This window comes from Polyangium spumosum, assembly GCF_009649845.1.
Lineage (GTDB): Bacteria > Myxococcota_A > Polyangia > Polyangiales > Polyangiaceae > Polyangium > Polyangium spumosum.
The window spans coordinates 1-56,293 of record NZ_WJIE01000027.1 but is presented as its reverse complement, the minus strand read 5'-3'; the positions used below and the strand labels follow the sequence as shown (position 1 = coordinate 56,293).

Annotated in this window: 58 protein-coding genes and 1 pseudogene (1 of these 59 cut by a window edge); 40 read left to right on the top strand and 19 right to left on the bottom strand. The window is 65.1% G+C overall.

Features of this window, described 5'->3' with window-relative positions:
- The 4 genes from GF068_RS41070 to GF068_RS41055 form a co-directional block, all read left to right on the top strand.
- Nucleotides 1-712: the end of a YifB family Mg chelatase-like AAA ATPase gene (locus GF068_RS41070; RefSeq protein WP_153825026.1), read on the top strand. The gene continues 827 nt to the left of window position 1, outside the view; 712 of the gene's 1,539 nt are visible here — the last part of the coding sequence; the start codon falls outside the window, past its left edge; its stop codon occupies nt 710-712.
- Nucleotides 712-1,035, top strand: a complete 324-nt coding sequence (locus GF068_RS41065) for a hypothetical protein (RefSeq protein ID WP_153825025.1) — start codon at nt 712-714, stop codon at nt 1,033-1,035. The genes GF068_RS41070 and GF068_RS41065 overlap by 1 nt, the downstream gene beginning before the upstream one ends.
- 134 nt (nt 1,036-1,169) lie before the next feature.
- Nucleotides 1,170-2,165: a recombinase RecA gene (recA, locus tag GF068_RS41060; RefSeq protein ID WP_153825024.1), complete on the top strand. Its 996-nt coding sequence runs from the start codon at nt 1,170-1,172 to the stop codon at nt 2,163-2,165.
- Nucleotides 2,166-2,181: 16 nt separating this feature from the next.
- The gene (locus GF068_RS41055) at nt 2,182-2,655 is read left to right on the top strand and encodes a DUF6884 domain-containing protein (RefSeq protein ID WP_153825023.1); all 474 of its coding nucleotides are present in this window, start codon (nt 2,182-2,184) and stop codon (nt 2,653-2,655) included.
- A 409-nt stretch (nt 2,656-3,064) separates the two neighbouring features.
- On the opposite strand, the gene GF068_RS46740 is transcribed toward GF068_RS41055, so the two are convergent.
- The 4 genes and pseudogenes from GF068_RS46740 to tnpA form a co-directional block, all read right to left on the bottom strand.
- Nucleotides 3,065-3,487: an IS66 family transposase gene (locus GF068_RS46740; protein WP_338046776.1), complete on the bottom strand. Its 423-nt coding sequence runs from the start codon at nt 3,485-3,487 to the stop codon at nt 3,065-3,067.
- Nucleotides 3,488-3,557: 70 nt separating this feature from the next.
- Nucleotides 3,558-4,712: pseudogene (tnpC, locus tag GF068_RS41050) on the bottom strand (IS66 family transposase); the annotation flags it as partial.
- Nucleotides 4,713-4,759: 47 nt separating this feature from the next.
- A complete protein-coding gene (gene tnpB, locus GF068_RS41045; RefSeq protein WP_153825022.1) occupies nt 4,760-5,119 on the bottom strand; it encodes an IS66 family insertion sequence element accessory protein TnpB in 360 nt (119 codons plus the stop codon).
- Entirely contained in the window at nt 5,116-5,475 is a 360-nt protein-coding gene (gene tnpA / locus GF068_RS41040; RefSeq protein WP_153825021.1) for an IS66 family insertion sequence element accessory protein TnpA, read from the bottom strand. Before tnpA ends, tnpB begins: the two co-directional genes overlap by 4 nt.
- Before the next feature lie 123 nt (nt 5,476-5,598).
- On the opposite strand from tnpA, the gene dndB reads away from it, so the two are divergent.
- A complete protein-coding gene (gene dndB / locus GF068_RS41035) occupies nt 5,599-6,747 on the top strand; it encodes a DNA sulfur modification protein DndB (protein WP_170319991.1) in 1,149 nt (382 codons plus the stop codon).
- Between the two features lie 522 nt (nt 6,748-7,269).
- Here dndB and GF068_RS41030 read toward each other — a convergent pair.
- The 11 genes from GF068_RS41030 to GF068_RS40980 form a co-directional block, all read right to left on the bottom strand.
- Entirely contained in the window at nt 7,270-8,412 is a 1,143-nt protein-coding gene (locus tag GF068_RS41030; protein WP_153825019.1) for a hypothetical protein, read from the bottom strand.
- Entirely contained in the window at nt 8,405-8,902 is a 498-nt protein-coding gene (locus GF068_RS41025) for a hypothetical protein (RefSeq protein WP_153825018.1), read from the bottom strand. Before GF068_RS41025 ends, GF068_RS41030 begins: the two co-directional genes overlap by 8 nt.
- Nucleotides 8,903-9,440: 538 nt before the next feature.
- Entirely contained in the window at nt 9,441-9,821 is a 381-nt protein-coding gene (locus GF068_RS41020) for a helix-turn-helix domain-containing protein (RefSeq protein WP_153825017.1), read from the bottom strand.
- Nucleotides 9,818-10,390, bottom strand: a complete 573-nt coding sequence (locus GF068_RS41015; RefSeq protein ID WP_153825016.1) for a hypothetical protein — start codon at nt 10,388-10,390, stop codon at nt 9,818-9,820. The genes GF068_RS41020 and GF068_RS41015 overlap by 4 nt, the downstream gene beginning before the upstream one ends.
- A 259-nt stretch (nt 10,391-10,649) precedes the next feature.
- On the bottom strand, nt 10,650-11,894 hold the full coding sequence (locus GF068_RS41010) for a sigma-70 family RNA polymerase sigma factor (RefSeq protein ID WP_153825015.1): 1,245 nt from the start codon (nt 11,892-11,894) through the stop codon (nt 10,650-10,652).
- Nucleotides 11,895-11,963: 69 nt separating this feature from the next.
- On the bottom strand, nt 11,964-13,037 hold the full coding sequence (locus GF068_RS41005) for a hypothetical protein (protein WP_153825014.1): 1,074 nt from the start codon (nt 13,035-13,037) through the stop codon (nt 11,964-11,966).
- 1,330 nt (nt 13,038-14,367) lie between these two features.
- The gene (locus tag GF068_RS41000) at nt 14,368-15,189 is read right to left on the bottom strand and encodes a hypothetical protein (protein WP_153825013.1); all 822 of its coding nucleotides are present in this window, start codon (nt 15,187-15,189) and stop codon (nt 14,368-14,370) included.
- 141 nt (nt 15,190-15,330) lie between these two features.
- The gene (locus tag GF068_RS40995; protein WP_153825012.1) at nt 15,331-15,855 is read right to left on the bottom strand and encodes a hypothetical protein; all 525 of its coding nucleotides are present in this window, start codon (nt 15,853-15,855) and stop codon (nt 15,331-15,333) included.
- A gap of 400 nt (nt 15,856-16,255) precedes the next feature.
- On the bottom strand, nt 16,256-17,152 hold the full coding sequence (locus GF068_RS40990) for a M20/M25/M40 family metallo-hydrolase (RefSeq protein ID WP_153825011.1): 897 nt from the start codon (nt 17,150-17,152) through the stop codon (nt 16,256-16,258).
- 38 nt (nt 17,153-17,190) lie between these two features.
- Nucleotides 17,191-17,979: an ATP-grasp domain-containing protein gene (locus GF068_RS40985; RefSeq protein WP_170319989.1), complete on the bottom strand. Its 789-nt coding sequence runs from the start codon at nt 17,977-17,979 to the stop codon at nt 17,191-17,193.
- A gap of 61 nt (nt 17,980-18,040) precedes the next feature.
- Entirely contained in the window at nt 18,041-19,432 is a 1,392-nt protein-coding gene (locus tag GF068_RS40980) for a sigma 54-interacting transcriptional regulator (RefSeq protein ID WP_153825009.1), read from the bottom strand.
- Between the two features lie 192 nt (nt 19,433-19,624).
- Between GF068_RS40980 and GF068_RS40975 the strand changes: the two genes are divergently transcribed.
- The gene (locus GF068_RS40975; protein WP_153825008.1) at nt 19,625-20,329 is read left to right on the top strand and encodes a hypothetical protein; all 705 of its coding nucleotides are present in this window, start codon (nt 19,625-19,627) and stop codon (nt 20,327-20,329) included.
- Between the two features lie 732 nt (nt 20,330-21,061).
- On the opposite strand, the gene GF068_RS40970 is transcribed toward GF068_RS40975, so the two are convergent.
- Nucleotides 21,062-21,514, bottom strand: coding sequence for an HU family DNA-binding protein (locus tag GF068_RS40970; RefSeq protein ID WP_170319988.1), 453 nt, complete (start codon nt 21,512-21,514; stop codon nt 21,062-21,064).
- Nucleotides 21,515-21,568: 54 nt separating this feature from the next.
- On the opposite strand from GF068_RS40970, the gene GF068_RS40965 reads away from it, so the two are divergent.
- The 4 genes from GF068_RS40965 (at nt 21,569) to GF068_RS40950 (ending at nt 26,992) form a co-directional block, all read left to right on the top strand.
- A complete protein-coding gene (locus GF068_RS40965; protein WP_153825006.1) occupies nt 21,569-22,531 on the top strand; it encodes a hypothetical protein in 963 nt (320 codons plus the stop codon).
- Nucleotides 22,532-22,657: 126 nt separating this feature from the next.
- Complete coding sequence (locus GF068_RS40960) at nt 22,658-24,721, top strand: hypothetical protein (RefSeq protein WP_153825005.1); 2,064 nt, start codon at nt 22,658-22,660, stop codon at nt 24,719-24,721.
- 799 nt (nt 24,722-25,520) lie between these two features.
- Nucleotides 25,521-25,838: a helix-turn-helix domain-containing protein gene (locus GF068_RS47540; protein WP_420814156.1), complete on the top strand. Its 318-nt coding sequence runs from the start codon at nt 25,521-25,523 to the stop codon at nt 25,836-25,838.
- A complete protein-coding gene (locus tag GF068_RS40950; RefSeq protein WP_153825003.1) occupies nt 25,835-26,992 on the top strand; it encodes a tyrosine-type recombinase/integrase in 1,158 nt (385 codons plus the stop codon). The genes GF068_RS47540 and GF068_RS40950 overlap by 4 nt, the downstream gene beginning before the upstream one ends.
- A 102-nt stretch (nt 26,993-27,094) precedes the next feature.
- Here the strand turns inward: GF068_RS40950 and GF068_RS40945 are convergent, their stop codons facing one another.
- On the bottom strand, nt 27,095-28,195 hold the full coding sequence (locus GF068_RS40945; protein ID WP_153825002.1) for a tyrosine-type recombinase/integrase: 1,101 nt from the start codon (nt 28,193-28,195) through the stop codon (nt 27,095-27,097).
- Between the two features lie 831 nt (nt 28,196-29,026).
- On the opposite strand from GF068_RS40945, the gene GF068_RS40940 reads away from it, so the two are divergent.
- From GF068_RS40940 to GF068_RS40795, 30 genes are all read left to right on the top strand, one after another.
- Nucleotides 29,027-29,497: a hypothetical protein gene (locus tag GF068_RS40940; protein ID WP_153825001.1), complete on the top strand. Its 471-nt coding sequence runs from the start codon at nt 29,027-29,029 to the stop codon at nt 29,495-29,497.
- Nucleotides 29,498-29,603: 106 nt separating this feature from the next.
- Nucleotides 29,604-30,089, top strand: coding sequence for a hypothetical protein (locus GF068_RS40935; RefSeq protein ID WP_153825000.1), 486 nt, complete (start codon nt 29,604-29,606; stop codon nt 30,087-30,089).
- Complete coding sequence (locus GF068_RS40930; RefSeq protein ID WP_153824999.1) at nt 30,067-30,372, top strand: hypothetical protein; 306 nt, start codon at nt 30,067-30,069, stop codon at nt 30,370-30,372. Before GF068_RS40935 ends, GF068_RS40930 begins: the two co-directional genes overlap by 23 nt.
- A 52-nt stretch (nt 30,373-30,424) precedes the next feature.
- A complete protein-coding gene (locus GF068_RS40925; RefSeq protein ID WP_153824998.1) occupies nt 30,425-30,871 on the top strand; it encodes a hypothetical protein in 447 nt (148 codons plus the stop codon).
- On the top strand, nt 30,868-31,167 hold the full coding sequence (locus GF068_RS40920; protein ID WP_153824997.1) for a hypothetical protein: 300 nt from the start codon (nt 30,868-30,870) through the stop codon (nt 31,165-31,167). Before GF068_RS40925 ends, GF068_RS40920 begins: the two co-directional genes overlap by 4 nt.
- Before the next feature lie 78 nt (nt 31,168-31,245).
- A complete protein-coding gene (locus tag GF068_RS40915; protein ID WP_153824996.1) occupies nt 31,246-31,680 on the top strand; it encodes a hypothetical protein in 435 nt (144 codons plus the stop codon).
- Nucleotides 31,677-33,101, top strand: a complete 1,425-nt coding sequence (locus GF068_RS40910; RefSeq protein WP_153824995.1) for a terminase large subunit domain-containing protein — start codon at nt 31,677-31,679, stop codon at nt 33,099-33,101. Before GF068_RS40915 ends, GF068_RS40910 begins: the two co-directional genes overlap by 4 nt.
- A gap of 165 nt (nt 33,102-33,266) precedes the next feature.
- Nucleotides 33,267-34,679, top strand: a complete 1,413-nt coding sequence (locus GF068_RS40905; protein ID WP_170319987.1) for a hypothetical protein — start codon at nt 33,267-33,269, stop codon at nt 34,677-34,679.
- 90 nt (nt 34,680-34,769) lie between these two features.
- Nucleotides 34,770-35,333: a hypothetical protein gene (locus tag GF068_RS40900; protein ID WP_153824993.1), complete on the top strand. Its 564-nt coding sequence runs from the start codon at nt 34,770-34,772 to the stop codon at nt 35,331-35,333.
- Between the two features lie 43 nt (nt 35,334-35,376).
- Nucleotides 35,377-36,408, top strand: a complete 1,032-nt coding sequence (locus GF068_RS40895; RefSeq protein WP_153824992.1) for a phage major capsid protein — start codon at nt 35,377-35,379, stop codon at nt 36,406-36,408.
- 15 nt (nt 36,409-36,423) lie between these two features.
- A complete protein-coding gene (locus GF068_RS40890; protein ID WP_153824991.1) occupies nt 36,424-36,942 on the top strand; it encodes a hypothetical protein in 519 nt (172 codons plus the stop codon).
- A gap of 66 nt (nt 36,943-37,008) precedes the next feature.
- The gene (locus tag GF068_RS40885; protein WP_153824990.1) at nt 37,009-37,473 is read left to right on the top strand and encodes a hypothetical protein; all 465 of its coding nucleotides are present in this window, start codon (nt 37,009-37,011) and stop codon (nt 37,471-37,473) included.
- A gap of 264 nt (nt 37,474-37,737) precedes the next feature.
- The gene (locus GF068_RS40880) at nt 37,738-38,214 is read left to right on the top strand and encodes a hypothetical protein (RefSeq protein ID WP_153824989.1); all 477 of its coding nucleotides are present in this window, start codon (nt 37,738-37,740) and stop codon (nt 38,212-38,214) included.
- Nucleotides 38,211-38,618 (top strand): HK97 gp10 family phage protein, encoded by a 408-nt coding sequence (locus GF068_RS40875; RefSeq protein WP_153824988.1) that lies wholly within the window; start codon nt 38,211-38,213, stop codon nt 38,616-38,618. Before GF068_RS40880 ends, GF068_RS40875 begins: the two co-directional genes overlap by 4 nt.
- Nucleotides 38,619-38,658: 40 nt before the next feature.
- Nucleotides 38,659-39,375, top strand: coding sequence for a hypothetical protein (locus GF068_RS40870; RefSeq protein WP_153824987.1), 717 nt, complete (start codon nt 38,659-38,661; stop codon nt 39,373-39,375).
- Nucleotides 39,372-39,626, top strand: a complete 255-nt coding sequence (locus GF068_RS40865; RefSeq protein ID WP_153824986.1) for a hypothetical protein — start codon at nt 39,372-39,374, stop codon at nt 39,624-39,626. The genes GF068_RS40870 and GF068_RS40865 overlap by 4 nt, the downstream gene beginning before the upstream one ends.
- Nucleotides 39,627-39,658: 32 nt before the next feature.
- The gene (locus tag GF068_RS40860; protein ID WP_153824985.1) at nt 39,659-41,182 is read left to right on the top strand and encodes a hypothetical protein; all 1,524 of its coding nucleotides are present in this window, start codon (nt 39,659-39,661) and stop codon (nt 41,180-41,182) included.
- Nucleotides 41,183-41,193: 11 nt separating this feature from the next.
- On the top strand, nt 41,194-41,568 hold the full coding sequence (locus GF068_RS40855) for a hypothetical protein (RefSeq protein WP_153824984.1): 375 nt from the start codon (nt 41,194-41,196) through the stop codon (nt 41,566-41,568).
- Nucleotides 41,569-41,661: 93 nt separating this feature from the next.
- The gene (locus GF068_RS40850) at nt 41,662-42,279 is read left to right on the top strand and encodes a hypothetical protein (RefSeq protein ID WP_153824983.1); all 618 of its coding nucleotides are present in this window, start codon (nt 41,662-41,664) and stop codon (nt 42,277-42,279) included.
- Nucleotides 42,280-42,331: 52 nt separating this feature from the next.
- Entirely contained in the window at nt 42,332-44,449 is a 2,118-nt protein-coding gene (locus GF068_RS40845; RefSeq protein ID WP_153824982.1) for a hypothetical protein, read from the top strand.
- A 1-nt stretch (nt 44,450) separates the two neighbouring features.
- Complete coding sequence (locus GF068_RS40840; protein WP_153824981.1) at nt 44,451-45,425, top strand: DNA circularization N-terminal domain-containing protein; 975 nt, start codon at nt 44,451-44,453, stop codon at nt 45,423-45,425.
- Between the two features lie 3 nt (nt 45,426-45,428).
- Entirely contained in the window at nt 45,429-46,781 is a 1,353-nt protein-coding gene (locus GF068_RS40835) for a phage baseplate assembly protein (protein ID WP_153824980.1), read from the top strand.
- Nucleotide 46,782: 1 nt separating this feature from the next.
- Nucleotides 46,783-47,604, top strand: coding sequence for a hypothetical protein (locus GF068_RS40830; RefSeq protein WP_153824979.1), 822 nt, complete (start codon nt 46,783-46,785; stop codon nt 47,602-47,604).
- Between the two features lie 345 nt (nt 47,605-47,949).
- Nucleotides 47,950-48,429, top strand: coding sequence for a hypothetical protein (locus tag GF068_RS40825; protein ID WP_153824978.1), 480 nt, complete (start codon nt 47,950-47,952; stop codon nt 48,427-48,429).
- Nucleotides 48,422-49,918 carry a baseplate J/gp47 family protein gene (locus GF068_RS40820; protein WP_153824977.1) on the top strand — a complete coding sequence of 499 codons (1,497 nt, stop codon included), beginning with the start codon at nt 48,422-48,424 and terminating at the stop codon, nt 49,916-49,918. The genes GF068_RS40825 and GF068_RS40820 overlap by 8 nt, the downstream gene beginning before the upstream one ends.
- A gap of 11 nt (nt 49,919-49,929) precedes the next feature.
- Nucleotides 49,930-50,418, top strand: a complete 489-nt coding sequence (locus tag GF068_RS40815) for a hypothetical protein (protein WP_153824976.1) — start codon at nt 49,930-49,932, stop codon at nt 50,416-50,418.
- On the top strand, nt 50,418-51,140 hold the full coding sequence (locus GF068_RS40810) for a putative phage tail protein (protein WP_153824975.1): 723 nt from the start codon (nt 50,418-50,420) through the stop codon (nt 51,138-51,140). The genes GF068_RS40815 and GF068_RS40810 overlap by 1 nt, the downstream gene beginning before the upstream one ends.
- A gap of 6 nt (nt 51,141-51,146) precedes the next feature.
- Nucleotides 51,147-52,466, top strand: a complete 1,320-nt coding sequence (locus GF068_RS40805) for a hypothetical protein (RefSeq protein WP_153824974.1) — start codon at nt 51,147-51,149, stop codon at nt 52,464-52,466.
- Nucleotides 52,467-52,469: 3 nt separating this feature from the next.
- Entirely contained in the window at nt 52,470-53,810 is a 1,341-nt protein-coding gene (locus GF068_RS40800; RefSeq protein ID WP_153824973.1) for a hypothetical protein, read from the top strand.
- A 12-nt stretch (nt 53,811-53,822) separates the two neighbouring features.
- Nucleotides 53,823-54,209, top strand: a complete 387-nt coding sequence (locus tag GF068_RS40795; RefSeq protein ID WP_153824972.1) for a hypothetical protein — start codon at nt 53,823-53,825, stop codon at nt 54,207-54,209.
- A 48-nt stretch (nt 54,210-54,257) separates the two neighbouring features.
- Here the strand turns inward: GF068_RS40795 and GF068_RS40790 are convergent, their stop codons facing one another.
- Entirely contained in the window at nt 54,258-54,929 is a 672-nt protein-coding gene (locus GF068_RS40790) for a hypothetical protein (protein ID WP_153824971.1), read from the bottom strand.
- Between the two features lie 469 nt (nt 54,930-55,398).
- Entirely contained in the window at nt 55,399-55,998 is a 600-nt protein-coding gene (locus tag GF068_RS40785; protein ID WP_153824970.1) for a hypothetical protein, read from the bottom strand.
- Nucleotides 55,999-56,293: the final 295 nt, after the last annotated feature.

Below are 56,293 nucleotides of genomic sequence, written 5' to 3'. Positions count from 1 at the left end.
GCATCATTCGGTGGCTCCGGCAGGACTTGTCGGAGGAGGAGAGCCCGTGCGTCCCGGGGAGGTGTCCCTCGCCCACGGCGGCGTCTTGTTCCTCGACGAATTGCCGGAGTTCCGTCGGAGTTCGCTCGCTCTGCTGGAGACAACGCTCGCTCACGGAGAAGCGGTCATCATCCGAGGGCAGAGCCGCACGGTTTTCCCTGCGCGTCCTCTCCTGGTTCTGGCAACGCACGCGTGCCCTTGCGGATTCTACGGGGACGCGAAACGGCGGTGCACATGTTCCGTCGAGCAGATCCGGCGTCATCGGGAGCGAGTGCACGGGCCGCTTTTCGAGCGAGTCGACATGCAGATCGTGGTGCCGCCTGTCGACGTCGCGCAGCTCGGGGGCAAGGCGAAGGGCGAGAACAGCGAGACGGTGCGGAACCGGGTCGTTGCAGCACGAACGATCCAGCATGCGCGCGGGGCGCGGCAGAAGGTCGCCTCCTCGCTCAACACCACGTTGAACGACCGCGAGCTCGGGCGTATCGCTGTGCCTGATGCGCAGGGCAAGCGGACCCTGGAGCAGGCCGTCGAGCGTCTCGGGCTGTCGGCCAGCCTCCGGACCAAGGTGCTCCGCGTGGCCCGAACGATCGCTGACCTCGACGGGAGCGAGGTCGTCCGCGCGCCGCACGTAGCCGAGGCCGTTCTCCTCGCTCCTGTCTTCGGGCGTGGCTGATGACCGGCACCAAAGAGCCCGAGGAAGTCGACGATGGCCCTCCGACCGAACCGGGCATGAAGGCGAGGCCCACCATCCCCTCGGAGGATCGCTGGCACATCGCCTCGTGCTCGGAAGGCAGGGCCATCATCCGTGATCAGAACGGACTGTTCGTCGCGGAGGTCATCGAGGCGGATGCCGAGCTCATCGCGGCGGCTCCCCAGCTCCTCGACCTCGTGAACGACCTCCTGGACGACCTGCGTCGCGATCATCGCATTCCGGAGGCCCTCGCGCTCCTCGAGCGGCTGACCACGCACGCGAGCCGCGAGCGAAAGCAGGAATAACAACCACGGCGCTGCCTCCGGACATCGCACGAATAAGCACCCGAGCCCAGATGCGCCGCGAATGGCGGCTCCTGGGAGCTTCGACAGGCGCACCTTCTCGGGGAGGTGCGCTCTTCTTTTGTGGACCAACGACCATGCAGCAGAACAACGGCGCTCTCCGCGGCGCCCTGCAGGCCATCGAGAAACAGTACGGCAAGGGGGCGATCATGAGCCTCGGGGACGACAATCCGGATCGCGGCGTGCGCGTCTTGCCCACGGGCTCGCTCGCGCTCGATGCCGCCCTCGGGATCGGAGGATATCCGCGCGGCAGGATCGTGGAGATCTACGGGCCCGAGTCGTCGGGCAAGACCACGCTCACCCTGCACGCGCTCTACGAGGCGCAGAAGGCGAAGGGCATCGCCGCGTTCATCGACGCCGAGCACGCGTTCGACCCGAACTACGCACGCAACATCGGCGTCGACGTCAACCGCCTGCTCGTCTCGCAGCCGGACAATGGCGAGCAGGCCCTCGAGATCGTCGAGACGCTCACGCGCTCCGGCGCCGTCGACGTCATCGTCATCGACTCGGTCGCGGCTTTGACACCGAAGGCCGAGATCGAGGGCGACATGGGTGACGCGCACATGGGCCTCCAGGCGCGGCTGATGAGCCAAGCCCTGCGCAAGCTCACGGCCATCGCGTACCGGGCCGAGACGCTGCTTATCTTCATCAACCAACTCCGGCACAAGATCGGCGTCGTCTTCGGCAGTCCCGAGACGACCACGGGCGGCAATGCGCTCAAGTTCTACGCGAGCGTGCGCCTGGACGTCCGCCGCGTGGGGCCCCTGAAGCTCGGGGACCAGGTGGTCGGCGCGAAGACGCGCGTGAAGGTCGTGAAGAACAAATGCGCGCCTCCGTTCCGGGAGGCGGAGTTCGACATTCGCTGGGGGCTCGGAATCGACGCGGCCGGTGATCTCATCGACGTCGGTCTCTCGCTCGGCGTGCTCAAGCAGAGCGGGGCATACATCTCGTTCAACGGCGAATCGCTTGGGCAGGGAAGGGAGCGCGCCAGGGAGGCGCTCAAGGGGCCCATTGGCGCGGCAATACGGGCCGCAGTCGAGGCGGCGAAGGATACGCGCGTCGCCGCCGAGTAGGAGCGAGGTCGCACGGATGTTCACGGAGAAACAGCCGGGCGCCCCACGGGTCGCACTCGTGGGGTGCTCAGCGTTGAAGAGCAAGAGGCCTGCGCTGGCCAAGGAGTTCTACACGTCGGCGCTGTTTCGAGCGGCCTACGAATATGCCGAGAAGACGTGTGGCGCTGTGATCATCGTCTCCGCCTTCTACGGCGCGGTCGCTCCGAAGACCGTGCTTCGGCCGTACGACCGAAACCTCCGGAAACTCCGCAAGAGCGAGCGCGAAGATTGGGGCGCGCGGACGGTCGGTGAAGTGTTGCCGTCGTTCAGCGTGCCTCCGCAGCTCGTGATCCTGGCCGGGAAGGTGTATGCCGATGCGCTCGTGCATGGAGCGCATTGGCATAACCTTCCGAGGCCGGAGCAGCCGTTGCGTGGGATTCGGGGATGCGGGGCACGGGTGGCGTGGCTGAAGGCGCATACGCCGGAAGGTTCGAAACCAAAACGAGCGTGACGAGGTTCTGAATGACCAAGGCGAAGAATATCGTATCCGTTCGGCCACTCGCATCATGGCGCACCTCGGTGCAGCCGCGTAGTCTTCGCCCTCGATGCGGCAGCAGCATGACGAGTTCGTCGTGGATGAACCCCAGGGGGACTCAGCTCGCCCGAAGCCCGTGAGAAAGCGTGGTTCTGCGCGCGGTCGGAGCGCGGATGGGAAGGGCGCCGATGCGTCCGCCGTTCGGCCCGGGGGCGGAGAACGCTCTTCGCGGCGTCGCGGTTTGACCGGACCGTCCAATCTAAGCGGGGAGATGGCGCCGACGACGAGTGAGCCATCGAAGGGCGCACGGAATGTACGTGTCCGCCGAACCCGCGCCGAGGATGGCGCGGCTCCGAAGACCACCTCGGATGGCTCGCGTACGCGGTCAGGTCGAGGCCGGCGGACGCTGGACGCGGCTCCAGAGGCTCCGATCGAGCCGCTCACGAGCGTCAGTCTGCTCGAGGGTTTGCTTCCAGTACTTGGGCGACAGCTCGAGGACGCGGTCGCGGGGCCAATCGGGCAGGAGGATCAATACGTCTCGCAGGTAAGCCCAGGGCTCGATGCCGTGGAGCTCGCAGGAGGCGATGAGCGAGACGGCGATGGCGTTCCATTCGGCGCCCTCGTCACTGCCGACGAAAAGCCAATTCTTTCGGCCGACAGCCTCCCGGCGGAGTTCGAGCTCCGATTGGTTGTTGTCCAGGCGCAGCCGGCCGTCGTCGAGGAATCGCGTGAGGGGCACCCACTGATTGCGGGCGTAGCCGATGGCCTGGCCGATGGGGCTCTTGGGCAATGCCGTGAGCTCCTCCACGTCGAGCCAGATGCAGAGCCTCGATCACGGGCGTCGCGAGCCTTCGGCGCTCCTCCGTCCGGCGAGCCGGCGAAAGCTCCTTGGTGTCGGCGTCGATTGCGTACAGCTTGCCGATGAACCCGAGCGCGACGAGGGCCCGCTCCTTGTCCGACGAGAGCGCCTTGAAGAAGCCGCGGCGGCAGTGGGCCCAGCATCCGACCTCGGTCACTTCCTCGGTGCGATAGAGCAGCTCGTAGACATTGTGCGCGTCGGCGAGGACGTAGCCCTTGTAACCGCGCAGAAAGTCTCTCGGCCCGTCCTGGGTGTGACGCGGCGTGAAGCGGAACAGCACGTGGTCTCGGTCCGCGACGAGCACCCAGAAATAGCCTCTGCGGCACTTCTCCTTCGCCTGCACGAGCACACCGGTCGCGTCCATGGCAATGCAATGCGAGTTTTTCGCGTCCACGGCCATCGCGTCGACGATGTACCTGAGCAGGCTCGTGGAGGCCCCCACCCAGTTGCACAGGGTCGAGCGCGCGAGCGACACGCCTTCTCGCTCGTAGATCCTCTCCTGCCTGTGCAGCGGCAACGAATTTCCGTACTTGCTCACGATCACGTGCGCGAGCAGCCCGGGCCCCGCCATGCAGCGCGGAATCGGCGCCTCGGGCGCGGGCACGATGCGCACGCCCTCCTCCGGCTTACCCTTCCTCGCGAACTTCGGCCGAATGACCCGGACTCGCACGAAGCTCGCGGACCGCCATTCGAGCGTCTCGCTCACCTCTTCGCCGATCCGTACGAAGGAGGCAGCCTCTTCACCCTGGACCTCGGGCGGAAGGAGCACGATTTCTTCGACGGGCAGATGCTCGGGCAGGATTTGCCGCCCATGGGGCGTGACCTTGCGCGCCTTTTGCTTGGGCTTTTTGCCGTCGGGAAGCCGCTCTCCGGACGGCTGCTCGGGAGGCGTCTCTGCATTCGGCGTCTCATTCGACGTCTGCTCGGAGAGCTGCTCGAGCCCGCCGAGCGCCTCGACGACGGCCTTCAACGCGAGCTGCGTCTGCGCCGGATCGACTTGCTCGGCCTTGCGACCGAAGATGTGGCGCCGAAGGCGGTCGAGCTCGATGCTAACGAGCTCGTAGAGCTTGCGGTATTCGTCGCGCTCGTGGCGAAGTTTGTCCCGCTCGCGGGAGGTGCCCGCGAGGCGGCTCTCCAGAGCGACGACCTTGGCCTCGAGCTCAGGGTTTGTCACGGGACGTGCTGATATACGTCCCGTGGCGTCTTGTAAAGTGGAAAGTTTTACCTGACCGTACCCGCATCGAGCGCGCGGATGCGCTGCTTCGCCGGCGGGAGCTGGATTCCTTCGAGGAGCCTGGCCATCTCGGCGGCCTCGATCGGGATGCACGTCGCGCCCGGCTCGAGCCCCTCGGGCACGCGGAACGTCCCGCGCTCGAGCCGCTTGTAAAGCAGGCAAAACCCCGTGCGATCCCACCAGAGGATCTTCACCCGATCCGCTGTCTTGTTGAAGAACATGAACAGCGCACCAGAGAGCGGATCCTCCCGCAGCACCTCGCGCACGGCCCCCGCGAGCCCATCGAACGAACGACGCAAGTCGAGCCGCTCGGTCGAGACGTAGATCGCCATTCGTGCCGGAATCACGCTGCACCTCCGCGCAGGGCCGCGACGACGCGGCCGAGCTGGGCGAGGTCCGCTCCCGGCGAGACGCGAATGACTTCGCCGCGCGGCAAGACGACCTCGAGCACGGACGGGCGCTCCGCCGAAACTGCGGGCGTATCCTCGATGATCGCGACCGGAAGGAACTTCGGCGCGGTCGTCGGCGAGGCGGTGGTCGGCAGGGACGCGTCCTGCTTTCCCAGCCGGCTGCTCCACGCGTAGATCATCCCAGCACTGACGCCCCTGCCCTTGGCGAACGCCCGCGCAGACAGGCCACTCTGTCGCCAATCCTCCACGATGCGCCGCCACCGGCGCTCGGTCCTCGTCGTCCGTGTAGCCATGACGAACCTCCTTCGAGGCCCGAGAGATGCACGAATGCACGCAGATGTGGAATGATGGGGGTCGCAGGACGGATACAGAATATCAGGGCCAAGAAGAATGCGGTCGGCGATCCGGCCGCGCCGATGGCGACCGACACTGCGTCGGAATGGGCGTTCCCGGCGATCCGGGGCGTGCAGGCCGGTGGCGAGTATTACTCGATCATGGTGCGGCTCCGGGATATCTCCAGGCCGTTCGCCCCCGTCGATGCGAAGCTGCCGCCCGAGCTTCGGGCGCAGCGGGTCTTGAGCAGGACGCGCGTGCCGAAGATCGCCGACTACATCACCAGCAATCCGACGAGCTATACGCTGCCAGCCCTGGTCGGCGCCGTCGATGGCCTGCCTCGATTCGAGCCAGGTCACGAGAAGAGCCACATGGGCACACTCTACATCCCGCGGGACATGACCGTTGCGGTCCTCGATGGGCAGCATCGGCGGGCGGCCGTCGCAATGGCGCTCTCGCAGGAGTACGTGAGGAAGAGGCGGGGATCGCTCGGAGACGAGAGCATCTGCGTGACGTTGTTCGTCGACGCGGGCCTCGAGAAGGCGCAGCAGAGGTTCGCGGACCTGAACCGGTTCGCGGTGCGGCCGAACAACTCGCTCGGGCTCTTGTACGACCATCGCGACGAGCTCGCGAAACTCACGCGCGCCGTCGTGCGTGACGTCTTCCTTTTTCACCAGCTCACCGATGGGGAGAAGACTTCGGTGTCGGGCGGGTCGAACAAGCTCTTCGCGCTTGCGAGCATCCACGCGGCCACGAGGGCGCTGCTTGCGGGCTTCAGCGGGAGCTTCGAGACCGCGAGGCAGATTGCCGTCGAGTTCTGGACCGAGCTGACGCGCGTCATGCCGGACTGGCACGAGGTCGGCCTCGGCAAGATCCGCGCGTCTGCGCTGCGAGATCGGTGCGTGCACGCGCATGCGGTCGTGCTCGAGGCCCTCGGTCGCGTCGGCAACGCCCTGCTGCGGGAGCGGCGCGAGGACTGGAAGAGCGTGCTGACGAAGCTCGGGACGCTCGACTGGTCGCGGGCCCATCGGCGGTGGGAGGGGCGCGCGGTTGTGAACAGCAGGGTCTTGAAGAACGCAGCGAGCGTCATCCTCACGGCGAACCTGATCAAGCATCACCTCGGCCTCGAGCTCGCCATCGACGAGCGGCGGTACGAGCCGGCGCAGGTCGGCAAGGACGACAGACCGGGGGACGAGGCTCTGCGGGCCGTCCCCGGGGCAACGGCGGCCTGATCGCAGAAGACAGGGGCGGTGCAGCTCGACGGCTGCACCGTCCGCTTTTAGCCCCCTGCCGGTCCTGAGCGTGTCCAGCAGGCCGCGTGGATCGCGCCTTGGGCCCCGTAGTACGTGAGACCGGGCGCCGAAGAAAAGCCGTCGCGCGAGGGAGGGAGCCGAAGAAAAGTCGTCGCGCGAGGGCAGGGAGGCGAGGAAAACTCGTCACGCGAGGGCAGGGAGGCGAGGAAAACTCGTCGCGCGAGGCAGGGAGGCGAGGAAAAGTCGTCGCGCGGGGCAGGGAGGCGAGGAAAACTCGTCGCGCGAGGGCAGGGAGGCGAGGAAAAGTCGTCGCGCGAGGCAGGGAGGCGAGGAAAACTCGTCGCGCGAGGGCAGGGAGGCGAGGAAAACTCGTCGCGCGAGAGCAGGGAGGCGAGGAAAACTCGTCGCGCGAGGGCAGGGAGGCGAGGAAAACTCGTCGCGCGAGAGCAGGGAGCCGAAGAAAAGTCGTCGCGCAAGGACAGGGAGCCGAAGGACCACGCTCTACAGGCCGGCCTTCGAGATCCGATCCATGAGCGTTGCCTTGCGCGCATGCCGGCTCCGAAAAGACTGCAGCAACGTGTCGAAGTCCCCCGCTCCCGATCTTGCGGCGAGATCGCGGAGGTCAACCAGAACCTCCACCGCTGCAACGTAGTTCTTGGACTGCTTGGCAGTGACGAGCGTCTCGACATCCAGCCAGAGCTGCTTCTCCTTGCCCACCAGCGCGTCCAGACGCTTCGCCCGTTCGCGCGCCGCTTGTCGCTGACGTCGGTCGGCATCGGCAACGGCTTCTCGTTCGGCGTTTTGCCTGCGCTCCACGGCGTGCCTTTCGGCGATACGGCGAATCTCGCCGATGGTTCGTCGTTGCGGCGCCGCCAGACTCGCCTTCGCCGGATCGTGGTCCTGCACGAACCGACGATGCAACTCCGCCGACACCGACAGCGTGTCCTCGGCGAACAAGCGGGCGAGCCACGTGTCCTTCGCGGCCAGCGGGAGCGTGGCGAGCCAAGCCATCAGCTCGTTTCGGCCGGGCGATGGGGTCGACATCTGCGGGCTCGTCTCCGCGGCGGCACGAAGCAGATCCGGGTCGATACGCAGGAACTCGACCAACGCCTCGAGCGAAGCGCTGAACTGCCCCATCCCTGGCGGCACGGGCGGCTCCGGCTCCTCATCGTCGAACTCGTCGGCTTGCACGGCGAGCAACCAGCCGAGGTACAGCGCCCTACGATCGTCGCGGGCGAGCTCCGCACGAATCGCGATGAGTGACGGCAGTATGCCCTCGCCAGTGTCCCAATCTTCTTCCTCGTCATCCTGCGAGGTGAAGGTCAGGACGACCTGGTCTTTGTTCTTGCGCGCCGTCAGGCTGTTTCGCGAGCAATACGGACGCACATCGGCGAGGTCGAGGAACTTCGAGGACAGGCGCACTTTGAACACGTGCGTACCCCAGTTCGTGAGATACAGAAACGCGTCGAAGTAGCGGAACATCCACGCGTCTTCGTCGCCCTTGAAGTTCCCCCACTCGTAATGGTTGACGAAGCTCGTTGGCGTGATGCGGGCACGCGTCGAGTACGAACGGAGCTCGGCCATCTCCTTTTCGGTGAGAGATCTGTCGATCGCCTGAAATTCATAATACTGATACTCACTCATTCATCATTCGCCCCTGCGATGCTTCGATCCAGCGCGGTACGGGAACCAAGAGCGGCGCCGGGCGACCCCACGGGATGGGCAACGGGACCGCCGTGCGGCATACGAGATGCAGCGTCATCCCCTCGTGGCCAACCACGGACGCCTGCATGGCCGGGTTCTCCACACCATCCTTCACCTGCCAGGCGTGCAGCGTGAGCAGGCCCGTGCGATGCGCACCGCGAAGCCGAGCCTTGAACGCGGAGAGGCCGAGCCCCGTCACCTCACCGCGGTCATCGAGCTCCCGGAACAGCTCCACGATGAGCGCGTCGTGCGAGCTTTCATTGACGACTGCCTGCACGCGGGCGGCGAAAGCGTCGAGCGGCAGCGTGAGCAAGCGGGGGCGCCCTTCGCGGCGCTTTTCATCCTCGTGGACCTTGCGCGCGAAGTCTTTTGCGGCGGCGTATGCCTTGGGAGAGAGCGCCCCGACGACGTCGTCGAGCGCGGCGAACATGGTCCGACGCGACCATCGCTGCACGAGATGAAACGTGGTTCGTCGGGAACGAACCGCAGATGCGGCGACCACCAAGGGGTTCACGTCCTCGGCGCGCTGGCACGTGGCGAGTTCGAGGAGCCCGCGGTTGTACGCTTGGAGCAGCCGAGCCTTGAACGCCGACAGCGTCGGGCAGGCTGGGACCCCGTCACGCTCGCGGGGCAGGCGGAAGAGCGGTGCAATGAACACGCCGTCGTCATGTACCCCTTCGGTCACGCTGCGAGCCGCTGACTCCATGCCCGAGGCGAAGGCGCGAAGGGATGCGTTCACGAGCCCAGGTGCACGCCGACGCTCAGCTTCGAGTTTGGCACGGGCGAAAAGCAGGACCGCGGCGGCACCGTCTCGCGAGAGAACGCTGAACGCGTCCGGCCCCGATCGGAGCCGCCTTCGCGAGGCCGGAGGCGAGGGCTCGAACGGCGCGGGAGGCGGACGCACGGAGGACATCGCGACCCTGGATCGCATGTTCCGCGCCAAACCGCAAGAGGGGACAAACCTTTCGCTACGGGCCGTGGCTCCCGCGCGGACGAGGCTTCTTCAGGTGCAGGCTCTTGGAGGCGGACACCCGCTCGTACATCCGCGCGAGTTTGTCGGCGTTCATGTGGCCCATCCGCTCGACGACCGCCTCGAGCTCGCTCTCCTCGGGAAGCAGCACCAAGAACATCGGCGTCAAGCCGAGCGCGCGAGCGATGCGATCGACGGTGCCTACGGTGAGCACGACGTGTCCGCGCTCGATGAGTGAAAGGTGGCTCACGACGATGCCGGTCTTCTTCCTGAGCTGCTCGAGCGACATCCCTCGCTCGAGGCGGAGATCTCGGATCCGTGCACCTAGCTTGGCGACAAACGGGTGTAGATCCTCGCGGCGAGACACGCTCGTTCTCATCTCGCTGGGGCGGGAGCAGCGCAGAAGTAGAGCAAACCGCGCTTCGAGTCTTGGATCCCCGCCTGCCGCTCGATGAACGGGGTGAGGGGCGAGGCGGCGACGAGCTTGATGCTGCCCTCGCGCTCTGCTCGTAGGAGAGCCGCCTCGAGCGCAGCTCGAGGAACTGCGACGAGCGCCCCACGGAGGATCGGCAGCGGCACGCCCTGCGTGTTCTTGTAGGCCGGATGAAGCCGGCTCATCGCAGCGAGGAGCTCGCTTATGACCGACGGATCCGGGCCTGCCTCACGCGCCGCGAGGGTGCGCTGCGCGAACAGCAGGACGTCGGCGAGCTCGGGGATGCGGAGCTGCCGGAACACGTCGTTCACCTCCTCGATGGGCGTGCGATGACGCCGTTGTGGCTGTGTCGGCTCTGCCAGCGATGGCGACGGCCTGGTCGTCGAGCGTGGGCTCGTGGAGCTCGGCGCGGGCTGCGCCTCCCCGCAGCCCAGCGTGCGGGCGAAGGGCCGCTCGACGCTGATGATGCCCGCCACGTCACGGGCGCGGTCGTGTTGCTCGTTTTCGGTGGCCATGTACCCTCCGAGCACGGGGGCTGTCGCCGGCACGGATCACCATCCCCAGGCGACCGCGGTGGTATGCCTCGACGAACGCACCCCAATGCGCGCTCTGCACCGCGGCCGTCTGCGGATGATGATGAATTGCAAGGACAAACGCCTCCGCATGGGCGGCGCTCATGGCCCGGCGCAGAAGCCGCATGTCCCTTACTCTCTAAACACGAGCCGACGCAGGCGACCCGTCCAAAGAAAGTGCACGCCCGCGTGCAAGGGGCTATCAGGGCGGGCTGCTGCTCTTTTGCTCGTTTTGCCGCAGTCCCTCGAGCGCCGCGGCGATGTACTTGTTCCGGACCGCCGCGTGATGACTGCCCCTGTAGTCCTGTTCATGCTGGCGCAGCGTGGAGAGCGCCTCGGCGAACTGCCCGCGCGAGAGCATTTCCCGGGCTTGTTCGAGGTTTGTCGTCTCCGGGTCGTTGAGAGGCACGGGGCCGGCAGGGGGACGCGAGGGCGCGACGACAACCACGGTGGGGCTCGGTCCGGGAGTGGCCGGGGGCGCGACGACAGAGGAGCTTCCCCCACGTCCGCTCTCGTCGACCACAACGGAGAGTACCATCGGCACCGCATGCCGCGCGGCAGGCGGCTCGTCGCGGGGCCAGAGCGCGACCGCGCCACCCCCGCCCATGGCGCCGACACCGATCAGGAAGAGCGGGTGCTTGATGATGCGCTCGAGCACCGCCTTGGCGGTGGCCCGAGCGGCAGGCGCAGAGCCCCGGGGCGCGACCGCTCGGATGAGCCGCTCGCCCGAAGCCGGCGGTTCGGAAGGCGGCGACGGGCTCGGCGCCAGGACGGGAGGAAGCACCTCGTCGAAGCCGAGCTCGCGGGCGACGCGGCGCCAGACTTCGTGCCGTGCCTTCTCGATGAAGTCGGGCGTGAGGTCCTCCGGGCGGAAGACAGTATCGAGGCCGAAAGGCAGCAACATGAACGGCGTGAAATCCCGGCCGAATATCTTCTTCACCCTGCGCCGGAAGACGTCCTTGGCCTCGACGAGCCTGGCCTGCGCGGTGTTGCGCGAGACCCCGAGCGCCGCGGCGATCTTCGGCAGGGACTCCCCGTTGAACTCGGCCCTGACGAGTACGTCGACGAGCTCCGCGTCCATGGTCTGGAGCACGCGTTTGACGACCTGATCGAGCTCATGATGCTCGAAGCGCTCGTGCGGGTTCTCGTCGCTGGGCACGTCCACGCCGGCGTCTGCCTCGGGGGTCTCGAAGCGGTGGCGGTAGAGGCGATAGTGCTCCGCCGCCTGCTGTTTGCAGATCATTTCGAGCCAGTCCTCGACCCCCGCAGATGGGACCTTGTCGAAGTTCTTGTAGACCTTCACGAAGACGAGCTGCGCGAGGTCGTCGACATCCGCCTGGCGCACGCCCATTCGAGCCAGGATCCCGAGAACGGTCAGGAGATGCGCCGCGTAGAAGCGGAGAAAGGCGTCGCTGGCGTGATGCAGGAACGGGAGGAGGAGGCGCACGACTACAAACACGCGCCGAGATGGGCGACCCGTCCAATAAATCGTACGGCTTTCTGCGCGACGGCTGCTTCACCGGATGTCGAAGGGAACAACCAGGCCGACCCGGACTGCGCCAGTGAGACGCGGCGCGCGCCAGAACTCCTCGCCATCGACGATGACCACCGGCCGGCGTGGCACGTAGGCGATGTCCCCGTACAGCTCGAGAGCGAAGAAGCGCGCCAGCCAGAATCCCCCGCCGAGCCGCGCGCCGACGTCGATGGTGACGTCCTCTGCATCTGGCCTCTTCTCCTTTTCGGCGTCGATCGAGAGCATTGCGACGTCGCCGAAGACGCATGCGCGGGCGAAGGTTCGAGACGAGAAGAGAGCGTGACGCCCACACGCCAGTGCGGACACACCCGCGCGTTCAGCATCGACGTCCTGCTTCGTCGGCAAGGCCCAGGCGTGGTCGTACTGCCCTTCGAGACCGATGGAGAGCCAGTTCCACCGCGCCTCGATGCCCGCCGCGAGGCTCAAGGCGGTCTCGGGGGCGCTCCACCAGGCAGCCCCCATGTTCGCGTAGATGGCGAGCTGCGGCTGCCCCGCCGAGCGCGCTGCGGCCTTGGGTGCCAAGGGGCCCCCTGCAGGTTGAAGCGGCTCGACGCGAGCAGGAGTCGAGGGAGATGGGGGCGGAGCGGCGGATGAAGGCGCGGAAGGCGCGGGTGTTGCAGACGAGCTCGAAGCTGCCGGGGCCGCGGGCGGGATCGTCAGTGGGTCGATGATGTCGCGCAGGTAGAAGACGATGCGATCGGCGAGCTGGTCGCAGCGCCACGATTCCGCCTGGGTGACGTGCTCGGCGACAATCTCACCGTTCTCGTCCTGCGCCTCGATGTGCGCCTCGATTCGCTGCGGCGTGAGCACCAACTTCACGGAGATGGCGCGCGACGCGTCGTCGGTGAAGGGGTCTTGCCCCTTGAGCTTCGTGGCGAGGGCGGCCTGGATGTAGCTCTTGTCGGGGCAGTTTTTCGGGGCGTTGGGGCCGGGGGCGTAGTCGAGGCGCCACGGCAGCACCTGGGGTGGCTGCGCCGCCGCCTCCGAGGTGCCGCAGAGCAGCGCCGCGACGAGGAGAAGGCGCGCCTTGCAAGGGCGTGGAGTGGAGTCGCGCATGACCTGAATGACCAGGTTTGTCCCTGGCGCGGAGCATGCCCGTGGGGCGCACGAGGCGCAAGCGTTCGCGGAACGCGGCTGCGCTTACGATTGGTTTGTCCGAACGTTGACGGAGTCCAGGCGCGGAGGCTAGGTTTTACCGCGTGCGCTCTTTCAAGACCTTCGCCTCGTACCTCGGCCTGTTGATCACCTTCGGGCTCGCTGCATGTGACGCAGAGAGCTGCGACGGCAACATCGAGCTCGTCAGCGTCTGTTACAACGACGCGCAGGAAGAGGTCCCGTGCTGCGGCCCGGCAGGGGAGAAGTACGCGTGCCCGCCCGATGCTGGCGATGATGCCGAGGTGGATGCCGGCGATGGCGCCGAGGTCGATGCGGGCGAAGATGATGGAGGTCCAGGAGCGACGTGCCCTGGAGACTGCATCACGCCAGGCAGCGGTGGCTTCAACCGGCACCCGTCGTACGTGTGGTTCGGCAAGGAGACGGATCCTCCGCCGCCGCCACTTCCTGCCGAGCCCTACGAGAGCTGGGTGGACGTCGCGTTCGCTGAACCTTCGTGCCCGATATGCTCCTGCGTGGCGCCCTCCGTGGGGTGCGTCCTGCCGAGCGCGTGCAACGCAAAGTCGACCGCTTGTCAAGACAATTCGCTGTCCACCCTCACCCCTTTCGATCCTCCTGCCGACTGGGACGGGAGTTGTTCCTCGTCGAGCCCCATCCCAGCAGGCGTTCTGTGCGACGGAGCTCCGTGCGTTCGATCGTTGGTGGTCGAACCGCCCATGGTCGCGCCGTGCATCGCGGAGCCGGCCATACCGCCCGAGGGGCAGCCTCTCCCACCGCCGGTTCGAACGAGGGCCATCGAGTACGCGGCCGGCGACGTGGGGACCTGCGACATCGCCAGGATCTGCGTCCTCCCGCCACCACCAGGCTACAGGCTTTGCCGCGTCGCCTACGGGCTAGGAGCCGTGGCATCGTGTCCAGCGGGCTGGACGGACCGACATGGTGGTTGGGCGGAAGTCGAGGAGCAGCGAGTTTGCTCGGCCTGCACGTGCGGCGATCCGCAAGGGGGAGCATGCTCGGTACGGGTCCGGGCTTATGCGAATGAGTCTTGCACGAACGAGCAGGGAGTTCTCGTTCTGCCCTCGACCGAGGGCCCGAAGTGCGTCGACCTGCCGATGGGCACGGCGCTCGCGAGCAAGGCGGCCGAGGTCATCTTCTCAGAGCCTGGTACCTGCGAGCCCAGCGGGGGTGAGGTCATCGGCGCGGCGTATACAGGCGCTCCCGTCACCTACTGCTGCGTCCCGGAGCTCACTCCTCCGCCATAGCGAGTCCGGCGCTAGAATCCGCAGATCCCGTTCGAGCAGACGAGGTTGAAGCAATCCTCGTTCTTCGTGCAGGGATAACCGTCCTTCCACACACAGGTCCCACCCAGGCCACATAGCTGTCCGGGGAGGCAGTCGGCCCATGGGATGGGACCGGCGATCGGGACGCATTCCCCATCGACCTCGCACTGCTGGCAGCCATCGCAGACGACCTTGCAGCAGACACCAACGGCAGCGCAGATGCCCGTCGCGCATTGCTCGTCGGTTTCGCACTTGTAACCTGTACAGACGGGACAATGGCCAAGCAAAGAGCCGCAGTCGACGCCCGATTCGTCCCCATTCTGGATCCCATCGTCACATCGGACGCAGAGGCCATCCCAACAGTACCCACCTGGGCAGTCAGCATCCACGTTGCACGTCCCCGGGCACAGCGGGCATGAGCCGCCGCAGTCGACGTCGGTCTCGTCCCCGTTCTTCACCTCGTCATCGCACCGCGAGCACACGTTCCCGACCTCGCATGTATGCCCCGGCTTGCAGTCCGCGTCCTGCAGGCACCCGATGCACGTGCCCGCGCCGTCGCACACGCCGGGGCACTTATCCGGGCCGGGACACGAATCCATCACGCAGCGGAAGCCCACGCGCTCGTTGAAACTGCGACAGGTGCCGTCGCAGATCCAGCCCGTGCACATGGGCGGCCTGCCGCACTCGACGCCCGTCGTACACGGGCAGCCCTCGCCGCCGTCGGCGCATGCCGCATCTGTGCACGAGGGAAGGGCAAAGAAGGCGGGCAGAAGCAGAGTGAAGGTGAGCGCGGCGACGAAGCGATGAAGGTTCATCCGGGCCTCCTTGGCCACACGCATTGTACCTGCGCGAGCCAACGATCCGAGGTGGAGGTGCGCCGTGGCAGACAGCACCTGGAGTTTCCACCACCGTCTCATGGCGTCCTGCGGTCCAACTCGGGAGCCCGCGATAAGCTCTCAGGTTCTCGAGAACAGGCTGAAGCGTTTCATGTCCAGTGTATCCGCTATCCAGCCCATGCCAACGCCGTCGATGATTGGGAACACCGCCCCGGCGCAGCGGACAGGGAACGATTTTCGTTTGAAAATCATAGCGTCCGCCCCCCAAACCACGAAGAGTTGCGCTGCGCTCTTCCATGGGTTGCTGCCGATCTCGGCGCATAGATCCTCTACGCTGAGCGGCAAGATGAGTCGGGCGGATGGCACCAGAAGGGCCGCTACGGTGCCACGAGATATGCTATCCTGAATAATCGCCGCGCAGACACTAAGCCAATAGAATGCCAGCGCGGGTAATAGATCCCCCTCGTCGAAGAGGAGTTGCTCGGCTTGGTCCAGCGTCCGAGGTTCAATCATAACACCACGGCGCTCGCAGGTCGCGGAAAACGTAAGATACTTCTCGATGCCTGTAGCTTCTGAGCGCAGCGCCTCGTCGCTCACAGGCGAAAGCGCCAAGCGGATGTGATGCTCGAAGGTGTGAGAATTCATGCTGTCACTTAGCTCCCAGAAGAGCATCGGATGGCCAATGTCAGTACCCCAGGTGCCGCGAGCCGTGGGACCTGACGTAGGGAGTCAACCTGCGATCTTCTTACTTACCCGGCGGCTTGGGGCCCGAGGGCAGGTTGGGAGGGACGGGGAGTCCACGGCTCTTGTAGTAGACCGGGCTCGTCTTGTTGAGCTGGTTGGCTCTGTTGTCGCCAGCCGGTGTGCCCGGGGCCGGCTTTTTCTTGCGGATGCTCGCGGTACTGGCACCGCCGCCACTTCGACCACTGCCGTTCCTCATGATTGCCCCTCCATCTCCAGGACACCAAGATGATGCTACAGCCCTCGCCGCGGCAAGCTCAGCGCGCGAACCCCGATCCGCAGGCTACTCCTGCACGAACGGGGATCAACCCGTCCGCACCTGCCGCGCGACCGTCGCGACGAGGAGCTGGGTCACGCGGCGCATGAAGGCGTAATCGAGCGTCTCCCACGTGTCCGTGGGCCGATGATAGTTCGGATTGCGAAATTCCGCGGTGTCGGTCCAGAGCATGGCCGGGATCTTCGCCTTCCAGAACGGCGAGTGGTCACTCCGATGCAGCACGGGGAGCCACCCTTCGAGGCCGAGGTAGACCTTCAGTCCCACGACCGGCAGCTCGGGGACCAGCGCTTCCGCCTGCTTTGCCGCGAGCTCCACGAGGTGGTTCGAGCGCTGGTTCGTGAGCAGACCGATGAAGTCGCCGACGTCCGGTGCGCCGGGGACCGGGAGCGGCATTCGTTGCGAACCTGCCTCGTGGCTCGCATATCCGACCATCTCGAGCACGTGCACGGCAGCGATCGATGCGCCGGCTGGTTGCCGGCGCGCGACGAATTCGACGCTGCCGAGGAGCCCGTCTTCCTCGCCATTCCACGCGACGAAGCCCACGGGCAAGGACGTCCCGAGGCTCGCGACTGCTCGCGCACAGGCGAGCATGGCGGCGATGCCGCTCGCGTTGTCGTCCGCGCCCGGCGTATCGGGCACGCTGTCGTAGTGGGCGCCGACGAGGACCAGGGGGCGATCGACGGCCCCGCGCGGCATTGCGACGACGTTCCGCAGCTCGCCCTCGATCTCGACGGCATAACCGAGCTCCTCGAACGCATCCGCGATGAACTGAGCGGCCTTTCGGTTCTGGGCGCGCTGGACGAACATGTGCCGCGGTTCGGCGAGCTCGACGACGGTCTTGAAGAGTTCGGGCTCACTCACGTCTGCGAGCGCGTCGATCAGGCTGCCACCATGGGTCGTGGCCTTCGTGCGTCGGAGCTCCATGGGCTGGGTGTCCTTTCTCCTGGGATTCTACAGGTCTCTCACCCGACGTGGCGCATCCAGCGCCGGTCAGCCTCCGACAACATGCCCCGCGCCACGGTCGCTCGCCGCAGCACCGAAAGCACTGCCGCTGGATCGCATCCGCAGAGCCCGGATGCCCACGCGGGGTTCGCCTCGACCACACCCCAGCCGCGCCCCGCCATTCGCCCGACGTCCACGACGACCGCGGGAGGCAGCTCCACGTCGGCATCCTCGAGCACCGCTTGGATCGACGCAGACGCCGCCTCCACCTCCGCTCGGTCCGCCTCCCACTCACCCGCCGCATTCCGAGCGAGCTCCCCACTGCAAATGTAGGGCGAGAATGCCGCCACCTCACGCTCCCGCACGAAGAACCGGAACTCCACCTCGAATACGACCGGTTCGCTCACCAGCACGGGCAGGTCGGGAGGCAACACCGGATCCGGGTCGAGCGCGGCTCCGTTCGCATAGACGCGGGCGGGGAAGCACTTCTCGTCGGTCGGCTTGATGAACACGCGCTCCTGGATCGACAAGGCTTCCGCAAGCGTCGTGAGACGCACGTCACGAAGGCGATGGCGCTCGGGCAACCGCGGCAGCCAGTCGCTCGTCGGCTCGAGCAGCGTGATCCCGAGGTCGTTCGCGATCGCGTCCGCCAGAATTGTCTCGCCGTAGAACACCGGCTCGCGCGCCGCGAGGCCGTCTGGGCAGCGGAACGAGTGCAGGCGCTCGACGTCCCAGCCGACGGAGATCGCCGCGGAGAAGAGCGCGTTCGAGTCAGGACTGTAACGATGCGAGAGGACGAGCGTCGGCACGCGCTCGGATGCTACACGAAGTCGTGGGAGCCGCGCCATCCAGCGTGGGAAGGAACAACGATCAGGCGTCGTCGTCCGTCCCTCCCTCTCCCTTGATGATTCGCTGAAGCGTGCCTCGATCGATGCCCAGGATTCGACTGGCTTCACTTTTGTTTCCGCGGACCGAATTGAGGACCCGACGGACGTACCAGTCGCGAACGTCGTCCAGCGATGTCTTGTTCTGAAGGATTCTCTTGGGAATCGCAGGATCAGGGCTCTCTTCCTTTTTCCCACTGCGCGTGGGGCCTTCGTGCGCATGCATCCCGAGCAACCACGAACGCAGCGTATTCTCGAGCTCCCGGACGTTCCCTGGCCATGGGCGTGAGCCGGCCTCGTTCTGAACCCACGCCTTGGCATCATCGCCGAAACCCCGGAGGACAGAGGAAAGCTCCCTACGCTCATCCATGAACTTCTCGACCAACTGGAGGCCGATGGGAGCGATATCTTCGGGGCGGTGGCGGAGAGGTGGGATCTTGATGACGTAGCCAGCGAGTCGCTCGTAGAGGTCTCGTCGAAACGTCGCCCGTTCTACCATCTCTTCGATGGGGCGCGATGTTGCAGCGATATACCGAACATTCACGTGGACCTCCTTGTTGGAGCCGACGGGAGTGATCCGGTTTGTCTCGATTGCGCGGAGCAGCTTTGCTTGCACGGGGAACGAGAGGTCCCCGAGCTCGTCGAGGAAGATGGTTCCCCCGTCTGCCTCGACGATCTTGCCTTTCCTACTCTTCACCGCACCCGTGAAGGCGCCCTCTTCATGCCCGAACAACTCCGACTCGACGAGCTCGCCGGGCAGGGCGGCGGCGTTCACCACCTGCATCGGCGTGGAGCTGCCTCCTCGTCCCAGCGCTCCTTGCTGGATCGCACGTGCGATGAGCTCTTTGCCCGTCCCGGTTTCTCCGAGGATGAGGACGTTCTGGTCGCAGATCGCGTCGCGCAATGCGAGCGTGTCCTCGAGCGAGTGCCCGAAGCATGCAGCCCATGCTGCTGCGCGCACACGCTGAGCTTGCTCGGATACCCCAACGAATGCTTTGAGCTCGTGGGATACGCGCAATGCAGCGTAGAGAAGGCTCTGCACATCACCCTTGTCGACCCCCATCTGCTTGATCGCGGCGTCGCCGAGCAGGGCGAAGGGGTTGATGTGTCCATCGCTGCTGGGGCTGATGATCCTGTGATGTCCTGCAGCCAGCAATAGCCTGCGGGCATCGCGCGGGTGCCCGTCGAGAACGAGTTTGCTCGCGATCTCGATGATCTCGCTGATCGAAACGTCGAGCAGCCCGGACACCCCTCCAGGGACACGATCGAAGAACGGGTTGCCGAGGAACACGCGGACCATGGCCTTGAGCCGCGGCGGATCCAGCGCGGCTTGGGCGAGCTTCGACGGCTTGGGCTCACCGGACGATGACTGCTGCATGACGCCGCGATGCTGCACGGCGCTGCGGCGCAGAACAACAAAGCTGCGCGTCGGTCTCCGAGGTGCTGCGCTTTGCCTTGAAGATCAACAGGTTACAGTCGCTCGTCTCATGGGTACGAAGGTTGCGTTGGGCTCCAGCGACCCAGGCGAACGCCGTGTTTGCCCGGGAATACTGAGAAGGAGACCATCATCATGCCGAAGAAGCCTCGTGCCGCTGCCGCCCCTATCTCGAACGACGCGGCTGTCGCTCCGCCGAGCAACCACCCGCAAGGCGGCGACGCCTCGGTCCAGAAGATCCTCGATACGACCCCGAAGGTCTTCCGGTTGTACCACAATGCCAGCGGTCTCAGCGCAGTCCTGTTTGGTTACATTCGCGAGCAAGAGCTCTTCAAGCAGGCTGGCTGCAAGGACATGGAGGAGTACGCACAGCAGCACCTTGGAGTCGAGAGCACCCCGATGTACAAGAAGGTCGCCAGGGCCAGCAAGGCGGGCTGGAAGTATTACCGCGAGCACTTCGAGCGGAGCGTGCAGCGCATCGTCGCGGGGCACGATCCGCTGGCCGAGGAGAACGCAAAGCTGCCCAGCATGACGGCCCTCGCGCTGCTCTCTACTGCGTTGAAGTCGGTCCCCGAGGACAAACGAGACCAGTTTCTCGCGGGCGTGCTCACGGGGAAGATTCGCGCGGAGGACATGGCGAAAAGGGATCGTGCTGCAACGAAGAGCAGCGATCGACCTCCGGCCACGAGGGCTTTCGAGGCGATGCGCGCGGCCGAGGAGTCGCTGCGGGAGTGTTCGAAGGGCGTGCTCTCGGCGGAGGAAAGGGAGCACCTCCACCGCCAGGCCAAGGCGCTCGCTGATCTTGCGGCCGACCTGCTCACGAGGCTCGCCGCAGAATGAGCCCCGGTGTCCAACGAAGGACCAGGAGCGCTGTCGCGAAGCGGCTGAAGAAAGGGCCAATTCCACGTGCGGCCGAGAATCGACGCGTGCACGATGCGGCGATTGCGTTTGCCTCCGATGGGACCGTGCTCGTTGCCCTGTCCCAGCTCGTGGGATCGGATGAACTCGCTACGGTCCTCGAGCGTGCGCGCTCGGAAACTGGGGCGGTCTTCGTGGGCGTGCCGCTCGAGGAGCGAGAGCTCAGCCAGTTCGTGATTCCTCGCCTGCAGAAGGCCAGCGTGGAGGCCGCCGCCTGGGTCCTGGGGGCTCGAAGGGCTGCGGCCCCAAAGCGGGTCAGCAGGCGCAGGATACGCGCGTAGCCTTCTCGTCGCCCGCACACCCGCCATTGCCCGATCAAGCCAGCCCGCCCCATCCAGAGCCTCTTCCCGCTCAACGCGGCCCGCGCACGGCTTTGTGTTCCTTGTCACACCGAAGAAGCGAATGCAGCTTGTTTCCTGCGGTTCGCCTACGGAAACGGCGCGAGCCCCCTCCTCTCCTCCAGCCCGGAATGGACGTCCAAACCTGCCAAAGCGCCGACCAGGTCGGGCAGCCAGTGACAGGAACAACGAGTCGCACCATCAATGGTTTCGCGTACTTGCAGCATGCGGGGGTTGAACCTGGAGGGCAGGATCGGTCGTCCCAGATGCCCCTCGGACCACGAGGCTGTCGGTGCCCTCCGGGGCATGTCGAAGGCTACCAGCCCATGTCCCGGAGCCGTCGACGGAAGCCGCGCGACTTCGCGATGCGGACCTCGTTCTTGCTGATGTCCCCATGCATCTGCCGGTGCGAACGCGGGACTCTCTTCCCGAGTTGGTGCTGCGCCAGCGCCTTTCCCTTGTATTGCTTCACGGTGAACGTGCCGAACTGGTCGAGGTAGAGCTTCCCACTCTCGGCGATGGCACTCATCGTGACGTCCAGAAAGACTGCGGTCACCGAGTTGACTGTATTCTCCGGCAGACCGCAGATCATTGCTACTTCCCTGTCGATCAAGCGCTTCGTCCACCGTCGGCGTGCAGGTTCGGTGTCTTCATCTTCGGGCAGATCGGCATCAATGCCCGGTTCGTCAATATCATGCATGTGGACCAGGATGCGCGCCTTCGTCCATCGCTGCAAGATCCACCGACTGCGGCGGCGTTCGTTCTTCATGATTATTACGGCGAGCCCTGTCATGCACTCTGGTTTTGCGCTATTAGCTCCATCATGTCGGTCATCCGAGTTTGGCCCAGGGTCGCTGCTGCGGATGTTCTGGCCGGCACTTCCGACGAAGAAATGGCCAAGGTGGAGGGGCTCCTCAGTCCGCTCATCGAGCACACGCCGGATCTGGACGAATCCGTGGCAGTCCGGATCGTCCGTGCGCTCACGCGTCCGCCGCTTGTGGAGGGAGCGCCCAAACGCTGGATCGAGCCCTACCGAGAGCTCGGCCTCGAGAGCAGCTGGCGAGACGCCGCCTGGCGGCTGCGGGTTCGTGACGATGAGAAATTCTGTGAGGTCTGGGAAACCGCCGGCGAGGTGCTCGACACGTGGTGGGGCGTCCGCAACGGCGACATGATCCAGGTCGGTGACGCTCGGCGCCGAGATGAGAATGCCCCCGCGCAATCACTCTATACGTTCCGGCTCACCGTGACCGTGCCCCGTGAGGCTACCGTGCCAAATCCGGGCAAGACCCAGGCGCCTCCGCCTCCTGTGCGCCCTCTCGGGGCCCGGCAGGGTGATTGGGCCGCGGTGGAGGCGCTGGCAAGCTTCCTGGCGTCCAGGGTCGACGCAACGTTCAACGGCGCAGCTCGGCTGCGGGAGCAGCCGTTGTTGGCTCCCATCTGCGCCCTCGCTGCCACGGTCTGGACGGCCATGCAGCACCCGAAGATGCAGACGAAGCACCGGGCCCCCATCTACAAGATGGCCGCGTTCTACGCCTGCCTCGACAGCCTCGCGCTCGGGGAGCACCGGGAAACCGCCGAGCGTATCCTCCGCCGTGATCATCCTCGGCACATCCACATCGACGCGAGCAGCGCCCCCGAGGACTACACGCATCCGCAGTGGCGCAGCGGGCTGGGCATGTTTGCCAAGGACGACAAGAGCGGTCACCTCGTGCTGGTGACCGAGCACAACCGTAAACAATTCGCGCCGCTGATTCTCTTCTCGCTCGCCCATGGCGAGCCTTGGTAGACTGAAAAAGAACGGCCCGGTCAGCTTCCACCCTGACCGGGCCTGAACTCGCGGGATCCTGGCCGACGCGAGCAGGTTCATTCTCCATCACCTGTCGTCGTTCGGCAACCCTTTCGGAGGGCAGCCATGCCGAAGAACGACCTCGCCACCGCCCGAGCGGAGCTCGCGGCCAAGTTGACCCACGCCCTGAACGAGGCGCTCGCCCCGAGCGCCGCGCCAGCACCGATCGTGCTCGTCGATGCCCCTGGTGGGCTGGGCAAGAGCCACATCACCGCCCGGCTCCTTCAGCATCGGCGTGTCACCTGGTTTGGCGAGCGGAACAGACTTCTTGGAGCCGTGGAAGGTTACCTGAGCACGCCTCTGCTCGGCGTGGTTCCACTTCCTCCCGCGACAACAACAGCAGTGACGAGCAATGCTGGCATCGAGAAGCGCCCCTCCCGCGAGGACGAGGGCTTCTGCTCCCAGTTCGACAAGCGCATCAAGCCGCTCCAGATGTTCGGCCTCGGGCGTTTCGAGCAACGGATGGGCTGCAAGTTGTGCCCCGACCGTGACACGTGCAAGTACCAGAACTGGCGACCCTCGAAACCTTGGCTCTTCGCCTCGCACGCTCGGCTGGGCCTGCGCAACGACGACAAGTATCTCTTCGAGGGCCGTGAAATCGTCGTCATCGACGAGTCGCCCGTCAAAGAAGTCCTTCAGGCGGTCACGCTGGAGCCGTACGAGATCCATCAGATCTTGTCCGCCTTGAAAGCGCCCGACGTGGTCGCCCTCGGCGAGCTCTCGACCAGGGCATTTACACAGCTCTTCGAGGTCGTCTCCGACCTGCTCGACGATCCGCCTCCCAATCGGCGCCGGATCGAGCTTCGCGTGCTGCTGCGCGAGCTCGGCTATGTGTTCGTCGACGGTCTTCCCCGAGCAGAAGAACAAATCCGAGCCGCTGCCCGTCTTCTCGCCGGACAGCCAGAAGGTGGCGAGCGCGAAAGGCAGAACAAGGACATGGGCGCTCACGTTTGTCGAATTGATCCGATGAGCACGGCGTACCTGATTCAGAAGCTCGAGTTCATCGGGGGGCAGGGGCTTGGAGCGAAGCTCCACAAGCTCGCGGATGCCCTGGCAGCCGACACCGGGGCAAGACCGACCTGTGTTCTCGTCCTGCCGTCAGGCGAGTCGAGGGGCGGGATCATTGCCGGGCAGCGGGTAATTCCTCCGGTCCCGCCACAAGTGCCCATCGTCATCCTGGACGCGACCTGCGATCAACTGCTTTACGCCTACATGTTTCCTGACCGGCCACTCCTTCACGTGCACGTCGAAGCACAACAGACAGCAAGGATCATTCAGACGATCGACTACAGGTATCCAGCCAGCACGCTCGGGGATCCGAACAGCCCATCGATCAACCGGCTGATGGACATCGTCGACAAGTACAAGGCGGAGAATCCGGGCCACAAGATCGCCGTGATCGTGCAGAAGCACCTGTTCGCTGCCAAGCCCCAAGTGAAGAAGCGGATCCTCGAGAGCGTCAAGGAAGAGGACGTAGCGTACTTCTGGTCGAACCGCGGTGAGAATGCGCTGAAAGACTACGACGCGCTCTTCGTCCTCGGCGCCCCCGAACTGCACCCGCTGGAGATCGAGGCACGGGCGAGGGCCTACATCTCGACGGAGCCGCCTGCCTCTTGGGAGGACCCATTCGACTACCGGCTCGTCCCTTCACCGAACCAGGACTCCTCGGAGGGCTACGTCGTGGCCGACGATGGCACACGTCTCATCGAACGCAGGTTCCGTCGAGGACCTTTCTCGGTCTTCTGGGCGTTCCACCAGGCCGAGTACGCCCAGTCGATGCTCCGCCTCCGGCCCTATGATCCGCATAAGAAGAAGACGATCTACTTCTTCTCGAACGTCGACATTCCCTACTTCGTCATCGAGCGGAAGACGGAGGACGAACTGCTGGGGCGAAAGCCCGATCTCCTTCTCCGGGCCCGTGATGCGTTGATGAACGAGCGGGCCGCTGGACGGCAGGGGATCATCACGCAAAAGGATCTCGCGGACCTGCTCCGGGTCAGCAAGGTCGCGATCACGAAGGCAAAGAAGAAGTATGGGCGGACCGGTCTCTGGCGAGAGATCGAGGTTCTTCTTGGCCACAGCCAGAACGCCACAGCAGGATCGGCTGGAGCCTCGGGGCCTTCTTCTTGAGTAATGATCTCACTCAGGTCGGAGGGCGGTCGCGAAAAAAAGAACCAATGTCCCTGCCGCAGCCTGACGGCTGCGGAGGGACTCCTGTTATCCCCGTCGAGCCGGTGAACCGGTGCCCTACCAATCTATAGTGGGGGAGGTTAACCGGCCTGAACGCCGGTGGAAGGATGGAGGGCCTCCAGCCGGAGGCTGCGAGGTCCGTGGGTCTTTTTTTCTCGCGGCCAGGTCTCAACTATCGCCGAACGCGAAGTCTCACGGGACAAGACCGTCGCAGAAGAACGCGGTTCTACTCGCATCTCCGCATGTCGAATTCTTCTTGCACCAGCAATCGTTCCTCTTATGCTTCGCCATCCTGACCCGAGGCTGTAAATGAACATCACGGTCACGACAAACTTCGATGGCGGATTCGATGACGAGGAGATCGAGTGGCTCCGGCGTCAAGGAAAGGAGGAGCCTCCCGCAGCGGAGGACGAGTACATCTCTCCGGCGGAGAGCAACGAACTCTTCATGAGAGGGATCCTGGCCTTTGCTCCAACGGCCACGGCTGCAAGGGGAAAGGCCGCGATACGCCGAACACGAAAGCTTCGCGTCCTCCAGGCGTGGCGGATATCGAGGCGCTTCGCAGTAGCTAGCGCTCGGCGCCGCTTCGCGCGCGTCCAGCCACGACCCCGAGCGACGAGAAGAACAAGAACACACCGGACGTCGACGATACCGAAAGCCGCCAGCGACGGCGGCCCAGGCCCAGGTTCAACGCTGCCATTCCCGCTGGCCGGTACACCTCGAGCAGGGGAGGTGAGCCATGGCCGGTGAACGACGCCAGCGCCCCGGAGGAAGCCAGTCGGGGACAACCCAACCGGACCGGACACACGCCGAATCTGCGAGCGATCGATCTGCTTCCACCAGCAGCACCCCCGCTGGGCCCCTGCCCATGCTGCTCACGCCCGACGAGGTTGCCGCTCTCCTGCGCACCACGCGGAAGGCGGTTTACGCCATGGCTGAGCGAGGCGCTCTTCCCGGCGTCGTTCGTCTCGGCCGTCGTGTGCTGTTCCATCGCGACAACCTGCTAAGCTGGCTCGACGAAAGACGAGCGCCATCGCCGGGAAGGACCCGACGATGACGGTCAAAGTTCGCCCGTACAAGCGGTCGCAACGAGAAGGCTGGGAAGTGGATATCTGCGTCAATCTGCCGAACGGGGAGGAGGTGCGCGAGCGCCGCCGAGCACCCGTGTCGACGAAGTCGCAGGCCCAGCGCTGGGGTGAGGGGAGGGAGCGTGAGCTCCTGCTCGAGGCCCTCTCACGCCCCGCAGAAGAACCCAAGAAGAAGGAGGTGCCCACGCTCACGGAGTTCGCCCCGCGGTTCATCGAGAGCTACGCGGAGGCGAACCGGCAGAAGCCGAGCGGGATCGACGCGAAGAAGAGGATCCTGCGGCTGTACCTCGAGCCCGACTTCGGCTCGAAGAAGCTCGACCAGATCAAGACGGAGGATGTCCAGCGGCTCAAGGCGCGGCTGGGTCACCGCTCGGCCAAGACGGTGAACAACATCCTGTCCGTCCTGGGGAAGCTGCTCCGCGTCGCGGTGTCGTGGGAGGTCATCCCCGCGATGCCGTGCCGGATCGAGCTGCTCAAGGCGCCCAAGCCCGAGAAGTCGTTCCTCGACTACGATGATCTCGACCGGCTGGTCGAGGGCGCGAAGTTGGTGGGCTGGGGAGCGCACCTCCTGGTGCTTCTCGGCGCGGACGCCGGGCTTCGTCGGGGCGAGATGATCTCGCTTCGCTGGAACGACGTGGACTTCGGCCGCGAAGAGCTCCACATCCGGCGCGCGGACTGGAAGGGCATCGAGTCCACCCCGAAGGGCGGGCGCGGGCGCACCGTAGGTCTCACGAAGCGGCTCCTCGCAACCCTCAAGGCGTACCGCCATCTTCGGAGCGAGCGCGTGCTCTGCGAGGACGACGGCAAGCCGATCACGGGGAAGACGATCGCCCGCTGGATGCGGCAGTCAACGCGGCGAGCTGGCCTCGCCGTGCTCGAGGGGCCGCACATCCTCCGCCACACGTTCTGCTCGCACCTCGCCATGCGCGGGGCGACCGTGATGGCGATCAAGGAGCTCGCCGGCCACCGCGATGTCTCGACGACGATGGGCTACATGCACCTGTCGCCGAGCGCCAAGCGGGGCGCCATCGAGCTGCTAGACGGGCCGGCTCCCTCGCCGGTCCGTGGAGAAATACTGGAACAGCCGGGGGTGGGGACCAAAAAGGTCAGCAGTTCCGGCTAGTTAGATGGTGGGTCGACAGGGACTCGAACCCTGGACCTACGGGTTAAAAGCCCGCAGAGGTACGAGCCGTTTTCGGCTGAACCAGCGTGTTTTTTGCGCTTGTCAAGAGCTTGTTACCGAACTGTTACCGTGGCCGAGAAGAGCCACGGTGTCCCGAAGGTCGGCCCGAGCGACGTGGGCGTAGCGTGAGGTCGTTGACAAGTGCTCGTGTCCCGCGAGGGCTTGGACGGCCGGAGCCGACCCGCCTCGCCTGAACAGCTCGGTCACGAAGAAGTGCCGGAGGTCGTGGAAGCGGAAGCCCACGATGCCGACCTTCTTGGCGGCTCTCTTGAAGAGCTGCGTGAGGCCCCACTCGCCCCACGCCTCCTTGCGGGAAGAGACGGTCACGAGCCCCAGGCCCTCGCCTCTGACCTCTCGCAGCAGCTCCGCCAGCCTTGCGGCCAGCGGGACCTCTCTCTGGTGTCCCGACTTCGGTGTCGAGATTTCACCCTTCGAGTGCGAGAAGCGGACGACGAGGAAGCCGCCAGCAAGGTCGACGTCCTCCCATCGGAGGGCGCGAACCTCGCCGGCCCTGAGCCCCGCGTAGGCTGCCAGGGCAAGGGCCACGCGACCCCCGCCCTTGGCCTTGCCGAGGATGGCCTCGACTTGTTCCGCCGTGAGGCAGCGGAGAACCTTCTTGCCCGTCTTGGGGAGCGGGGGAAGGTCAGGCATGACGGAGAGCTTCTTGGCCTCCACAGCGGCCCGTAGGACCGAGCGGATGACGATGAGCACGTTCCGCCTCCGCGAGGGTGAGCACCCCTCGTCTACGAGCACGGCGTCGAGCCCTTCGACGTCCGAGCACGTCAGCTTGTCGATGGGCGTCTCGCCGAACCGTGGGAGGAGGCGCGTCTCCAGGATCTCCTCGTAGCCCTTCCGCGTGCTGGGCTTGAGCCTCGTGACCGCCTTGCCGTTGCGGAACAGGCCCACGGCCTCCTTGAACGTGACGGCCGGGGCCTCTTTCACGACGACCTCGACACGGGGCTCGAACGGCTCCCCGTACGTCGCGATGAGGGCGAGGAGACGTCTTTCTTCGGCCCTCGCGCCCGCCATCGTCTGGACATGAGCGTCCTTGCGATAGCGGCCCTGAGAGCCGTCTGTGCGCCGGTAGTGAATGTCAACGATCAGGCGGGTTTCCCCGCGTCGGTTTGCCTTGCGAATCGTCATGACCGAGTTCTCTCCCGGCCATCTCGAACCGCTCCGAGGGGCATCCTGCCGTTCTTGGGGGTCGGAGACAAGACTTTTGAGGGTCGGTAACAAGACTCTTGACGATCGGACGGTGATCCCATCCAGTCTGGCCGGTTCGTCCTCGTCACACGCGGGGACAAACAAGAACCGCCCGGAGAGATTAGGCCCTCTCCGGGCGGAAGGCCGACAACCCCAAGGACTCGGAGCCGTTTGCCCATGACCGATCTACCCCGAACGCTCTCGAACATCCACACCCAAAGGCGGATGACGTGAGCCAGCCCGGCGATAAGGCCGGGCTCCCCACCGACGACGAACTGAGTGCCCTTCGACGGGTCGCTATGGGGGTTCTTTGTCGTTTGGGGGTCCCACGAAAGGATGCGGACGACCTCGCCCAGGAAGTCATCCTCGCCTTCCTGGTCGCCGTTGAAGAAGGGCGCATCCGTGACCCCCCAGCGGGGCGAGAAGGGCACACCGCATGGGTGCGTCTCGTCGCTGCCAGACGGGCCTACTGGTTCGCCCGCGAGGTCAAGCGGGACGCGGCCCTCTTCGTTCGCCTCGACGTCGAGGAGCTTGCGGGGCCCGACCCGTCCCCGTGGCTGGAGGCCAGGGACTACCTTCGACGGCTCGATAGGCGGATGCGTTCCGCGCACTTCGACATGCTGCTCCGTCGTGCGGCAGGGGAAGCGCCGCGAGAGATGGGCACCACTGCGAACAGGGTCCGCCAAAAACTGCACGCAAGTCGAAAAAAGCTCCGCGCAATAGCCGCAAAGCTGCGATAACGTTGCTATTATGTGCTCTTAGCAGGAGCACATGAAGTCTGCCCGCAAGGCCCCCGCCCATATCGAAGACCCGTTCCCCCAGACGATGGAGGGGGACTCGATGGTCAAGCGTTTCGCCGTCGGGAAGGTGTGTCGACCCGAGGCCGTCTTCCTCGATAAGTTCGCCCCTGGCTTTCCGCCGACTATGTGGAGGGCGACGGGGAACACGAAGCGGATGCACCCGTCGATCCGCCAGAAAATCCTCGAACACAACTGGTTCCTGCTCCCGTTCGCGCTCCCCTTCCTCGAAGGGGAAGACGCTTCGGTCGAGGCATACAACCTCGCGAGGGAGCATCAGATCGACGGCATGATGCTCCGTCAGTACCTCGTGGAGCACGACGGGGACGAGCTGACGCCTAGCGACCTCACGACAAGGCTTTGGGTCGGCGGGCAGCAGCCCCCGACGCCAAAGGGGATGGCGTACCTGCGGTATCTCGCCGCACAGACGAAGAAGGAAGGGTGAGGTGAGCCTACCGTACCAGACACGACCTCTGACGCCCGACGTCCCCAAGGAGCTTCGCGCCGCCCATGAGGACCTCGTCTGGCTCTATGGGCAGGCCGAGAGCGACATGGGCGTCGTGTCGAACTTCGGGGCCTTCATCGGGCACATGATGGGCGCTGGAGGCCCCGAGACGCCCAAGAACAGGAGGGCCCCCATCGACGAGTGGTGGTCCGCGGAGGACCAGCTCGTGGCGGCTCTCGACCGCAAGCGCACGCAGGACCAAATCTTCCGGGCCACGAGCAAGGCCCGGAAGATTCACGCGAGGTTCGTCCGGCTCCCGCCGACCGACAGGCTCTTCCTCGACGCGTTCTTCCGCGAGAGGCAGTACGAGCGGTCCCTCGAAGGGCTCTTCGGGTCGGGCATCGGGGCCATCCCCTTCGCGAAGAGCGCGCCCCTGCTCCCCACCAGGGACGTCGACCAGCTCCACAAATACATCGCATCCCATCACAAGGTCATCGAGCGCGTCCGCGGGGAGGTGCATGCGAGATACGCTGCCACGCTCCGCCGGTACGCCGAACAGGAGGGGTCCGGTGAATCAGCTACGGCTGTCTGAACTGTGGGAGCTTGTCCCGGGGGGTAGCCGCAAGGACGAGCGCGGGGAGTACAATCAACGAGCGCGGGACAGGATTCGACGCTTCCTCGCCCGGCTCCAGGACGAACGGGGCGTGCAGATTCTCCATCGCGTCGGGTGGCGGTGGTACTACGACCCCTCGGCGCTGGCCCTCTGCCTCCCTGACATCGCGACCGACCCGTACAGCGAGGAGATTCAAGGGCTGAAGGCTCGCATCCATCAGCTCGAATCGCGGCTCGCTCGCCTCGAACGCCAGTCCACCTGATTCCACCGCATTCCACGCTGCGGGCTCCCCAATCCCTCTTAGGGAGCCCGACATGCAGGTTCAGTACAAGTCGTCCTACCCCGCCATGGTCAACGGCCAGTGGCGGAGCCCTCAATGCACGGAGGAGGGCGTCCTCAAGGTCGCCGTCGAGGGAGGCGGTGGGGGTGGCACCGTCGACCAGGGAGAGCCGGGGGAGCTTGCCTGGCCCGTCAGCGTGTCGAACACTCCGAACACGCCCGTCATCGGGGCCGGCATCCGAGGCGCCAAGCGCTACTTCGAGGTCCCGCCCGAGGGCATCGATTGCCTCGCGCAGATCCCCACGTACGGGTATCCGGCCTGCGGATTTTTCATTGTCGCGGGGACCACCATCAACATCACGCAACCGCTGGGGACCACCGTCAGCTTCGACGTGAGCGCCGGCTATTACTGGCCGGACTGCGAGATCACGAGCGTCAACGCCACGTCCGATTTGCAGGACTTCTACCTGCTCTGGAAATGATCCGAATCTCTCCCGGCTCGACGCAGATCGCCGTCACGACGGGGAGCTTCACGCAACCGGACGTGGGTGACACCGCAAGCGTGAGCTTCGATGAGACCAAGTGGCGCCCCGCCGTGGGAGCGATCCTGGCTGGATCCCCAGGCGTCTACAAGCTCATCGCAGCGGGGCAGATCGAAACCCTCATGATCCGCAGCGTGCCTCCCGACGACGAGGTCCCCTCCGGAACGGCCCTGTGCCTCGCCTACTACGAGGGGCGCAAGTCCCCCAACTCCCCACCGGCAATCCCGCCCGTCTGAAAGACGACCCCCATGCCCCGCGGTAGACCCCGAAAAGATACTCGCATCCCCGACAGCCTCCTCCCTGTCGTGTCGGACATGGTCCTCGAAAAGAACCTCCCCTTCGAGGAGATCCGGCAGTACCTCGTGGACGCCGGCTGTTACATCGAGCGCGGCACGCTGGAAGCGCACATCGAGCGTCTCCAAGGGGCGCCGGTCGAGAGGGAAGAAGACCTCGGGTCGATCTACGCCCGCGAACTCCGCAAGCTCGCCCGAGATATCGATTGGTATCGGTCGGAGCGGGCGAAGGTTTGGAACAAGGTCCCCGACTTCGAGCGCGACACGCTCCGAACGTGGAGATGGCTCTCCATGCTCCAGCAGGAGGCGACCAAGATTCTCGTCAAGGCGGCGGCCATCGCAGCGTCCCCGGACGGCGAGAAGTTCGCTCAGCTCATGAATGACCTCGAAGCGAAGCTCGAACTCGATACGCCCGACGAGAAGGACAAGGATTCGTCCTCCGACCCCACGGCTTGAGCGACTACTTCACCCCCGCCCACGTCTGGCAGCCGCCGGGCGTCTCCAAAATCGACGCGCTCAAGAAGGACAAGGCGAAGCTGCGCGCCTTCTACGTCTCGCTCGCACCCGAGCAGCGGGCTCTCCTGCCGTTCTCGTGGAAGATCTGGGCTCGCCCGAACCAGCTCCCGCCCCCCGACGGCATCATCCCCCATGCCCTGGGGTGGAAATACTGGGCCCTCCTCGCTGGCCGTGGCTTCGGCAAGACCAGGACGGCGGCGGAGTACGTCAGATACCGCGTCGAGAACGGCCTCTCGAAGCGCATCGCCCTGATTGCCCCAACCTACCGCGACGTCATCAAAACGATGCTCCGAGGGGAGAGCGGCCTCCTGTCGATCTTCCCGCCGAGCAGCCCGATTCAGCCCCGGTTCGTCAGGAACGACAGCGTCGTCTACTTCGAGAGGGGGAGCAAAGTCGTTGCGGAGGCTCACTTGTACACGGGGGAGGAGCCCGAGCGGCTCCGCGGCCCGCAGCACGACTTCGCGTGGTTCGATGAGCTTGCGGCCTACCGATACCTCGAAGACGTCTGGCTTCTCTTCGTCCCCGGTCATCGTCTCGGGTCGAACCCCCAAGCGATATTCACGACGACCCCCAAGACGAGCCTCCTGAAGATCAACCTCCTGGAGAATGAGCGGACCGTCGTCACGTTCGGGACCTCCAGAGAGAACGCCGCGAACCTCGCCCCCGGGACGCTCGACACGCTCGCGAGCATCTACGAGGACACGGACCTTGGCGAGCAGGAGCTAAATGGCAAGCTCAGGCTCGACGACTCCGGCGCGCTCTTCAAGTTCCGATGGGTCGCCGACAACCGAATCAAGGGTACCGTCAAGGAGAACCCCAGCCAGACGGTCGTCGTCACGCCGGACGGCAAGACAATGCCGATGGCCAAGGTCGTCGTCGCGGTGGACCCGAGCGGGTCCTCGAAGGACTCGGCTTGCGAGTGCGGCATCATCGTCGCCGGCCTCGGGCTCGACTCCAACGTCTACATCCTGAAGGACCTCTCCAAGCGAGCGTCTCCCGACGAGTGGGCCCGTATTGCCATCGAGGCATCCGCCAAATACGGGGCGACGCTCGTGTACGAGGCGAACTTCGGCGGGGAGCTGGTCCGCACCATCGTCCGCAAAGTCTGCCAGGACATGGGCAAGAGCCCGAAGCTCAAGGACGTTCACGCGCAGAAGGACAAGGCTCAGCGCGCCATGCCCATCTCGGCCCTCGTGCAGAAGGGTCGTGTGAAGTTCGTGAACGAGTTCCCCAAGCTCGAAAAGCAGCTCACGACGTGGACCCCCGATGCTCCGGTGTCTCCCGACCGTCTCGACGCGTTCGTCTGGGCTTGCCACGACCTCTTGATGGGCCAAAGCGCTCGCGGCGTCGTCAATTTCTGACGCTCAGCACGTAAATCCACGTTACTCCACGCATAACGTACAGCAACCCCTATAGACGTGCTGCTGAAAACCCTACAGCAGAGGCATCCCCTCTGCGATGTGGAGCTGTTCCGGCGATACCAGGCGCTCTACCAGGGCGGACGTCTATTTCGCGACCTGATTGGGGTGTTCCTCCCCAAGAACGAATACGAGACCCCCCAGGTCTACGAGATTCGGAAACGGGACGCGAGCTACCGCAGCTACGTCGGGCCCATCATCGACTTCTACGCGAGCCAGCTCTTCTCGGCCCCCTACGCCATCCGAGCGACGCGGGGCGAAGAGCAAGTCGAACTCGACGACTACTACGCGCTCCTCAAGGAGGACGTAGACGCCCAGGGGACCGACCTCACGACGTTTTTCAAGAGCCGGTTCACCCAGGCGCTCGTGAAGGGCGTCTCGTATTGGGTCGCGGAGTTCCCCCAGGACGACGGCCCCGAGCCCGTCACGCGTGACGAATGGGTGGCTCGTGGGCTCGACCGGGCGCGTCTGTGCCCGGTCGATGCCGATTCGGTTCACGACTGGGAGTGTGACCCCACGACGGGCGACTACGCGTGGGTCAAGACGTTCTCGCATCGCTTCTTCCGTCCCTCGCCGGCCTCGGAGACGCTCTGCATCGACACGTGGACCATCTACGGCCCGGATAGCGTCGAGGTCTACGAGCTGCGCTACGACCCCAAGAAGCGCCCCAAGGGGGACACGGAGGTCCCTCTCGTCGCGTCGTACCCGCACGGCTTCCCCCGGGTGCCGATTCTCTGCCTTCGGATGCCCGAGGGCCTGTGGCTCCTCGACAGGGCGGCCGATGCCCAGGTCGAGCACTTCAGGCTCTCGGCGGCACTTGGTTGGTCACTGCGGCGAAGCGCGTACGCGATGGGCGTCTTCAAGCTGAAGGACGCTCAGCAACCGCCCCAGCTTGGCGCCGGCTTCGGCATCTTGCTCGGCCCGGAGGACTCGTTCGAGTTCGCCGAACCCGCCGGCTCTTCGATGACCGTCCTTCGCGACGAAATCTCCTCGCAGAAGGACGAGATTTACCGGGTCAGCCAGCAAATGGCCATGTCCGTCGACAACAACGCGTCGGCCCTCGGTCGCTCTGGCTTGTCGAAGATGGCCGATTCATCGGCGCAAGAGATTTGCCTCCGGGGGTACGCGACCCTCGTGAAAGAGGCCATCGAGCGAACGTTCGAGCTTCTCTCCGACGCCCGCGGTGACGTCGATCTCAAGTTCTCCATCGAGGGGATGAGCCAATTCAACGTCGTCGACGCGACGACGTTGGTCGCCAACGCCCAGGCGGCGAAGGCCCTTGGGATCCCCTCACCGACGTTCCACCGCGAACTCAATTACCGGGTCGCCGAAGCCCTCCTGCCGATGGACGTCCAGCAAAGGACCAAGGACGACATCCGGCGGGAAATCGAGTCGGCGCCCGACGAGAAGAACTCCCCTGCTGCGCCCGAGCCCAATCAAGGGCCGGAAGACGAGCAGGACAACGGCCCCAAAGGCCGCACTTCCGAGCCCGGCACGCCGCCGGGCAAACCGGAGGAATGACCCATGGCGAACGGACCCGAGACCGATACCTCGGCGGACAGCACCCAGGGCAATGAGCCCTCGGCGGACGACAAGAAGCTCGCGAACCTCGTGAACAGCGCCGTCAGTGCCCATCTCAAGAGGCACCTCGGCAAGCTCTCCGAGACCATCGAGACGTCCCTCGCCGAGAAGCTCGCAGGACTCCAGCAGAGCGCGCCCAAGACGAAGGCCGACGAATCCGACCCCAAGCCCGACGACGACGTCCGCAAAGAGATGGCTGCCCTCAAGGCCCAGCTCAAGACGGAACGTGAGAAGGCTCGGGAGAAGGAAGCGTACGCCGAACTCAAGGCCAAGCTCGCCGACAAGGTCCGACCCGAGGCTCTCGATACCGCCCTCAAGATCCTGAAGCACGACGGTCGCATCTCGCTGAAGCGGGACGGCTCCGTCGCGTTCGTCCACGAGGACGGGGAGATGGACCTCGATGAGGGGCTGTCCGAGTGGCTCAAGTCGCGAGAGGGGTCGATGTTCGCCCCGCCTCCGAACCCCCGCTCCCATGCGGCCAAGAAGCCGAACTACGGGGTGAAGGCCCCGGCTCGCACGTCGAGCGAATCCGGCGAAATCGACCCGCTGGCCAAGACGGAAATGATGCTGACGAAGCTCGGCATCCGTCTCTGAGCCTCCCAACGCTTTCTTAGCTTTCGATTGAAAGGACGTCGCAATGGCAGACGTGACGCAGACCCTTGCCCTGTTGATTCTCGCGCAGAACTTCAAGGGCGACATCGTTCGACAGATCAACCGCCGGTCTGTCCTGCTCTCGACCCTTCGCGCCGTCCCGGGCGAGGGGAAGAACGTGGCGTGGGCGGCCGAGAAGTCCGGCGCTCTGGCCGAGTCCTTCGCGGAGGGCGCGGACGCCACGAACTTCGGCTCCGACGGGCAGGACCAGGCCATCCTCACGTGGGGTCAGTACCGCTCGAACTTCCACGTCTCGGGCCTGGCCCAGGCGGCCTCCCGGACGAGCCGTACGCCCGCGGGCAACATCGACCTGTGGCGCAGGAACATGCTCAGCGGCGTGATGGCCCTCGCCGACCTCATGAACCAGGAGCTTTACTCGGGCAACGCGGCGAACAAGTTCGTCGGGCTCGGTCAGGCCATCGGCCTCACGAACAACACGTACGCGACCATCGATCGCACGGTCTCCGGCAACGAATACTGGCAGCCCTACGTGGTCGACCCCGGCTCCGCCACGGCGCTCACGTTCGACCAGATTCGTACGGATCTCGCGACGATCTACACGAACAGCGGCTCGCGTCCCGACGTCGCGTTCTGCTCGCCCTTCGTGCTGAACAAGCTCGGGTCGCTCTTCGATCCGCAGAAGTTCTATCTCTACAGCACCGACCGCGTCGTCACTGCGAAGGGGCAAGTCCAGCTCGAAGGCGGCGTCGGCGCCATCAAGTTCGATGGCTGCGTCTTCATCGAGGACAAGGACGCGACGGAGTCGACCATCTTCTACGTCAACTCCGAGTTCGTCGAGATCGAATACCTGCCCCTCGCCTCGCCGGTTCTCGGCATGAACGACGAGGTCATGGACATGGGGATGAGCGACGGATTCGAGGACATCCCGCTCGGTCTGCGCATGGAAATGCTGGCCAAGACCGGCGACTCCGACAAGGCGCAGATGAAGACGTACACGCAGCTCGCCGTGCGTCGTCCGAACGCCTGTGGCGTCCGCAAGAACGTCGACATCGCCTGATAGCGAGGAAGAACCATGGCCACCGTACGAAAACTGACGGGGCTCAAGGCGGACGCGTCGGTCGCGCAGCTCAACAAGCTGCGCCTCGACATGATGCGCCTTCGGGCCGGGCTCGTCTTCCACGCTTCGGCGTCCACGGCCGTCTCGACGGCGAACGCATCCGACCTGGCGACGTCGATTGCTCTCATCACGGCCCTCCAGGCGGCCTACACGGCGCACATCGCCTCCGCCTGCTCCTCGACGTCCGGAGTCGGGGCGCACATGGCGGCCGACGCCACGAACGTCCTGACGGCCCCCACGCCGACGGACCTCGCGTCGTGCATCACGGCCGTCAACGAGCTGAAGGCGGAGTACAACCTCCACAGGGTGGTCACGTCGTGTCACCCCGTGGCGGACTCGACGAACGCCGTGTCGACGGCCGATGCCACGGACCTCGCGTCCGTCATCGCCCTGGCGAACGACGTGAAGGCCAAGCTGAACGCTCACTTCGCGGCGGCGTTCACTTCCGAAGCCATCGAACTCGTCTCGCCCTGATTCTCCCTCGGGAAGAGGGAGCCGCTCCTCCCCCGGCGGCTCCCTCTTCCCCCTTCTTGAGGTTCCATGTCCTTTTCCGAGGCTCAGAAGACCGACATTCGGTTCTATTTGGGGTATCCAGACGTCTATCGGTACGCGAACCCGAGGCTCGAAAACGCCATCGAGGTCGTCGGGTCACGTCCCGAGAGCCAAGCCAAGGTCGAGCTGCTCCTGACGCTCCTCGCGAACGTGATGGGCGCGAACGCTGGCGACCCGGCCCAAATCGACAAGGCTCTCCAGAATGCCGGCCTCAAGGCCGTGGAGAGCGCGGACGACCGCATCGAGTTCGGCGATTCGAGCGGAGAGGGTACCTTCTCGAACTCGCAGCTCAACAGCGTGACCGACTACGGCAGGATGCTCGTCTCCGCGCTGTCGAGCTTCATGGGCGTGCCCATCGCCTCCAACGTGTTCGGCAAGGGCGGGTATGTGGGCGACCAATGGTCGCAGACGAACGGGATGTCGAGCGGCTTCGGCTTCCTCATGAACATGTGAGGTGTGCGGTGGTGCAAATCTACGTAGGCGAACTGTCGATCGAGCTGGTACCCGACGAACCCGTGGGGAGCCTGGCCGAGTGGTGCCCTCGCGCTGCGACCAAGCTGTGGGCGGCTTGCCTCTCTCACACCATGGGGCAACACGTCGTATCTGTGACCACGGGGGTCACTTTCGCTCGTGTTGTCGTGGCCCTCGCGAATGGGACTTCGACGGACGAGGTGGAGGAGTTTCGGCGAGTCCTCACAGAGGCGATGAGGCCGTGAAGTGACGCTCGTCGACGATTGCAAGCCCATCTTCGAGGGGGCGCGGGTGCTCCTCGCCGACCTCGGATTTCGCCGCTACGACGTCGTGATGCGCGTCGTCGACTGGTCGGGGGACACGGTCGGCGACGGGACCAAAACGGTGACCGATTATCCCCTGGAGATTCAGGGCCGGCGCGTGAAGGTCCGGCGGGTCAAGCAGGAGGACGTCGTTGCCTCCGGCGGCACGTGGGAGGACATCGACTACCGCGTCGGTCCCTTCACGCCCGAGTTCACGGGCGCGTTCCCGCCCTTCGTGACGGGTGGCCTCATGGTCGAGGACTTCAATCCTCCCGAGGCGCCGAATCCGCGCTCGGTCTACTACAAGCTCACCGGCCCAGGAATCGAAGCCGGCGCGTGGTTCAAGAAGATCTCCCAAGAGGTCGACCGTAACTGGTCCCTCTACTTCACGGTCCGGAAGACCTCCACGCGCGACCCATGATTCAGGTGGACGCCAAGGACGCCATCGCCGACCTCGATCGCATCATCGGCGGGCTCGACGATGCGGTGGCCGACGGCCTGGAGGACCTCGCCAAGCTTGGCGCGATGGAGGCCAAAAGGCTCGTCCCGAAGAAGAGCGGCGCCCTCCAGAAGAGCATCGACGTTGAGCGAGCAGGGCCGAAAGTCTCCCTCGTGGCCGGCGCAGAGTACGCCCACTGGGTCGAGCACGGCCGTGGCCCCGTCGTGGCCAAGGGCAAAGCCCTGCGATTCGTCGTCAACGGCGAGACCATCTTCCGCAAGCGTGTCGGTCCCGCGGCAGCACGACCGTTCATGGCACCTGCTGGGGAGTTCATGGAGAAGGCCACGAGCGTCGTGGTTCGAGCCCTGAACAGGCTCGTCCGCTAATCCACTGTATTCCACGCTGCGGGCACACGATTCCATATAGATGGCCGACTACGGTGAATTCAAGGTTGGCGCGGTATCGTACCCGGTCCCCGCGTCGCCCGTCCTGCCGGCCAAGACCGTCCTCGACCCCGCGCTCGCCACGGCCCTCGACTACTTCAAGGCGGTCCTGAACCTCCACCTGGGGGCGTACTGGGACGCGCTCGTGGCGCAAATCGGGCTCTCGGGCCTTGCAGGGAAGCTCGTCGCAGAGGCGGTCACCTACGACCCCGCGCTCTACCTGCAAGAGGCCCAGTATCGGTTCCCCCTCCTGGCGCTCTACAGGGTCCGCGGGGACATCAGGGACAAGACGGTCGCCTGGTATCGCCTGAAGACGGAGTGGCGGCTCATCTTCGCGCTCCCGACCCTCACGGCGGCCCAGATGTTGAGCATGTCGCCGCTCCTTTGGTCGGTCTTGAGGGTCATCAATGACCGGACCCAGCAGGGGTACGACCCGAGCTACCAGAACGGCGCGCTCGTCTTTGGGGACGGCGGCATCGCCTCGATTGCGCCTGACTCCTACCAGTTCGGCCACCTCGTCAACCCGCGCACCGACCTCGTGTTTCCGACCTTGGAGATGAGTTTCCAGGTCGAGGAGCGGGAACAGCTCAACCCCGGATTGCTCCCGCTCGGGGGTATCGACACGACGCTCAGCGTCTCCCAAGGCACGCCCGACGACGAAGTGACGGTTGTCGAGGTTTCGCAGGATTTTACGCCATGAAGACACTCAAGGTGAAGACCGTCGGTGCAATCCTCGTCCCCGATTTCGGGGCGTTCGAGCAAGGCGTGCTCCGCTATGTGGGCCGCCGGCACGACCCGAAGGCGGGGCCGAACGGCGGGTGGGTCCCGACGGAGCAAACCGTCGAGGTCCCGTACCGTCTCGAATACCTGCAAGAGCTTCGAGCGGGCAGCCTGGAGGCTGCCGACGAAGAGACCGCCAAGCACGCGGGCATCTCCTTCAAGGCTTCCTGATTCGCTTCGCTTACCTTCCTTCGGAGTAACACATGGCTGAAATCGTGCTCACGGGGCTCGCCGCCGACGATCCCGTTCCGGGCGAATACGCTCAAATCAACTTCGCAGTCGGAGAGCTGGGGATCGGCAACGGCCAATACTACGCCCTGCTCATCGGCAACCTTCTCTCCTCGGGCGCGGGCTCGACCAACACGCTCTACGGCCCCGACACCGCCGTCTCGATGACCTCCGAGCAGGACGCCATCACCCTGTTCGGCGCCGGCTCGGAGCTTCATCGCCAGGTCCGGCGATTCCTGCAAATCAACCAGACGACGCCGCTCTACGCCATCGCGGTCGCCGAGGGGGATTCCGCCACGGCGGCGACGGGGACGATCACGATCACGGGTCCGGCGACGTCGGCGGGGACGCTCCGCATCTTCATCGCCGATGAGTTCTGTGACGTCGGGTTCGTCACGGGTGATTCCGCGACGACCGTCGCGGCTGCGGCCGTGACGCAAATCAACGCGAAGGACCACTGGCCGGTCACGGCCTCGAACGCGTCGGGCGTCATCACCATCACGACGAAGCAGAAGGGGCTCCGCGCGAACTTCGTCCGGTACTTTGCGAAGATCATCCCGTTCTCGGGCTCGGGTGTCGGCGTCACGCCGACGACCTCGACCCTCGTCACGGGCGGCACGGTCTCGGACGACATCTCGGCGGTCCTGACGACCATCGTCGCTCGGCGGTTCTACTACATCGCCCCGGCCGCGCAGGACCAGACGCAGCTCGTCGCGCTCTTCGGCCAGATCAACACCCAAGCGCTCCCGCTCAACAACATCCGTCAGCGGATGGTCGCGGCCAGCGTCGACACGCTGGCGAACACCATCACCATCGTGGACGCGCTGAACGGGGCCCGGGCCGAAATGGTGTGGCTCCAGAACAGCGACATGCCGCCCTGCGAAATGGCCGCCCACAACGCGGCCGTCTACGCCTTGGAGGAGTCGCCGTTCCCGCCGAAGCTCAACTTCAACTTCTATGGGGATGGTCAAAACGACCAGTGGCGCATCAAGGCTCCGCTCTCGGGCACGGCTCCGACCCGCTCGCAGATCAAGGCCGCCCTCAATGCGGGCGTGACGCCCATCGGTGTCCGTACGAGCGGGCGTACCTACCTCGTGAAGCGAATCACGACGCGGTACAAGAATGGCTCGGTCGTCGACTACCGCATCCGTGATGCCCACAAGGTCACGGTGTGCGACCGCTACGCCGACGACCTCCAGGCGAAGCAGGCGGCACAGCTCCGAGGGTCGCTCCTGGCGGACGATCCCAAGAAGAACGAGCCCATCGTGAGCGGAGGGTCGACGAACAAGGTCGTCACGCCGAGGGTCGTCAAGGCCCTCGTCGATCGGCTGACCGACGATTACGCGGAGGACGCGATGCTGCAAAACGCGGCCGACATCAAGAAGGGCACGCAAGTGCAGCGAAGCGGCGTGAACTCGAACCGAGTGAACGTCTCGATCCCGCTGCAACCGATCGATGTCCTCGATCAGATCGCCAACGAAATCAACCAGGTGGCGTGAGGAGGTAGACCATGGCGAACCTTCAGCAATACTCCAAGGCCGTCGTCTACGTGAACTCGCTGCTCCTCTCCGAAGAGGCGAGCGTCACCATCAAGCGTACGTCCGGCTCGCAGCCCGTGAAGACGGTCGCCAAGGGATACGCGGGCGAGAGCCCCGGCAGTCCGATGACCGAAATCACGGTGTCGAACGCCGTCCCGAGCGCCGACTTCGAACTCGACCCCGGGCCGTATCTGAACCTCGTGGAGATCGTCGAGGTCACGGTCTTCGCCGCGGGTCGAACCCTCACGGTGAAGGGGTCGATCATCGACGACAACTTCAGCCACGCGGTCGATTCCGAGGCCAAGCTGGAGTTCAATTTCCGCGGCGGTCCTGGTTCCTGGCAGTAACTCGGCCCGTGAGGGCCAACCGAGGGCCGGATAGGTGGGCAAGGGTCTACCTATCCGGCCCTTTTGCGTAGAAGGGGTGAGACTTCAATGGGCATGCCTCCCACAGGCATCTCGACAGCACAGCTCTGGGCCGAGATCACGCAATCGCCACGACCCCACCGGCTCGTCGATTTCCCCCGCCTCATCGACGGGGAGACGATTCAGGTGGCCATGTGGGTGATGACGCAGGAGGAGAGCTTCCTCGCGAACCTCGAATCCGAGAAGTACGTCCGGAAGATGCTCAAGGAGCACCTGAAGGAGGTGCCCAAGTCGGACGAGATGGCGGAGGGCTACAACCGGATCTTCGAGCTGCGCGCCTCGATCGAGATCCTCTGGCGTGTCTGCCGAGATCCGGCAGACGTGTCGAAGTCATTCTTCCGCAGCAAAGAGGAGATCGGCAAGTACCTCACGCCCGACGAGATCGGCGTCCTCATGAAGGAATACAACGTCGTGAGGACGGATCTCGGGCCGATCGTCACGACGATGAGTGATGCCGAAGTGGAGGCGTGGATCGAGCGGCTGGCATCCGCGGAGTCGGCGTTCCCTTTAGCATTTATGAGCTGGGAGGGTGTGACTCAGCTCGTGACTTCTATGGCCCGAAGGCTGGTCCCCTCACCGACGGGCAGCGACTCGCCTTCTGGGCAGCCCGACGAGTCCGAGAGCGAATCCTGAAGGCCAAGGAAGCCCGCGACGAGGGCATCGAGCCTGAGACGAGGAAGGACAAATGGCGTCCGAAGTCCGCATTGCGCTGACCGCCGATGGCATCGGTGAGGTCAAGGCTGCGCTCGTGAGCGTGCGGGACCTCCTCGTCCAAATCGAGACGCAGTCCATCAAGACGGCGAGGGCCGCCTCGAAGAAGCGTGTCGACATCTACAAGGCCGAAGCCGAGGCCAAAGCGAAGATCGCGAAGGCGATGTCCGACGCCCTCGGGGGCAGCATCCCCGGGACGGGGGCGCCCAGCGTCGGGACACGGGTCAAGAGGGCATCGGGCAGGGATTCGAGCGCTCTCTTCGGTAATGAGGGTGCGGGAGCATTCGCCGACCGCCTGACGGGTGGGCTCGGGAGCCTCGTGACCAAGGTCGGGCTCATCGGCGGGGCGTTCGCGATGCTGAGCAAGGGCATCAGCCTCGCCACGGCCGGATTGGAGCAGTTCGGCGGCTTCTTGGTGAACGACGTCATCAAGCCGGCGTTCGCCCTGGAGAAGTTCGCCGTTCAAATGGAGAACTCCTCGGCCGGCGCAATCAAGTCGCAAGAGGTCATGGACAAGTCCCGGGCCGTGCAAGCCCGGTGGAACATCGACGCCATGGAGGCCGCCCAGGCGGCGGCAAGCCTCTCGGACAAGACCGGCAACGCGAGCCTCGCATTCGATGCGATGGAAGACCTCGCCATGCTCTCGAAGGCGTACGGGGCGAGCCTTACCGAGCTGGCCGATCTGACGAGCGCCATCTACAACACGGACCAGAGCATGAGCGGGAAAGACCTGCAAAAGATGCTCTTCACGCAGCTCGCGCAAGGTCAGATCCAGGGCGGCAAGTTCACGATCAAGGAAATCGCCGGTCTCGGCGGCGAGCTGGTCAAGAACTTCGCGGGCCTCGCTGGGAACGCCGACGTCCGCATGGCGTCGATTGGTGCGGCCCTGCAATCGGGCGGTGTCACGGGCAAGGCCGACGTCTCGATGACGAACCTGAACAGCTTCCTCGTCGAGGCAGGGAAGAAGCTCGGTAAGGGCGTCCTGAACAAGGAAGGCCAAATCGCCGACCTCGGGAGCGCCATCCGGACGGCACTCGTGAAGTCGAAGGGCAACATGGCGAACCTCACGGCCATGGGGCTCTCGGATACGAGCGCCGCGTTCGTGAAGCAGTTCATGGGGTCGTTCCAGGACGCTATCAAAGCCGGGGGCGGGAAGACCGACACGGCGAGCCTCAACAAGGCGGCAGAGGAAGCCACGCGCACGTTCGAGGGCATGCGCAAGGCGGCGATGGACGAGGGGACCGTCCGGGAAGCCGCGAACAAGGTCATGCGGACGAGCGGTGAGAGGCTCGAAAGCGCGATGAACCAAATCAAGGACCGGCTGACGAAGCTCATTCCCCAGCTCGCGCCGGTCATTCAATCGTTCGCGAACAAGGCTCCCCAGATTGCCTCCGCGGCGACCACGGTGGCGAGCGCCCTCCTGGCCCTCGCGAGCCTCATCGAGAAGCTCATCCCCGAGACGGACACGCGGACGAAGCGCAAGCTCCAGAAGGAGATCGCCAAGGCAAAGGCCCTCGAAGAGGCCGAGTCCACGGGGCGCCAGCTCGACGATCTCGACAAGCAAATCGAGGGCATCAAGGGAGGCTCGGACTCTGGGGCGAAGATGCATGCTCTCCCGGGCCTTCTCGCGAAGCGGGAGAAGCTCGCTGCGAAGCTCGTTCAGCAAGAGGCTGCGCTGAGCAAGGCCGAAGAGCCGGAGGCCGCTGTCAGCCGCGAGGAGGCAATCAAGGCGCTCGCAGCGGACAAGGCCGGGCTCAAGCAGTTCGTCCAGAGCCCCATCGCCGGTGCGGCGAAGGTCAACCAGAGCGGGACGGCCGACGAGCAGGCCACGGCGATCATCGACTACATCTCGAAGCAGAACACGGGGTTCGATTTCTCCAAGTGGGAGGGGATGGGCGCGGGCACCAGGGACACCCTGGAGCGCTTCCGCGACGACACCATCACCAAGCAGGAGGAGAACGTCGCAGCAGGCGCCAAGAAGGTCAACTGGGACGAGTTCACGCAGTCAATCGAGCGTGCCGCGAAGAACCTCGAAAAGCTGAGTGACAGCGCTGGCGACGCAGCTCGTACCAAGCCGCTGACGGAGAGGTGACATGAGCGATATCCTCTCGACCCTCCAAGAGGCTTCCTGGAGGGACATCCCGTTCCCCATCGCGAACATCTCCGAGAGCGGCACGCAGGATGCTCCGCTCCACAAGCGAGCGGACCGAGACGGGGCGTTCGTCGAAGGTACTGGGCGCGCTCCGTTCGTGTACAAGGTCACGGGCGTTTTCGTCGCCTCCACGATTGCGAGAGGTAAAAACGAGACGTGGGACGACCTGTTCCCCGCGACGTTCTTGAGGGTCCGCGATGCATGGATGGACCGGACAACGGGGACGTTGAACCACCCGCTCTACGGGCCCGTCCGCTGCAAGCCCGCCTCGTGGGACGTCTCGCTCAACCCCGACAACCGGGGCGGCGTTTTCGTCGACCTATCGTTCATCGAGACGAACGACGACGCGGAGACGCCAGCGTTCACGCCGTCGGAGAGGTCGTTCGCGAAGTCCACGGCCGCTGATCTCGACGCGCAGCTCGGGACGCTGAATCCTCCACCGTCTGTCTTTGCGCCCCAGGACGGGGAGCAGAGCTTCTCCGAACTCGTCGACAGCCTCACGGCCGTCGTCGACTCCACGACCCTCCAAGGGCAGCGGGCCATCGCGAAGATCGACAGCGGGATCGGGAAGCTCCAACGGCTCGCGAACAGCATCGACAGAGCGGCGAGCGTCGTCGTGACGGACGCGACGACGGGGACGACGACGAACCTCGGGCCGCTCGGGGCTGGGGCCGCCCGCATCTGGCAGAACTGCCAGAACCTCGCCGTGGCTCTACGGGAGATCCGCTCGAAGATCCTCACGTCCTCGAACAAGGACGTCTCCACGTTCATTACCGAGCGGCCGACGATGCTCGTGGGGCTCTCCATTCAGCTCAAGACCACGGTGGCGGAGCTGCTGGAGCTGAACCCCACGCTCCCTCGCGCCCGTCCCGTGATTCCCGCCTACACCCTCGTCAAGTATTACCCGAGGTCGTGACCCTTGGCTCTGCGTGACGGTCAATCCGAACTGGACACCGCTGTCCTCCGGGTCGAAGGTCTCTCGTTCGAGGTCAAGACGTGGGACAAATGCACGATCCGGGAGGATTTCATCTCCCCGACGGCCGCGTTCGATTTCACGCTCTCGACCAACGACCCCACGCTCTACAACCAGATCTTTGTGGCCGGGGCCAAGATCGAGATCGCCATCAACGACCGCCTCCAGTCGACGGGGTACATCGAGCGCGTCCGCAAGTCTCACAGCCGTGCGAGCGGCACGACGTACCAGATCAGCGGGCGCGACATCCTCGGGCCCGTCGTCTCGGCGAGCATCGACCCCAAGATCAAGATCACGTCCAATCAGACCGTCGCCGATTTCCTCTACGCCATCCTCGGGCAGTTCGGCATCGACACGATCTACGTAGGCGACGACAAGAACTACAACATCGTCACCGGATACCCCAAGGGGCGGGGGAAGGCGCAGACGCAGACGTTCACCGTCAAGGAGGCGACGAGCCGCGTCGTCTCCTCGGACGGGAAGAGCGCGGAGGTCCAATTCAAGACCGCGACCGTGACGCAGGTGATCTCGCGGAACCGGCCGGACCTCAAGAATCTCCCGCTCGACCAGCTCAAGCCCAGGATCGGCGAGGGAGCCTATCAGCTCATCGACCGCCTCCTCTCCCGCCTCGGGCTTCGCATGTGGGCGGCGGCCGACGGGAGCGGCGTCATCGTCGACGCCCCGGATTTCACGACGCCCGCGATCCACAAGGTCATCCGGCAGTTCGACGGGGCGGCGAACAACGTCCTCGATGGCGAGTCGAACATTAACGTCGAGATTCAACCCTCGTGCATCGTCGCGGTGGGGCATTCGAGCGGAGCCGACCTCGCGAAGACGAAGCTCAAGTGCATCGCGGTGAACGAACTCGTCGCCGTGAACACGGCGGGGCAGCCGGTGAAATCTGCTGCGAACATCATCGCGAGATACCCCGGCGTGACGGTGTTGCCGATCCGGCAAGAGCTTGTGCCGAAGGAGGACCGCATCGTTTCGGTGTTCACGCAAAAACCGATGTTCATCAAGGACGACGAGTCCAAGACCATCGACCAGCTCGCTGCCTTTGCGCGTCGCCAGCTCGCGATGAAGCAGAAGGAATACCTCGTCGCGACGTATACGGTCATGGGACACACGTACGCCGGATATCCCTGGGCTGTGAATACCCTCGTGGACGTCGATGACGACTACCTGGGGATCCACGAGCCTCTCTGGTGTGTCGAGCGGACGTTCATCAAGTCGCGCAGCGAGGGGACGCTGACGCAGCTCAAGCTCATCAAACCGCACACGCTACAGCTCGGGGTGTGACATGCCTGCAAAGAGCCTCGCGAGCTACGGGGACGTCGGGGGAGACGTCCTCGGAGCCGCTCGCAATCCCACGAACGGTGCCATCTCCGTGCAGCTCGGCGACTCGGTCAACGGCGAGGTGACGTGCGACAACGCCGAATGGTGGCAGCATGTTGGCTTCGCATCGGTCCCAAGCTCGGCCGAGCCTGGGAAACCCGCGTGTCAGGTGCTCTCCCTGGAAGAGGCGGACCGCGACGTCTGCTACGCGAGCCGGGACCTTCGTTGTACGAACATCTACGGCACCCTCGGGCCCGGGGAGACGTGCGTCTACGCCGCTGGGCCGCAAGGGCAGGGGACGAGCCGAATCCTCCTCAAGGATGACGGCGAGACGGCCACGACGACGATCCTCGTCCAGCAGGGGAACACGTCGAGCGGTGACCCCGTGCTGATCCAGATATCGAGCGAGGGGAAGATCGTGATCGCGGCCGGGCAGCACGGAGCGGTGAGCATCGACGCCGATGGCATCAAGCTCGTCTCGAACTCCGACGTCCAGATCGGCGGATCTGGCAACACGACGATCATCGGCCAATCCCTCGCCCTGAACGGGGCGAACGTCTCTCTCGGGGCGAACGCTACGAACCCCGTCGCTCTCGCTACGCAGCTCGTCGCCCTCCTGACCGCCTACCAGGCGGCGTTTGCGGCCCTCGCCGGGGCTCTCGGCACGGGCGTCGTGACCATCCCCGGTCCCACGCTGGCGGCCCTCACGGCAGCCCTCACGGCCGTCGCCAGCCTCTCGGGCAACGTGGCTCAGGTCCCGTCCACGAGCGTCTTCGCCGCAACCTGACCATGGGTGCGTGCTCCTTCCCGGCGTACTCCCTACCGCCGGTGACCGTCCCCGTCCCCGGGCTCCCGTCGATTCCACCGCAAATCACGCTGGCCGTGCCCACATCACCTATAGGAATCCCGGGCTTGCCGGCACCGTCGCTCTCGGTAGCGCCGGTGAGCATCCCGATTCCCGGTGTGCCCAGCTTGGACGGCGTCGACCTTGCGATTCCCACGGCCTCTTTGGGGCTCCCGGGTCTGCCGGCCCTGAGCTTCGCGGTTCCTCCGGTGACGATTCCCGTCCCGGGGCTTCCGTCGCTCCCGACCATCGAGCTACCGACCCCTACCTGCCCTGGACTCTAACGCAATGCCCTACCTCGGACTCGGCGCCTGCTCTGCTGGAAGCACGGGGGCGGGGGTCGGGGAGGCGTACGGTCTGAATTCGAGCGCCGGGAAGCTTTACCTGAACGACCAGCGAGTCCAGCAGAACGCGGCGGCCATCGACACCATCACCGGCGACCTCTTGCGTGACCCCCAGACGGGGATGCACAAGGGAATGGAGTCGGTGGCGCAGCAAGTCTATCTCGCGCTCCGAACGCTGCGGGGTAGCTCGGTCGTCAAGAACCTGGGCTTTGCATTCAAGTTCAAGGTCATCTCCGAGACGACGGCGCAGAAGGTCCGCGACGCCGTGAACGAGGCCCTGAACGACCTCGTCCTCCGTCGCCTCATCGCCATCGAGCGAGTCGACGTCGAGCGCGTGAAGGTCACCGCCATCTCGATTCTCGTCGTGTGGAAGAACCTGACGAACGGCGAGACGAACACCACGAGGTTCACGCCGAATGGCTGACCCCAAAGAGTTCACGACCAAGACCCGCGAGCAAATCCGCGGGGACTACACGCGGACGGTCAAGAACGGGCTCATCAACCTCGGGATCGCGAACCCCAACGTATCCGAGGGGACGCTCGACTACATCAGGGGAGACGCGCTCGGGGCATTCGGCGAGGAGATCTACAACCTCGTCAGCGTCAAAGCGAATGCCCAGCTCCCGGACAGCGCGCTCGACGACGATCTCATCCGCCTCGCGAAGATCGTGGGGCTCGATTTGCGGCCCGCGGGTCCCTCGCAAGGCTTCATCATCCTCCAGACGAGCGTGTCGGTCCCTGTCGCCATCCCCGCGGGGTCGCAGCTCCTCGACCCCGCGGGCCTCTCGTACGAGGTCCTCGTCGGCGGCGCGTACGGCTCGGGGGACCTCGTGTCCATCCGGGCCGTCGACACGGGCAGCCGAACGAACCTGCCCGAGGGGACGACCCTCCGATGGTCCTCTGCCCCTCCCTTCGTCGCTGCAACGGCTCTCGTGGCGTCTGGGGGGCTTCTCGGCGGAGTCGACCAGGAGACCATCGAGGGCCTCCGGGCTCGCCTCCTCGACTACTACCGAAACCCTCCCGGCGGCGGCAATTGGTCGCAGGTCAACCTGACCGCCGAGAATTCGTCGACGTTCGTTCAGAAATCGTTTGCCTACCCGGCCGTTTACGGCCCGTCGACACTGCACGTTGTCGTCGTGGGAGCGCCGACGACGACGAACAAGAGCCGGACCGTGCCGAGCGATATCGTCGAGACGGTCGTGAAGCCCGCCGTACTCGGCGCGTTTCCCGAGTTCGCCGACATCGTTGTCACCAGTGCGGACAGTTTCACGGTTGCGACGACGTTCGGCCTATCATTGCCGACCTCGAAGCGAGCATCGCCCCCCGGCCCGGGTGGGGGGTGGCTCGACGGTACGCCGTGGCCGACCAATGCGTCTCTCGGCTACGCGCCGGTCACCACGGTGAACTCCGCCGTCGACTTCTTCGTGAATGCCGACGCGGCACCCGTCGTGGGGCAGCGCGTGTGTTACGTCAGCCCGACGAACTACAAGCTCTACAGGGCCAAGATCACGCAGGTCTTCGGCGGCGGCCCGCCGTACCGCATTGTCATCGACACGGGCTTCTTCCGCAGCAACACAACGAACGACCCCCTGCAAACGGCGGATTGGGTATTTCCGGACGCCGAGCGCATGGACGCGTACGTCGCCGCTGTGTTGAACGCGTTCGCGACGATGGGCCCGGCCGAGAAGACCACGATTCCCGGCCTTCTACCGCGCGCCTATCGCAAGCCGCAGAAGGAATTTTCCTGGCCGTCGCAGGTCGGCTCGTACTTCCTCCGCGCGCTCTACGAGTCGGGCGAAGAGGTATTCGACGCAGACTTCAATGTGACGCCCGATGTCGTGCCCGTGGTGAGCGGCTACCCGCTCGCCCCGTACATCGCCGTCCCGGGGCTCTTGGCGTTTTACCCGCAGTGAGGCAGGTATAAATGACCCTTCCTGCAATCGATGACCTGTCGACCTTCGGCGGTATTCTGTCGGACTACACGGAGGTCGTCGACCCGACGACGGACCTCCCCGCGCTCGCCAGCAATCAGGTCCGGGCCGACGTCGCGGCCATGACTCGTCTCTGCCCGCGCGCGTTCGTGATTTGGACGAACGACGGGAGCGACGGCACGGTCGTGACATTCGATTCCGTGGTCGGCAGCTCGTCGAGCTACTACCCGACCTACTACCCGACCATCACGAAGCAGGCGACGGGTCATTGGAGACTGACGTTCACGGCGAGCGTCACGGATTTCCTTGGCGAAACGCAATTCTGGAACTTCCGCTACGGGGAAGGCTGCATGCTCTCGTCGACCTTTGGGACCGCCCAGGTGGTGAAGGTCGCGCCGAACATCGTCGACGCGTACCTCTTCGACGCCGCGGGGGCCGCATCTGATTTCGCGGGCTCGAACATCCTCACGAGGGTCTACTGATGGCCGGTCTCGGCGGCTTCAACCCCGCGCCCTTCAAATTCGGCGCGGCCAGTCAGACCGACCTCGAAGCCATTCAGAACGCCATCGCGGAAGCCGAGGGGACGAGCCTCGCCGTCATCAAGGGGACGGTCAAGTGGGTCGAGAACCACGCGACGGCCCGCGTCCTGTGGGAGCTATACGGCGCGACGCAAAAGCTCGCGAACCAATGGCTTCCCGAGAAGGCGACCGACTTTTTGCCGAGGTGGGAGGCAATCCTCGGCATCACGCCGAGCCGGTTCGATGACCTGGAGGATCGTCGTCGAAGGGTCGCCGCGAAGCTCTCCCTCATCGGCAAGGGCACCACATTCCAGGTCGTCAACGATTACCTCACGACCATCCTGGGGTCGATCTACCAGGGGCTCGTTTTCACGGACCCAATGGACGCCACGACGTATGTCCCCGGGGGCGGCTCTGTCCCCGGGGGACCGACGTTCCTGGACGGCAACACGATCGATCCCCAACTATCCCCGTACTACTCGACGGTCGCATACGTAGCCATCCTCCTCGCGAAGCCCGATTCGATGAGCGAGGAGGAGTTTTACGCGCTTGCGGGCCGAATCTACGAGGACGCCGACAACCTCTTCGGCGCGTGGGTCGCATTCGATTGGATTCGCGACGGAGTGAATGGCGCCGGGTTCTACCTCGACGAGGACAACAATCTCGACGGGCAACGCTTCGACTGAGGAATCATGAGCTTCACGAGAATCAAGCCAGGCGGCTGGGCCGTCAACGAAAAGCTCACCAGCGCTCAGCAGAACCAGCTCGATATCGATCACGCCAACGCGGTCGACAAGACGGGCGACACGGTCGAGGGGTTGATCACGTTCCAGGGCGGCGGTGGAATCACCATTGCCACCGGCGGGTTTTTGACGATCTCCGGTGGGTCGCTGAACATCTCGGGCGCCGGCAACTCGATCAACCTCCTGTCGGGCGCGAGCCTCACCACGGACGCCACGAGCCCCGTGAGCTTCGGTGGGACACTCTCGGTCGCTGGGGCAACGACGCTCGGGGCGCTGACGGTCAACGGCATCACGGCCCTGAACGGCGCGACCACGGTCACGGGGGCGCTCACGACGAGCAATACGGTTACCGCGAACGGTGCCGTCACGACGAACAGCACGCTGACGACGAATGACCCTGTCACGCACAACGACTCGGTCACGTGCAACTCGGGACTCGTCGTCGAGTCTGGGGTCCTCGACCTGCGTCCGGGGGCGGGCGCGTTGGTCGAAGCAGGCGCATCGCTCGTCCACGCGAACCTCTCGAACCAGACCTACCAGAGCGGCGCTGTCTGCACGTACCAGAGCGGGTCGAGCCTGACCCTCAACTCCGGGTCTACGGCGTCGATCGGCGGCCAAATGCTCTTTGCCTCCGGGTCGACACCGCTCTACAACAATGGGTCGTCAACGACCGTCATTGCTGGCGCCACGTGGGCATTCAACAACACGCCCACGTTCGCGGCCGGCCTCACGGTCAATGGCGGTACGATCTCCCATGGCGTCGCGACCACGACGAACCTGGCGGGGACGACGACGATCGCCGGCTCCTCGAACCGCCTCCGGCTGACGTCCCGCGACGTGACCCGCGTCTACGACGCTACCAACGCGGTCCCGTCGCGGCTGGTGTTTGGAGGCGGGGGTAACCAAAGCCCTACGGTGGACACACTCAACGGGTTCACCATTTTGACGGCCTTCGACGGCTCGCTCCCCCAAGAGATTGCGATCACGCTATCGCCGCCCCACGGTAGCACGCTGAAAACGGTTCGGTTTTCGTGGGCCGGTACTGGATCTCCAGGGGTGACGCTGTCGGTCCTAGCGTCTGGATCTACCCTCGCCAGCGTCTCGACAACGACAACCGGCGATATCGATTTGTCCCCTGACGTCGTGGTGGACCGCGTCAACCAGACCTATCGGGCCCGGTTGCGATACACCACTGGAACCGTTGATGGGACGGTCTCGCTTCTCCGCGTGACCACAATCTGCACGGTCAGCGAATACGACGAGGGTTGAGCTATGGCATCCCCTATCTGCACGGTCGACGGCAACAGCACGGTCGACGGGGTCGACGTGTCTGCTGGCGCCACGGTCACGATTCAGCTCGCCGACCTCGCGGGCGTCACCACGTGGTCGATCTCCTGCGCCAACACGGATGATCTGCACGACGCAGCGACCATCAACGCGAGCCTTTTGATCGATCACGTCACGAAGACCGCGACGTTCGTCGCTCCGGCGGACTCCGATGGGTGCGCGCTCATCTTCCGCTCGATTGTCAACAACCAGCGGGACGTGAATGGCCGGTACGTCGAGGAATGGGCGACGACGTTCGGGATTTACGTGCTGACGGGGGCGACGGGGCAGCGCGTCCTCGCGTTCGACGAGACGACCGAGGGGGATGCCGATTACGGCTGGGTCTCCAAGATCAACGAGGTCATCCGAACCTCGGGCGGCGTCGTCGACCCTGCGAGCGCTGGGGCGGGGCTCGTATTTTCCGGGGGCGGCTACAACGTCGTCGCGGCAGACGGGTCGATCGTCGTCAACCCGGACTCGATCCAGGTCGGGACGATCGCCGACGCGAACCACGGGAATCTCTCGGGAGGAGCGCTTCACGAAACGGCCACGGGTGCGACGGCAGGATTTCTATCGGCTGCCGATAAGACGAAGCTCGATGCCGCGACATCCGTCCTGACCCCGAGCACGATCGTCATGCGTGACAGCTCGGGGGGAGCTGTCTTCGAGAGCCTCGGGGCCAACTTCATCGAAGCGAGCACTCCGCCGATGATTTTGAGCGCGCTCGGGGTGACGGTCGCCGAGCTGTACGACGATCCTGCCGAGCTGCGGGTCCACGGCTACGTGACGGCGCCGTCGTATCGATTGTCCGCCGACGTCTCTGTGACGAGGTACCTCTCGAACACGCCATACTGCCCCGTGACGGCGTGGGAGGGGCAGACCAATTCGACGTGGATCAACCTGGCGGCCACGGCGTCGGCGAAGCTCATCATCCCTCTCACCCTCCCCAACGGGTGCCGCCTCGACACCGTAGAAGTGAAGATCGACCCACCGGCGCACGGGGGGTCTCCGCCCGCGAACTATCCGGTCGTGAACGTCTATCGATGGAGCGAGTTTTCGGCTGCGGGAACGCTCATTGCCACCGCCACGGACCCTGGCGGCGGGAGTTACGACTCGCCGCACGTCATCACGGTATCGAGCATCAACGAGGCCGTCGATACCAGCGCGTCTCGGTACTACATCGAGCTGACGCCCGAGTATGGGACGGACGCTCTTGCGGGTACGATCTACCTCTGGGGGCGCGTGACGTACACGCGGCTCGCGGGGTCGCAAATCGGGGTCGATTGAAGGGAAAGGTCCATGATCGAGCTGCTCGTGAAGCATGGGGACACGCTGATCCCGATCCTGATCGGCCTGGGTGTCACGATCCCGATCCTCATCCTGCTCGGGATCGCCTGGGCGCTGCACAAGTGGGGGCCTGGACTCGTGGAGTCGTACAAGGCTCGCTCGACCGCGCTCGTCAACGCCGTGGAGAAGACGATCCCCGAGGCCCTCCGCGATTTTCGCGAGGGCCTGTCCAGCGCAGAGAACCGCATCACGACCCACGTGAGCAAGGAGGTCGGAACACTCCGCGAGGAGATCCACGACCTTCGCATCGACAAGATCGATGCAAAGATCGACCGCATGGCCGGACGCTCGTCTCCGGACCTGTCCGAGCACGCCCCGACCTCGCGCAAAGTCCAATGAGCCGTGGAGTACGTGTGCTCGATCCTGTCGGCGGTCGGGGCGGCTAGCCTAGCGTTCGTCGCCTACCTGGGTCTCGGCGGGATCCGTCACGTGCTCCGTCTCCGTCGTCTCTCCCGAGACGTCGAGACCTCGATGCTCGCTCTCCTTGCGCTTCTTGCAGAAGAAGCACGCCAGACAGAGGAGCGCATACACCGTCAGGTTGACGGCGTTCACGTGCCTCCAGGGGTGCCAGAGGGCCACCCCGGCTCCGCTCAGCCCCACGGCGAGTAGCACGAGCAAGAGCCCTTCCTCCCGCCTCATCGTCCGGCCTTCTCGGACAACCTTCCAGACAGCACCTATCAGCAGCGCCACGTGCCCTGTCACCAGGGCGGCGAGGTAGAACCTCGTCAGGGCCGGGCCCCGCAGCTCCGGGTAGCTCACGGCCACCTTCGCCACGGCGACCACCCAGAGGCCGACCACGGGCCAGAGGAGCGTGCCGAGCGCCCATCCCATGAGGATGGGCGGGGCGAGGAACATGGCGCCGTCCGTCAAGAACAAGAGCTTGTCCACGCCGACGTAGGGCTTCGGTCCCTTGGGGATCTGCTGGAGCCCGAGACGGGCGAGGTCCATCGCGAGGCTCAGGCCGACGTAGGCGGCGAGCCGTCGGTGCTTCCGTGCGAGGGCTACGAGGGAGAGGGTGGCGGCCCCGAGGTAGGCCGCCGCCTGGAGGACGGGGATCATCCCTCGTCCGGCGGTGTGTTCGGCAGCTCGTCCGGCTGCGGGACGGGAGCGGGGGTCGGGGTGGGCTTCGGGTCCTTGGGGTCGTTCATGGTGGCTCTGCCTCCTGCGCACACTTTGGCCCTATATGGGACGATGCGCGCCAACTGTACGACGTGGACGGTCAGCATACGTCCAGGACGTGAGCGAAAAAGATCGGGCATTCTTCTCTTTTCTCGCCTGGACTGGCTGCTCCTACGTTCCTCGATGAGGCCACGGCATGTGCTCGCGGCCTCATCGAGGAGAAAACATGATCTGTGTTACCTTGTTCCTGTTGGGCGTGCTGGTCGGGCTCGGGCTTCCGGGGATCTGGCCCCCTGGCCCGCCACCGGTTGGCGTCCTCCGGCTACGCATCGCGACGTAGCCGGAGGACGGTGGCCGTGGCCGAGGGAGAGCTTCCTGCTCAGGGGCGCCTCCCTCGGCCGCTGGCCTTTCACTGCATACACGCAGCGAATTCGACGTGGCATCCGCCGCTGAATTCAGCGGCCAGGGCGTTGGAACACGCCGAGGAGGCCGGGAGCCCGTCGCAGAAGTTATCCCCGCACTCGGGGATCTCGTAGAAGGGATCCGCGTCGCAGGCGCACTCGATGAGCGCCTGGTACGCGGTGGCCTCGTCCTCGGAGCAGTGCTCCTCCTTCTCGTGCAAGCTCAGGCTTTGCTCGCACGTCAGGCACTCGGGGTAGGGGGCGCAGACGCCGTACGTGCCGGGCTGGTCGGCCAGGCAAAACCCCGAGGCGCAGTCGCTCGGGAAGTAGCAGCCCTGCCCAAGCTGGCAACGGGGGCAATCGCCCCACGGCATCCCGTTCCACGAGCCGCCGCAGTCGATGTCGGTCTCCCCGCCGTTGAGCTTGTTGTCGCTACACGACGTGCATTCGGGACACGGCTCCGAGCCGCCCTCACCACCGGACCCGCCGGCAGAGGACGAAGAGGAACACGAGCCGCCCGCCCCTCCGGAACCGGGGACGGGGTCGACCGTGGGGGCGCAGGCGGAGAGAAGAAGGGCGGCGAGAGAGAGCGTCATGAGCTTGTGCATGGAGGCCGGTTACACCGGACACGAAAACCCCTAGATTGGCGGGTTTTCGCGTTGTGCGGTCATCCAAGCGCCACGAAGACGGGCTCGTGCAGCTCCACAAGGGTGCGTTGCGTGTCGTCGCCACGGTCCTCGATGGAGACCGAACGCGCGACCCCGTGGAAGCGCCGCTATCTACGCGCACACTGTCCTGCAGCGACGCGACGTTTTCGCGCGAGCTCTGGTGCAGTGGGGGTGGGATGTCAGCTCGGCGGCGTGGCGCGGGCTTCTGCTTCGGCGATCTTTCTTCGGAGGTAGT

What these genes read in the sequence shown, in the direction of transcription:
- GF068_RS40800 (WP_153824973.1), top strand. Translation starts at nt 52,470, where the DNA reads ATGGCATCCCCTATCTGCACGGTCGACGGCAACAGCACGGTCGACGGG.
- GF068_RS40795 (WP_153824972.1), top strand. Translation starts at nt 53,823, where the DNA reads ATGATCGAGCTGCTCGTGAAGCATGGGGACACGCTGATCCCGATCCTG.
- GF068_RS40920 (WP_153824997.1), top strand. Translation starts at nt 30,868, where the DNA reads ATGATCCGAATCTCTCCCGGCTCGACGCAGATCGCCGTCACGACGGGG.
- GF068_RS41065 (WP_153825025.1), top strand. Translation starts at nt 712, where the DNA reads ATGACCGGCACCAAAGAGCCCGAGGAAGTCGACGATGGCCCTCCGACC.
- GF068_RS40970 (WP_170319988.1), bottom strand. Translation starts at nt 21,514, where the DNA reads ATGAAGAACGAACGCCGCCGCAGTCGGTGGATCTTGCAGCGATGGACG.
- GF068_RS41015 (WP_153825016.1), bottom strand. Translation starts at nt 10,390, where the DNA reads ATGGCCACCGAAAACGAGCAACACGACCGCGCCCGTGACGTGGCGGGC.
- GF068_RS40940 (WP_153825001.1), top strand. Translation starts at nt 29,027, where the DNA reads ATGAAGTCTGCCCGCAAGGCCCCCGCCCATATCGAAGACCCGTTCCCC.
- GF068_RS41005 (WP_153825014.1), bottom strand. Translation starts at nt 13,037, where the DNA reads ATGCGCGACTCCACTCCACGCCCTTGCAAGGCGCGCCTTCTCCTCGTC.
- GF068_RS41025 (WP_153825018.1), bottom strand. Translation starts at nt 8,902, where the DNA reads ATGTTCGCCGCGCTCGACGACGTCGTCGGGGCGCTCTCTCCCAAGGCA.
- GF068_RS40885 (WP_153824990.1), top strand. Translation starts at nt 37,009, where the DNA reads ATGTCCTTTTCCGAGGCTCAGAAGACCGACATTCGGTTCTATTTGGGG.
- GF068_RS40855 (WP_153824984.1), top strand. Translation starts at nt 41,194, where the DNA reads ATGGCGAACCTTCAGCAATACTCCAAGGCCGTCGTCTACGTGAACTCG.
- GF068_RS40980 (WP_153825009.1), bottom strand. Translation starts at nt 19,432, where the DNA reads ATGCAGCAGTCATCGTCCGGTGAGCCCAAGCCGTCGAAGCTCGCCCAA.
- GF068_RS40975 (WP_153825008.1), top strand. Translation starts at nt 19,625, where the DNA reads ATGCCGAAGAAGCCTCGTGCCGCTGCCGCCCCTATCTCGAACGACGCG.
- GF068_RS40840 (WP_153824981.1), top strand. Translation starts at nt 44,451, where the DNA reads ATGAGCGATATCCTCTCGACCCTCCAAGAGGCTTCCTGGAGGGACATC.
- recA (WP_153825024.1), top strand. Translation starts at nt 1,170, where the DNA reads ATGCAGCAGAACAACGGCGCTCTCCGCGGCGCCCTGCAGGCCATCGAG.
- GF068_RS41020 (WP_153825017.1), bottom strand. Translation starts at nt 9,821, where the DNA reads ATGAGAACGAGCGTGTCTCGCCGCGAGGATCTACACCCGTTTGTCGCC.
- GF068_RS40810 (WP_153824975.1), top strand. Translation starts at nt 50,418, where the DNA reads ATGGCCGGTCTCGGCGGCTTCAACCCCGCGCCCTTCAAATTCGGCGCG.
- GF068_RS40805 (WP_153824974.1), top strand. Translation starts at nt 51,147, where the DNA reads ATGAGCTTCACGAGAATCAAGCCAGGCGGCTGGGCCGTCAACGAAAAG.
- GF068_RS40950 (WP_153825003.1), top strand. Translation starts at nt 25,835, where the DNA reads ATGACGGTCAAAGTTCGCCCGTACAAGCGGTCGCAACGAGAAGGCTGG.
- dndB (WP_170319991.1), top strand. Translation starts at nt 5,599, where the DNA reads ATGGCGACCGACACTGCGTCGGAATGGGCGTTCCCGGCGATCCGGGGC.
- GF068_RS40790 (WP_153824971.1), bottom strand. Translation starts at nt 54,929, where the DNA reads ATGATCCCCGTCCTCCAGGCGGCGGCCTACCTCGGGGCCGCCACCCTC.
- GF068_RS40895 (WP_153824992.1), top strand. Translation starts at nt 35,377, where the DNA reads ATGGCAGACGTGACGCAGACCCTTGCCCTGTTGATTCTCGCGCAGAAC.
- GF068_RS40925 (WP_153824998.1), top strand. Translation starts at nt 30,425, where the DNA reads ATGCAGGTTCAGTACAAGTCGTCCTACCCCGCCATGGTCAACGGCCAG.
- GF068_RS40935 (WP_153825000.1), top strand. Translation starts at nt 29,604, where the DNA reads ATGGGCGTCGTGTCGAACTTCGGGGCCTTCATCGGGCACATGATGGGC.
- GF068_RS40845 (WP_153824982.1), top strand. Translation starts at nt 42,332, where the DNA reads ATGGCGTCCGAAGTCCGCATTGCGCTGACCGCCGATGGCATCGGTGAG.
- GF068_RS40825 (WP_153824978.1), top strand. Translation starts at nt 47,950, where the DNA reads ATGCCCTACCTCGGACTCGGCGCCTGCTCTGCTGGAAGCACGGGGGCG.
- GF068_RS40995 (WP_153825012.1), bottom strand. Translation starts at nt 15,855, where the DNA reads ATGAATTCTCACACCTTCGAGCATCACATCCGCTTGGCGCTTTCGCCT.
- GF068_RS40860 (WP_153824985.1), top strand. Translation starts at nt 39,659, where the DNA reads ATGGCTGAAATCGTGCTCACGGGGCTCGCCGCCGACGATCCCGTTCCG.
- GF068_RS40965 (WP_153825006.1), top strand. Translation starts at nt 21,569, where the DNA reads ATGTCGGTCATCCGAGTTTGGCCCAGGGTCGCTGCTGCGGATGTTCTG.
- GF068_RS40945 (WP_153825002.1), bottom strand. Translation starts at nt 28,195, where the DNA reads ATGACGATTCGCAAGGCAAACCGACGCGGGGAAACCCGCCTGATCGTT.
- GF068_RS40830 (WP_153824979.1), top strand. Translation starts at nt 46,783, where the DNA reads ATGCCTGCAAAGAGCCTCGCGAGCTACGGGGACGTCGGGGGAGACGTC.
- GF068_RS47540 (WP_420814156.1), top strand. Translation starts at nt 25,521, where the DNA reads ATGGCCGGTGAACGACGCCAGCGCCCCGGAGGAAGCCAGTCGGGGACA.
- GF068_RS40870 (WP_153824987.1), top strand. Translation starts at nt 38,659, where the DNA reads ATGGCCGACTACGGTGAATTCAAGGTTGGCGCGGTATCGTACCCGGTC.
- GF068_RS40875 (WP_153824988.1), top strand. Translation starts at nt 38,211, where the DNA reads ATGATTCAGGTGGACGCCAAGGACGCCATCGCCGACCTCGATCGCATC.
- GF068_RS40820 (WP_153824977.1), top strand. Translation starts at nt 48,422, where the DNA reads ATGGCTGACCCCAAAGAGTTCACGACCAAGACCCGCGAGCAAATCCGC.
- GF068_RS40815 (WP_153824976.1), top strand. Translation starts at nt 49,930, where the DNA reads ATGACCCTTCCTGCAATCGATGACCTGTCGACCTTCGGCGGTATTCTG.
- GF068_RS40865 (WP_153824986.1), top strand. Translation starts at nt 39,372, where the DNA reads ATGAAGACACTCAAGGTGAAGACCGTCGGTGCAATCCTCGTCCCCGAT.
- GF068_RS40890 (WP_153824991.1), top strand. Translation starts at nt 36,424, where the DNA reads ATGGCCACCGTACGAAAACTGACGGGGCTCAAGGCGGACGCGTCGGTC.
- GF068_RS41000 (WP_153825013.1), bottom strand. Translation starts at nt 15,189, where the DNA reads ATGAACCTTCATCGCTTCGTCGCCGCGCTCACCTTCACTCTGCTTCTG.
- GF068_RS40960 (WP_153825005.1), top strand. Translation starts at nt 22,658, where the DNA reads ATGCCGAAGAACGACCTCGCCACCGCCCGAGCGGAGCTCGCGGCCAAG.
- GF068_RS40850 (WP_153824983.1), top strand. Translation starts at nt 41,662, where the DNA reads ATGCCTCCCACAGGCATCTCGACAGCACAGCTCTGGGCCGAGATCACG.
- tnpA (WP_153825021.1), bottom strand. Translation starts at nt 5,475, where the DNA reads ATGGCTACACGGACGACGAGGACCGAGCGCCGGTGGCGGCGCATCGTG.
- GF068_RS40785 (WP_153824970.1), bottom strand. Translation starts at nt 55,998, where the DNA reads ATGCACAAGCTCATGACGCTCTCTCTCGCCGCCCTTCTTCTCTCCGCC.
- GF068_RS41055 (WP_153825023.1), top strand. Translation starts at nt 2,182, where the DNA reads ATGTTCACGGAGAAACAGCCGGGCGCCCCACGGGTCGCACTCGTGGGG.
- GF068_RS40990 (WP_153825011.1), bottom strand. Translation starts at nt 17,152, where the DNA reads ATGGAGCTCCGACGCACGAAGGCCACGACCCATGGTGGCAGCCTGATC.
- GF068_RS41030 (WP_153825019.1), bottom strand. Translation starts at nt 8,412, where the DNA reads ATGAGTGAGTATCAGTATTATGAATTTCAGGCGATCGACAGATCTCTC.
- GF068_RS40915 (WP_153824996.1), top strand. Translation starts at nt 31,246, where the DNA reads ATGGTCCTCGAAAAGAACCTCCCCTTCGAGGAGATCCGGCAGTACCTC.